Annotated in this window: 47 protein-coding genes, 2 tRNA genes and 2 pseudogenes (1 of these 51 only partly in view); 19 read left to right on the forward strand and 32 right to left on the reverse strand. The window is 71.9% G+C overall.

The window, feature by feature from the left end:
* Positions 1-23: 23 nt before the first annotated feature.
* The 15 genes from AB0G32_RS22430 to AB0G32_RS22500 all read right to left on the reverse strand — a co-directional run bounded on the left by AB0G32_RS22430 (position 24) and on the right by AB0G32_RS22500 (position 19,157).
* Entirely contained in the window at positions 24-416 is a 393-nt protein-coding gene (locus AB0G32_RS22430; protein ID WP_361166174.1) for a hypothetical protein, read from the reverse strand.
* 277 nt (positions 417-693) lie between these two features.
* Positions 694-1,470, reverse strand: a complete 777-nt coding sequence (locus AB0G32_RS22435; protein ID WP_361165907.1) for a TIGR03936 family radical SAM-associated protein — start codon at positions 1,468-1,470, stop codon at positions 694-696.
* A 48-nt stretch (positions 1,471-1,518) separates the two neighbouring features.
* Positions 1,519-2,577: a hypothetical protein gene (locus AB0G32_RS22440; protein ID WP_361165910.1), complete on the reverse strand. Its 1,059-nt coding sequence runs from the start codon at positions 2,575-2,577 to the stop codon at positions 1,519-1,521.
* Between the two features lie 127 nt (positions 2,578-2,704).
* Entirely contained in the window at positions 2,705-3,298 is a 594-nt protein-coding gene (locus AB0G32_RS22445) for a DUF4291 domain-containing protein (protein ID WP_361165913.1), read from the reverse strand.
* A 151-nt stretch (positions 3,299-3,449) separates the two neighbouring features.
* Positions 3,450-5,390: a TIGR03960 family B12-binding radical SAM protein gene (locus tag AB0G32_RS22450; RefSeq protein ID WP_361165916.1), complete on the reverse strand. Its 1,941-nt coding sequence runs from the start codon at positions 5,388-5,390 to the stop codon at positions 3,450-3,452.
* A gap of 108 nt (positions 5,391-5,498) precedes the next feature.
* Positions 5,499-7,040: a CYTH and CHAD domain-containing protein gene (locus AB0G32_RS22455; RefSeq protein WP_361165919.1), complete on the reverse strand. Its 1,542-nt coding sequence runs from the start codon at positions 7,038-7,040 to the stop codon at positions 5,499-5,501.
* Positions 7,041-7,097: 57 nt separating this feature from the next.
* Positions 7,098-8,297, reverse strand: a complete 1,200-nt coding sequence (rodA, locus tag AB0G32_RS22460) for a rod shape-determining protein RodA (protein ID WP_361165921.1) — start codon at positions 8,295-8,297, stop codon at positions 7,098-7,100.
* A complete protein-coding gene (mrdA, locus tag AB0G32_RS22465) occupies positions 8,294-10,552 on the reverse strand; it encodes a penicillin-binding protein 2 (protein ID WP_361165924.1) in 2,259 nt (752 codons plus the stop codon). The genes rodA and mrdA overlap by 4 nt, the downstream gene beginning before the upstream one ends.
* 257 nt (positions 10,553-10,809) lie before the next feature.
* Positions 10,810-11,481 (reverse strand): rod shape-determining protein MreD, encoded by a 672-nt coding sequence (mreD, locus tag AB0G32_RS22470; protein WP_361165926.1) that lies wholly within the window; start codon positions 11,479-11,481, stop codon positions 10,810-10,812.
* A gap of 14 nt (positions 11,482-11,495) precedes the next feature.
* Complete coding sequence (gene mreC / locus AB0G32_RS22475; protein ID WP_361165929.1) at positions 11,496-12,464, reverse strand: rod shape-determining protein MreC; 969 nt, start codon at positions 12,462-12,464, stop codon at positions 11,496-11,498.
* Positions 12,465-12,688: 224 nt separating this feature from the next.
* A complete protein-coding gene (locus tag AB0G32_RS22480) occupies positions 12,689-13,708 on the reverse strand; it encodes a rod shape-determining protein (protein WP_005479350.1) in 1,020 nt (339 codons plus the stop codon).
* A gap of 310 nt (positions 13,709-14,018) precedes the next feature.
* Positions 14,019-14,432: a nucleoside-diphosphate kinase gene (ndk, locus tag AB0G32_RS22485; protein WP_361165932.1), complete on the reverse strand. Its 414-nt coding sequence runs from the start codon at positions 14,430-14,432 to the stop codon at positions 14,019-14,021.
* A gap of 116 nt (positions 14,433-14,548) precedes the next feature.
* Positions 14,549-14,890, reverse strand: a complete 342-nt coding sequence (locus tag AB0G32_RS22490) for a DUF4233 domain-containing protein (protein WP_361165935.1) — start codon at positions 14,888-14,890, stop codon at positions 14,549-14,551.
* Between the two features lie 6 nt (positions 14,891-14,896).
* Positions 14,897-16,390: a folylpolyglutamate synthase/dihydrofolate synthase family protein gene (locus tag AB0G32_RS22495; protein WP_361165937.1), complete on the reverse strand. Its 1,494-nt coding sequence runs from the start codon at positions 16,388-16,390 to the stop codon at positions 14,897-14,899.
* A 142-nt stretch (positions 16,391-16,532) separates the two neighbouring features.
* Positions 16,533-19,157: a valine--tRNA ligase gene (locus AB0G32_RS22500; protein ID WP_361165940.1), complete on the reverse strand. Its 2,625-nt coding sequence runs from the start codon at positions 19,155-19,157 to the stop codon at positions 16,533-16,535.
* A 136-nt stretch (positions 19,158-19,293) separates the two neighbouring features.
* On the opposite strand from AB0G32_RS22500, the gene AB0G32_RS22505 reads away from it, so the two are divergent.
* Positions 19,294-20,370 (forward strand): hypothetical protein, encoded by a 1,077-nt coding sequence (locus AB0G32_RS22505; RefSeq protein WP_361165948.1) that lies wholly within the window; start codon positions 19,294-19,296, stop codon positions 20,368-20,370.
* Between the two features lie 62 nt (positions 20,371-20,432).
* Here the strand turns inward: AB0G32_RS22505 and clpX are convergent, their stop codons facing one another.
* The 5 genes from clpX to AB0G32_RS22530 form a co-directional block, all read right to left on the reverse strand.
* Entirely contained in the window at positions 20,433-21,719 is a 1,287-nt protein-coding gene (clpX, locus tag AB0G32_RS22510) for an ATP-dependent Clp protease ATP-binding subunit ClpX (RefSeq protein ID WP_361165951.1), read from the reverse strand.
* Between the two features lie 185 nt (positions 21,720-21,904).
* Entirely contained in the window at positions 21,905-22,585 is a 681-nt protein-coding gene (locus AB0G32_RS22515) for an ATP-dependent Clp protease proteolytic subunit (protein WP_361165954.1), read from the reverse strand.
* A 53-nt stretch (positions 22,586-22,638) separates the two neighbouring features.
* Positions 22,639-23,244, reverse strand: coding sequence for an ATP-dependent Clp protease proteolytic subunit (locus AB0G32_RS22520; RefSeq protein ID WP_051005918.1), 606 nt, complete (start codon positions 23,242-23,244; stop codon positions 22,639-22,641).
* A gap of 348 nt (positions 23,245-23,592) precedes the next feature.
* Positions 23,593-24,987 carry a trigger factor gene (gene tig, locus AB0G32_RS22525; RefSeq protein ID WP_361165957.1) on the reverse strand — a complete coding sequence of 465 codons (1,395 nt, stop codon included), beginning with the start codon at positions 24,985-24,987 and terminating at the stop codon, positions 23,593-23,595.
* A gap of 202 nt (positions 24,988-25,189) precedes the next feature.
* Positions 25,190-25,266 (reverse strand) — tRNA-Pro (locus tag AB0G32_RS22530).
* Between the two features lie 130 nt (positions 25,267-25,396).
* Here AB0G32_RS22530 and AB0G32_RS22535 point away from each other — a divergent pair.
* A tRNA-Gly gene (locus AB0G32_RS22535) sits at positions 25,397-25,470 on the forward strand.
* 47 nt (positions 25,471-25,517) lie between these two features.
* Here the strand turns inward: AB0G32_RS22535 and AB0G32_RS22540 are convergent.
* Positions 25,518-25,712, reverse strand: a complete 195-nt coding sequence (locus AB0G32_RS22540) for a hypothetical protein (protein WP_320773049.1) — start codon at positions 25,710-25,712, stop codon at positions 25,518-25,520.
* A gap of 470 nt (positions 25,713-26,182) precedes the next feature.
* Here AB0G32_RS22540 and AB0G32_RS22545 point away from each other — a divergent pair, with 470 nt between their 5' ends.
* Complete coding sequence (locus AB0G32_RS22545) at positions 26,183-27,277, forward strand: acyltransferase family protein (RefSeq protein ID WP_361165961.1); 1,095 nt, start codon at positions 26,183-26,185, stop codon at positions 27,275-27,277.
* Here AB0G32_RS22545 and AB0G32_RS22550 read toward each other — a convergent pair.
* Positions 27,274-27,729 carry an HD domain-containing protein gene (locus AB0G32_RS22550; protein WP_361166166.1) on the reverse strand — a complete coding sequence of 152 codons (456 nt, stop codon included), beginning with the start codon at positions 27,727-27,729 and terminating at the stop codon, positions 27,274-27,276. The genes AB0G32_RS22545 and AB0G32_RS22550 overlap by 4 nt on opposite strands.
* 84 nt (positions 27,730-27,813) lie before the next feature.
* Positions 27,814-29,016 carry a PP2C family protein-serine/threonine phosphatase gene (locus tag AB0G32_RS22555; protein ID WP_361165964.1) on the reverse strand — a complete coding sequence of 401 codons (1,203 nt, stop codon included), beginning with the start codon at positions 29,014-29,016 and terminating at the stop codon, positions 27,814-27,816.
* A gap of 164 nt (positions 29,017-29,180) precedes the next feature.
* Between AB0G32_RS22555 and AB0G32_RS22560 the strand changes: the two genes are divergently transcribed.
* A complete protein-coding gene (locus tag AB0G32_RS22560) occupies positions 29,181-30,443 on the forward strand; it encodes a GNAT family N-acetyltransferase (protein ID WP_361165967.1) in 1,263 nt (420 codons plus the stop codon).
* A 107-nt stretch (positions 30,444-30,550) separates the two neighbouring features.
* Here the strand turns inward: AB0G32_RS22560 and AB0G32_RS22565 are convergent, their stop codons facing one another.
* Together AB0G32_RS22565 and AB0G32_RS22570 are read right to left on the reverse strand one after the other, a co-directional pair.
* Positions 30,551-31,363 carry a DNA-formamidopyrimidine glycosylase family protein gene (locus tag AB0G32_RS22565; protein ID WP_361165970.1) on the reverse strand — a complete coding sequence of 271 codons (813 nt, stop codon included), beginning with the start codon at positions 31,361-31,363 and terminating at the stop codon, positions 30,551-30,553.
* A 59-nt stretch (positions 31,364-31,422) separates the two neighbouring features.
* Positions 31,423-31,908 carry a ribose-5-phosphate isomerase gene (locus AB0G32_RS22570; protein WP_361165973.1) on the reverse strand — a complete coding sequence of 162 codons (486 nt, stop codon included), beginning with the start codon at positions 31,906-31,908 and terminating at the stop codon, positions 31,423-31,425.
* A gap of 76 nt (positions 31,909-31,984) precedes the next feature.
* Here AB0G32_RS22570 and AB0G32_RS22575 point away from each other — a divergent pair, with 76 nt between their 5' ends.
* Positions 31,985-33,448: an amino acid permease gene (locus tag AB0G32_RS22575; protein WP_361165976.1), complete on the forward strand. Its 1,464-nt coding sequence runs from the start codon at positions 31,985-31,987 to the stop codon at positions 33,446-33,448.
* Here the strand turns inward: AB0G32_RS22575 and AB0G32_RS22580 are convergent.
* The gene (locus tag AB0G32_RS22580; RefSeq protein WP_361165979.1) at positions 33,435-35,036 is read right to left on the reverse strand and encodes a serine/threonine-protein kinase; all 1,602 of its coding nucleotides are present in this window, start codon (positions 35,034-35,036) and stop codon (positions 33,435-33,437) included. The genes AB0G32_RS22575 and AB0G32_RS22580 overlap by 14 nt on opposite strands.
* 183 nt (positions 35,037-35,219) lie before the next feature.
* Between AB0G32_RS22580 and AB0G32_RS22585 the strand changes: the two genes are divergently transcribed.
* Positions 35,220-35,954: a hypothetical protein gene (locus tag AB0G32_RS22585; protein ID WP_361165982.1), complete on the forward strand. Its 735-nt coding sequence runs from the start codon at positions 35,220-35,222 to the stop codon at positions 35,952-35,954.
* Between the two features lie 82 nt (positions 35,955-36,036).
* Here the strand turns inward: AB0G32_RS22585 and AB0G32_RS22590 are convergent, their stop codons facing one another.
* The gene (locus tag AB0G32_RS22590) at positions 36,037-36,618 is read right to left on the reverse strand and encodes a biotin transporter BioY (protein WP_361165985.1); all 582 of its coding nucleotides are present in this window, start codon (positions 36,616-36,618) and stop codon (positions 36,037-36,039) included.
* 515 nt (positions 36,619-37,133) lie between these two features.
* Here AB0G32_RS22590 and AB0G32_RS22595 point away from each other — a divergent pair.
* The 9 genes and pseudogenes from AB0G32_RS22595 to AB0G32_RS22635 all read left to right on the forward strand — a co-directional run bounded on the left by AB0G32_RS22595 (position 37,134) and on the right by AB0G32_RS22635 (position 46,870).
* Complete coding sequence (locus AB0G32_RS22595) at positions 37,134-38,339, forward strand: ROK family transcriptional regulator (RefSeq protein ID WP_361165988.1); 1,206 nt, start codon at positions 37,134-37,136, stop codon at positions 38,337-38,339.
* Positions 38,340-38,559: 220 nt separating this feature from the next.
* Positions 38,560-39,627 (forward strand): ABC transporter substrate-binding protein, encoded by a 1,068-nt coding sequence (locus AB0G32_RS22600; protein ID WP_361165991.1) that lies wholly within the window; start codon positions 38,560-38,562, stop codon positions 39,625-39,627.
* A complete protein-coding gene (locus AB0G32_RS22605; RefSeq protein ID WP_361165994.1) occupies positions 39,624-40,469 on the forward strand; it encodes an ABC transporter permease in 846 nt (281 codons plus the stop codon). Before AB0G32_RS22600 ends, AB0G32_RS22605 begins: the two co-directional genes overlap by 4 nt.
* Positions 40,445-41,213, forward strand: a pseudogene (locus AB0G32_RS22610) (ABC transporter ATP-binding protein). The gene AB0G32_RS22605 and the pseudogene AB0G32_RS22610 overlap by 25 nt, the downstream one beginning before the upstream one ends.
* Positions 41,210-42,547, forward strand: coding sequence for an LLM class flavin-dependent oxidoreductase (locus AB0G32_RS22615; RefSeq protein ID WP_361165997.1), 1,338 nt, complete (start codon positions 41,210-41,212; stop codon positions 42,545-42,547). The pseudogene AB0G32_RS22610 and the gene AB0G32_RS22615 overlap by 4 nt, the downstream one beginning before the upstream one ends.
* Positions 42,548-42,558: 11 nt before the next feature.
* A pseudogene (locus AB0G32_RS22620) lies at positions 42,559-43,495 on the forward strand (TauD/TfdA family dioxygenase).
* Positions 43,496-43,616: 121 nt separating this feature from the next.
* Entirely contained in the window at positions 43,617-44,975 is a 1,359-nt protein-coding gene (locus AB0G32_RS22625; RefSeq protein WP_361166000.1) for an amino acid permease, read from the forward strand.
* Between the two features lie 85 nt (positions 44,976-45,060).
* Positions 45,061-45,708 (forward strand): superoxide dismutase, encoded by a 648-nt coding sequence (locus AB0G32_RS22630; RefSeq protein ID WP_361166003.1) that lies wholly within the window; start codon positions 45,061-45,063, stop codon positions 45,706-45,708.
* 181 nt (positions 45,709-45,889) lie between these two features.
* The gene (locus AB0G32_RS22635; protein ID WP_361166006.1) at positions 45,890-46,870 is read left to right on the forward strand and encodes an NAD(P)-dependent oxidoreductase; all 981 of its coding nucleotides are present in this window, start codon (positions 45,890-45,892) and stop codon (positions 46,868-46,870) included.
* 1 nt (position 46,871) lies between these two features.
* On the opposite strand, the gene AB0G32_RS22640 is transcribed toward AB0G32_RS22635, so the two are convergent.
* Positions 46,872-47,510 carry a DsbA family protein gene (locus tag AB0G32_RS22640; RefSeq protein WP_361166008.1) on the reverse strand — a complete coding sequence of 213 codons (639 nt, stop codon included), beginning with the start codon at positions 47,508-47,510 and terminating at the stop codon, positions 46,872-46,874.
* Between the two features lie 150 nt (positions 47,511-47,660).
* On the opposite strand from AB0G32_RS22640, the gene pepN reads away from it, so the two are divergent.
* Together pepN and AB0G32_RS22650 are read left to right on the forward strand one after the other, a co-directional pair.
* Positions 47,661-50,231 carry an aminopeptidase N gene (gene pepN, locus AB0G32_RS22645; RefSeq protein WP_361166011.1) on the forward strand — a complete coding sequence of 857 codons (2,571 nt, stop codon included), beginning with the start codon at positions 47,661-47,663 and terminating at the stop codon, positions 50,229-50,231.
* Positions 50,232-50,373: 142 nt separating this feature from the next.
* Positions 50,374-51,402 (forward strand): hypothetical protein, encoded by a 1,029-nt coding sequence (locus tag AB0G32_RS22650; protein WP_361166014.1) that lies wholly within the window; start codon positions 50,374-50,376, stop codon positions 51,400-51,402.
* On the opposite strand, the gene AB0G32_RS22655 is transcribed toward AB0G32_RS22650, so the two are convergent.
* The 3 genes from AB0G32_RS22655 to AB0G32_RS22665 all read right to left on the reverse strand — a co-directional run bounded on the left by AB0G32_RS22655 (position 51,403) and on the right by AB0G32_RS22665 (position 54,917).
* Positions 51,403-51,636 (reverse strand): hypothetical protein, encoded by a 234-nt coding sequence (locus AB0G32_RS22655; protein ID WP_361166017.1) that lies wholly within the window; start codon positions 51,634-51,636, stop codon positions 51,403-51,405.
* A gap of 12 nt (positions 51,637-51,648) precedes the next feature.
* Positions 51,649-54,084, reverse strand: a complete 2,436-nt coding sequence (locus tag AB0G32_RS22660; RefSeq protein WP_361166020.1) for an ATP-binding protein — start codon at positions 54,082-54,084, stop codon at positions 51,649-51,651.
* A gap of 134 nt (positions 54,085-54,218) precedes the next feature.
* Positions 54,219-54,917 carry a Crp/Fnr family transcriptional regulator gene (locus AB0G32_RS22665; RefSeq protein ID WP_361166022.1) on the reverse strand — a complete coding sequence of 233 codons (699 nt, stop codon included), beginning with the start codon at positions 54,915-54,917 and terminating at the stop codon, positions 54,219-54,221.
* Between the two features lie 200 nt (positions 54,918-55,117).
* On the opposite strand from AB0G32_RS22665, the gene AB0G32_RS22670 reads away from it, so the two are divergent.
* Both AB0G32_RS22670 and AB0G32_RS22675 read left to right on the forward strand, forming a co-directional pair.
* Entirely contained in the window at positions 55,118-55,834 is a 717-nt protein-coding gene (locus AB0G32_RS22670) for a hypothetical protein (RefSeq protein WP_361166025.1), read from the forward strand.
* Positions 55,835-55,844: 10 nt separating this feature from the next.
* Positions 55,845-56,099, forward strand: a complete 255-nt coding sequence (locus AB0G32_RS22675) for a hypothetical protein (protein WP_361166027.1) — start codon at positions 55,845-55,847, stop codon at positions 56,097-56,099.
* A 36-nt stretch (positions 56,100-56,135) separates the two neighbouring features.
* Here AB0G32_RS22675 and AB0G32_RS22680 read toward each other — a convergent pair whose 3' ends face one another.
* Positions 56,136-57,549, reverse strand: partial view of an amino acid ABC transporter substrate-binding protein gene (locus AB0G32_RS22680; RefSeq protein ID WP_361166029.1) — the 3' portion only. It continues 224 nt past the right edge of the window; 1,414 of the gene's 1,638 nt are visible here — the last part of the coding sequence; the start codon falls outside the window, past its right edge — the gene reads right to left on this strand; it ends in the stop codon at positions 56,136-56,138.

Here is a 57,549-nt window from a genome sequence, read left to right on the forward strand (position 1 = left end):
GATGGGCCTGCTCGACCCCTGCGTCACCGTGCTCTCGCTCTCCCACAGCGCCCCAGGACGCCAGGGCCACACCACCAGCGCCATGCAGACCAACAGGAGGCGCGCCGCACGGCGCGGCGCCGCGGCCGGGCGGCGGACTCCTCCGCCGGCTTCTCGGCGGGCGGCACCTCGTCGGTCGCGGTGTCCGTCTCGTCGGTCACGGTGTCCGTCTCGTCGACGATCTCGACGACGTCCTCCGGGTCGGCGGCGGGAACGGCTGGTTCCACCGTCTCCGCCGGCGCACCGGAGGCACCGGTCGGCGGACCCGCCGGCCGGGACGCGGCCCGGCGCCGGCGGCGCGGCGGCAGGGTGTCGCTGGGGGTGTTGTCGGATTCGGAGCCGTTCATCGGCTCCGTGGTCTCGGTCGGTTCGAGCATGCGGGCGTATCTCCCGTCAGGCTCCCGGGCGCCGCGCCTGGTCCGGTGCCGATCTCGTCGGCCACCGGTGACGTCCGCGGCTCGCGCGCTGCGCGGATGCCGCCGTCCGGGGCGCGGGCGCCGCTCGGGAGCTCGCTGTGTCCTGTCTCACCGGTTCCGTACAACCTTGTCGCGTACGGCCTGGCGAAAGTCTTGTGGTCGGTGGCGCTGCCCGACCCAGGTGGCTCCCGAGTTCGACGGCGGCGCTTACGACGTCCGTCCCTTCGCGGGACCTTCCTTACGCCGGCGCCGTCGCGGCGGCAGTCGCGGCGGCCGTCTGCGGCTCGGTCGCTACTGCCTCGCGGTCGGGCGCGAGCGGGTCGGTCACCGTGCCGGTCTCTTCATCGAGCAGCCCCTGCGCCAGCCTGGTCACCGCTACGGGGACCGGCGGCGCCAGGTCGGCCACGGCGCGGAGACCGGACAGGACGTCGTCGGGTCGCACGGCAGGCGTCACGTGCCGAACAACCAGCCGCAGTATCGCACAGGGCTGGTCACTCGGCCTATCAGCCGGTGATCCGTGCGTCTGGGCGCTCTCCAGGCAGACGACGGCGGAGCGGGCGTCGAAGGTGCGGACACCGTTCTTGGTGCGGCGCTGGACCTCGACGGCCGGGGCCTCGTTGAAGGCCTCGACCGCGCGGCCGGCGTCCGCCGGGTCCACCCCGTCCAGCCGCAGCTCCCACTCGGAAGCCGTCAGCCGGTCGGCGAGCCCGGAGGTCCGGGCCTCGACCGCCTCGACGATGTCCAGCCCGGTGGGCATGGACGCGTCGAGGAGGGTTCTCAGCTGCTCCGGGTCGCGCGCCGAAGTGAGCGCGATCTCCAGGTACTCCGCCTCACTGCCCGTGCCGGTGGGTGCGGCATTGGCGTACGACACCTTCGGGTGCGGGGTGAACCCCGCCGAGTACGCCATCGGCACCTCGGCGCGGCGCAGCGCACGCTCGAAGGCGCGCTGGAAGTCACGGTGGCTGGTGAACCGGAGGCGGCCGCGCTTGGTGTAGCGCAGTCGGATGCGCTGCACCGCGGGTACCGGCGGCGGGCCTTCGGGCTGTCGCTTGCCCAGTGTCGTTCAGTCCTTCGTGAGAGCGGTCGTACTGCTACCAAGAGTACGTGCCTCGGCGCCGGAAGGTTCCCGCCGGTCCGCCACCGGGACCGGCTCCGGCTCCCGGCGCGGCCGCGCCGCCCCGAACAGCGCCCGCCGCACATCGGCCCGGACCGCCCGCGCCGAGTCCCGGGCGGCGGCGAATGCCTGCCGCACCGCCCGCCCGGTCCCGCGCGCCGCCTGCGCGGCCGGTCGCAGCACGAGGTCCCGCACCACGTGCCCCACGGGCGTCAGCACCGTCCGGTACACCCAGCGCACCGGCTCCACGAGGACCCACCGCAAGACCGTGCCGAGGAACCGCCCCACCGCCACCGAGACGTATCCCGCGACCCGCCAGGCATGGCCGAGGGCGGCCCACACCTCCCGGCCGAGCACGGCGAGCACCCGCCCGACCGGCACCAGTACCCACCGCCACACCGCGCCGGCCGGCAGCACCAGCAGCACCCGGACCGTCCAGTACAGCACCAGGCCGATCCCGGCCACGGCCTTCCCCACACACCACGCCACTGCCCTGCCGCACCGGGCGAGCGCGCGCCCGACCGGGGCGAGGAGCCACCGGTACAACCAGCCGCCCGGGACGACGACCAGGTACCGCGCCAGCCACACCACGGCGGCCCACAGCCCGTTGCCGACCGGCACGAGCACCCACAGCAGCGCGCGTCCGACCGGCGTCAGCACCCACCGGTACACCCACTGGGCGGGCCGGACCAGCAGCCAGTACCCGAGCCACCCGACGGCCTTCGCCACCGGCACGACGGCATACCGCCACAGCCCCACGAACGGCCACACCAGCACCGCCCGCAACAGCCACACCACCGCCCGCCCGAGCGGCCGCCAGACCGTACGCTCCAGGAACCGCTCGGCGGCCACCAGCGCGTCCCAGACCATCCGCACGGGCAGCACCAGCACGAACACCACGATCCGCACCGGAATACGCACCGCGACGGCAAGGCACCCGTCAGGGGACCGCTCCCCCGCGGGCACCACATCGCGTACGTCCCCGGCAAGCGGCTTCTCGAGATCCATACCGGAACAGACGCGGAACCCGCCGCCGCGGATGCGGGTCACTTCACCGTCAGCGGCAGCGGCTTCTTGCCGGTCGGGCCGATCGGGACGCTGATGTCCTTCTACGGGCACACTGCGAACCGCGGGATCACAGACGCAGGTGGGCCAGCGGACCGCCCCCGGCGGGGTATGGCGCTTCCCCCGGCAACAGCCGAGCCGCCGACTCCGGGTCGCCGCCACTCACCAGCCCGTGGATCTCGTGAGCGAGTGGCGTCACGTCGCGGATGGCCACCGTCCACTCATCCGCGTAACGCCGCACAGCTTCGCCAGAGAGTCCAAGCTGCAACGACCGGTACGGCAGGGCACGCAAGCGCAGGTCCCGCTCGGGGTCCCACTGCACGCGGGCCGGCGATCGCTTCAGTTGCCGCTGCCAGGCACCGCGGTCCGAGTGCAGCCCCCGGTCGTAGCTCGACAGGCACGCGTTGCGCAACGCCCAATCGAAGCCCTCACGCGTGATCTCCACGGCAAGAACCGTCTCCTGTCCCGGCTTCGCGCCCCAGCCGCAGCGGTACATCATCCACAGGAACGACGGTTTGATCCAGGTCATCCGCTCCCGCTTCCACCCGGCGGGGAACCTCCCCTCCCGGACAGCGGGCAGACCGAGCGAGGGGCTGTACGCCTGGTAGACGGTGATCGTGGATGATCCGTAGGTCGCGCGAATCTCACGTTGCGGTCGTTCCATGACGTACAGCGTCGGCCCGGGCCGCACACATGACCACTGAATTTCGAAGGGGCTTTGGGACCGAGGACCTCGCGCGGCCGAAGGCTCCCCAGGCGGCATCAGCGATGCGGCTCGCTCATCTCTCAGCCCGCGTTTCCGCCGGCCGCTCAGGCTACTTCACCGTCAGCGGCAGCAGCTTCTTGCCGGTCGGGCCGATCTGGATGCTGGTGTCCATCTGCGGGCACACCCCGCAGTCGAAGCACGGCGTCCACCGGCAGTCCTCGACCTCCGTCTCGTCGAGGGCGTCCTGCCAGTCCTCCCAGAGCCAGTCCTTGTCGAGGCCCGAGTCCAGGTGGTCCCAGGGCAGGACCTCCTCGTAGGAGCGCTCGCGGGTGGTGTACCAGTCGACGTCCACGCCGAAGGGGGCCAGGGCCTTGTCGGCACAGGCCATCCAGCGGTCGTAGGAGAAGTGTTCGCGCCAGCCGTCGAAGCGGCCGCCGTCGTCGTAGACGGCGCGGATGACGGCGCCGATGCGGCGGTCGCCGCGGGACAGCAGGCCCTCGACGATGCCGGGCTTGCCGTCGTGGTAGCGGAAGCCGATGGAGCGGCCGTACTTCTTGTCGCCGCGGATCTTGTCGCGCAGCTTCTGGAGCCGGGCGTCGGTCTCCTCGGCGGAGAGCTGCGGGGCCCACTGGAAGGGGGTGTGCGGCTTGGGGACGAAGCCGCCGATGGAGACCGTGCAGCGGATGTCGCCGGAGCCGGAGACCTCGCGGCCCTTCTGGATGACGTTCATCGCCATGTCGGCGATCTGGAGGACGTCGTCGTCGGTCTCGGTGGGCAGGCCGCACATGAAGTACAGCTTGACCTGGCGCCAGCCGTTGCCGTAGGCGGTGGCGACGGTCCGGATCAGGTCGTCCTCGGAGACCATCTTGTTGATGACCTTGCGGATGCGCTCCGAGCCGCCCTCGGGGGCGAAGGTGAGGCCGGAGCGGCGGCCGTTGCGGGTCAGTTCGTTGGCCAGGTCGATGTTGAAGGCGTCGACCCGGGTGGAGGGCAGGGAGAGGCCGATCTTGTCCTCGGTGTAGCGGTCGGCCAGGCCCTTGGCGATGTCGCCGATCTCCGAGTGGTCCGCCGAGGACAGGGAGAGGAGACCGACCTCCTCGAAGCCGGTCGCCTTCAGGCCCTTGTCGACCATCTCGCCGATGCCGGTGATGGACCGCTCGCGCACCGGGCGGGTGATCATGCCGGCCTGGCAGAAGCGGCAGCCGCGGGTGCAGCCGCGGAAGATCTCGACCGACATGCGCTCGTGCACGGTCTCGGCGAGGGGGACGAGGGGCTGCTTGGGGTAGGGCCACTCGTCGAGGTCCATGACGGTGTGCTTGGAGACGCGCCACGGCACGCCGGACCTGTTGGGTACGACGCGGGCGATGCGGCCGTCCGCCAGGTACTCGACGTCGTAGAAGCCGGGGACGTAGACGCCGCCGGTGCGGGCCAGGCGGAAGAGGAGTTCCTCGCGGCCGCCGGGGCGGCCCTCCGCCTTCCAGGCGCGGACGATCGCGGTGATCTCCAGGACGGCCTGCTCGCCGTCGCCGATCACGGCGCAGTCGATGAAGTCGGCGATCGGCTCGGGGTTGAAGGCCGCGTGGCCGCCGGCCAGCACGATCGGGTCGTCCAGGCCGCGGTCCTTGGCCTCCAGCGGAATGCCGGCCAGGTCGAGCGCGGCCAGCATGTTGGTGTAGCCCAGCTCCGTGGAGAAGGACAGGCCGAAGACGTCGAAGGCCCTGACCGGGCGGTGGCTGTCGACGGTGAACTGCGGGACCCGGTGCTCGCGCATCAGGTCCTCCAGGTCCGGCCACACGCTGTAGGTGCGCTCGGCGAGGACGCCCTGCTGCTCGTTGAGCACCTCGTAGAGGATCATGACGCCCTGGTTGGGCAGCCCGACCTCGTAGGCGTCCGGGTACATCAGCGCCCAGCGGACGTCGCAGGAGTCCCAGTCCTTGACGGTCGAGTTGAGTTCTCCGCCGACGTACTGGATCGGCTTCTGCACATGCGGGAGCAGAGCTTCGAGCTGCGGGAATACGGACTCCGCGGCCGCAGCGACTTCGGCAGGCATCTCGCGCACCTTCGTGAGCTGGACTTGGACTGGACTGCCAGGGGTGAACTGACAGGGGTGACCATTCAGCCTAACCCGGTCCCGGCGGCTCCCCGTACGCCGGACGGGTCACAGGCCCGTCGCCGCGTCCTTGACGCCGTCCCAGGCGGCGGGCAGCGCGGCCTCCACGTCGGCGGCCCGGCGCTGTTCGCGTTCGTGGAGCAGGCCGTGGGTGAAGGTGTCCTCCCCGGCCGCGTGGGCCACCGCGGACAGCTCGCGCAGGGCCACCCGGGCCATCACGGCGTCCTGGTGCTCGCCCAGCAGGGTCTGGAGCGACTTCATGGACTTGACCATGGACTTCGCCGGTTTGCCGAGGGACGCCGCGGCCGCCTCCGCCGCGTACCGGGTGCGCTTGGTCTTCTTGCGGGCCTCGTGCAGCGCCACGTCGCGGTCGGTGCCGGGGTCCGTCTGGAGGGCCTGTGCGACCAGGGCGGAGACCTTGCGGAAGTCCTTGCGGACCGCCTTGGCGAGCACCTTGTGCGGCTGCTTCCCGGCCGCCTTCCGCAGCGGCGGGTCGGTGAGCAGGGCGTCCAGGGTGTCGAGCAGGGTGAGGTAGCGGCGGGAGTCCAGGACGCCGAGGATCCGGCCGCGGGCGCCGCTGTGCCCGGCGCCGGACCAGCTGCCGAACCGCTCGGCGACCGGGCCGTGCACCAGGTCCGGGTCGGTTTCGCCGACCTCGTCGAGGGCCGCGGTCAGCCGGGCGGCCAGCACCTCGCGGTCGCGGTCCTCGCCGAGGACGCCCGCCAGCCACTTCAGCTCGTCCCCGATCGGGTCGGTGACGGACCGGTCCAGTACCGCGCCGAACGACTTGAGGGTGGAGCGCAGCCTGCGGGTCGCCACCCGCATGCTGTGCACGGAGTCCGCCGCGTCCCGGCGGACGGCCGGATCGAGGTCGACGATCGCGTCCCGCTGCCGCCGCGCGTACGCCAGGACATGGTCACCGGCGCTCACCGGCTTCCGGTCGTTGCGGCCGGCCGGCGCGGGGCCGCGGGTGCGCTCCGGGGCGGTCTCGGCGAGGGCGCGGGCCAGCTTGGAGGCGGCGGCGGAGGGGCGCACGCCCGCCTTGCGCAGCCGTTTGTCGACCTTGTCGAGGAAGGCCGGGTCGCCGCCGTCGGCCAGCTCCACCTCGATCTCGGTCCAGTGGACGTCACCGACGCCGCCGCTGAGCCGTTCGGCGTGCACGCTGTCCAGGCCGACCTCGGCGAGCAGCCGGCCCCGCGCGTCGAGCAGGTCGCGCACGGCGCGGTCCGAGCGCAGCCGGACCACCGGCAGCAGTTCGGCGGCCCGGACCCGGGAGCGGACCAGCCCGGCCAGTTCGTCGGGCAGGGTGTCGGAGAGCGGGGCGTGGATCTCCTCGCGCTCGCCCGGGGCGACGGGGAGTTTGAGGTGCCAGCCGGCGTCGGAGCCACCGGTGCGGCGGCGCAGGGTGATGCCGTGGGCGGCGAGGCGCTCGTCGGCGGTGTCGTAGTAGGTGGCGTCGAGGTGGGCGACGCCCCGGTCGGCGACGGTCGCCACGCCTGCCACCCCGGTCAGGTCGGGAAGGCCACCGCCGTCACCGTCCGCGTCGGGGGCCTCGTACTTCCGCTCGATCTCACGCTTGATGTCCGCCATGGGGCGTACGTACCCGGCACGGGACGAAGGTCACCCCCTGGCGGCCGATCGCTGCCGCTACGCCGACATGGGCCGTTGCACGGTGATGGACTGGAGCAGGCCGACCGCCATCCACACCGAGAACATCGACGAGCCGCCGTAGGAGACGAACGGCAGCGGCAGACCGGTCACCGGCATGATGCCGAGGGTCATCCCGATGTTCTCGAACGACTGGAAGGCGAACCAGGCGACAATCCCGGCGGCCACGACGGTGCCGTAGAGGTCGGGGGTGTCGCGGGCGATGCGGCAGGCGCGCCACAGGATGACGCCGAGGAGCAGGACGATCAGTCCGGCGCCGACGAAACCCAGCTCCTCGCCGGCCACCGTGAAGACGAAGTCGGTCTGCTGCTCGGGGACGAACTGGCCGGTGGTCTGCGAACCGTGGAAGAGGCCGGAGCCGGTGAGTCCGCCGGAACCGATGGCGATGCGGGCCTGGTTGGTGTTGTAGCCGACGCCGGCCGGGTCCAGCTCGGGGTTGGCGAAGGCGGCGAACCGGTTGATCTGGTAGTCGTCCAGGATGCCGAGCTGCCACACCGCGAGGGCGCCGACCGTGCCGGCGCCGATCAGGCCGAACACCCAGCGGTTGGAGGCGCCGGAGGCGAGCAGCACGCCCAGCACGATGATGACCATGACCATGACCGACCCGAGGTCGGGCATCAGCATCACGATCAGCATCGGGACGACGGCCAGGCCGAGCGCCTGGAGCACCGTGCGGTGATCGGGGTACTGCTTGTCGCCCGCGTCGACCCGGGTGGCCAGCAGCATCGCCATGCCCAGGATGATGGTGAGCTTGACGAACTCCGAGGGCTGGAGCGAGAAGCCGCCGGGGAGTTTGATCCAGGAGTGCGCGCCGTTGATGGTCGAGCCGAGCGGGGTGAGCACCAGCAGGATCAGGAAGACGGAGGCGCCGTAGAGCAGCGGTACCGCCGTGCGCAGCGCGCGGTGGCCGATCCACACTATGGCGATCATCAGGGCCAGGCCGATGCCGGTGTTGAGCAGGTGGCGCAGGAGGAAGAAGTACGGGTCGCCCTGGTTCAGCTCGGTGCGGTTGCGGGTGGCCGAGTAGACCAGCACGGTGCCGATCAGCGACAGCGCGCCGGCCGCCAGCAGTATCGGCCAGTCCATCCGGCGGGCCACCGAGTCGCGGGCGAAGACCCTGGTCCAGCCCGCGCGCTCGGGTCCGTAGCCGGAGACCTGGAAACTGTTCGCCCCGGTCATGTGCGCATCCTCCGCTTGCGGGCGCCCGCGGTGCCGCCGCGCCGTCGGCGGCGGGTCTCGCGGTTGGCGTTCTCCTGGTTGCCGACGGTCGCGCCCTGGTCGGTGCCGTCGAGCGGGGCGTACTCGTCCTCCTCGGTGGCCTGCTGGTCCTTGACCGGGTCGTCGGAGATCTTCGGCGCGGCGATGGTGCCGTCCGACTTGACCTTCGGCAGGGTCTTCTGCGGCGTGGCGAGCAGGGCCTTCTTCTGGTCGATCGCACCGTCGTCGGAGACGCCGTACAGGGCGTCGTAGATGTTGCGCACGGCCGGGCCGGAGGCGCCGGAGCCGGTGCCGCCCTGGGAGATCGTCATGACGATCGAGTAGTCCTTGGTGTACGTGGCGAACCAGGACGTGGTCTGCTTGCCGTAGACCTCCGCGGTACCGGTCTTGGCGTGCATCGGGATCTCGTCCTGCGGCCAGCCCTGGAACCGCCAGGCGGCCGTGCCGTTGGTGGCCACGCCCGCGAGGGCGGCGTCCATCTTGCTGAGGGTGGCCTTGCTTATCGGCAGCTTGCCGTGCGACTCGGGCTTGATCTCGTCGGTGGTCTTGCCGTCGGCGCTGATGATGGCCTTGCCGACGGACGGGTCGTAGAGGGTGCCGCCGTTGGAGATGGCCGAGTAGATGGTGGCCATCTGGATGGGGGTGACGAGGGTGTCGCCCTGGCCGATGGAGTAGTTGATGGCGTCACCGGCGCGCATCTTGTTGCCCTCGACGCAGTTCTCGTACGCGATCTTCTCGACGTAACTGCCGTCCTTCTTGCCGGTCTTGCACCAGGCGTCCTTGTTGGCCTCCCAGTAGTCCTGCTTCCACTGGCGGTCGGGGACCCGGCCGGTGACCTCGTTGGGGAGGTCGATGCCGGTCTCCTCGCCGAGGCCGAACTGGTGGGCGGCCTTGTAGAAGTAGTCCTTGGCGTTCTTGCCGTCCATGCCGCCGTCCTTCTTCCACTCCTCGTGGGCGAGGCGGTAGAAGACGGTGTCGCAGGAGACCTCGAGGGCGCGGCCGAGGCTGATGGGGCCGTAGTTGGCGGACTCGAAGTTCTTGAAGACCTGGCCGCCCACGTTGTAGGCGCTGGAGCAGTCGTAGTTGCCGTCGAAGTCGTAGCCGGCCTCGACGGCGGCCGAGGTGGAGACCACCTTGAAGATGGAGCCGGGGGCGGCCTGGCCCTGGATGGCGCGGTTGAGCAGCGGGTAGTTGGAGTTCTTCCCGGTGAGCTTCTTGTAGTCGGCGGCCGAGATGCCGCCGACCCAGGCGTTGGGGTCGTAGGTCGGGTTGGACGCCATGGCGACCACCCGGCCGGTCTTGGCCTCCATCACGACGACCGCGCCGGAGTCGGCCTTGTAGTTGGTGCCGGTGTTGCGGTCGTACTCCTTGCGGGCGGCCTTCATCGCCTCGTTCAGCTCGTACTCGGCGATGCGCTGGACGCGGGAGTCGATGCTGGTGACCAGGTTGTCGCCGGGCTGGGCGGCGTCGGACTCGGCCTCGCCGATGACCCGGCCGAGGTTGTCCACCTCGTAGCGGGTGACGCCGGCTTTGCCGCGCAGCGCCTTGTCGTACTGGCGCTCCAGGCCGCTGCGGCCGACCTGGTCGGAGCGCAGGTAGGGCGAGTCGGTGTCCTGGGCCTGCTGGATCTCGTCGTCGGTGACCGGGGAGAGGTAGCCGAGGACCTGGGCGGTGTTGGCCTGGCCCGGCGCCGCGTAGCGCCGCACCGCCTCGGGTTCGGCGGTGATGCCGGGGAACTCCTCGGAGCGCTCGCGGATCTGCAGGGCCTGCTTGGCGGTGGCCTCGTCGGTGATGGGGATGGGCTGGTACGGCGAGCCGTTCCAGCACGGCTGGGGGGTCTCGGCGTCGCAGAGCCGGACCTTCAGCATGACGTCCTTGGGCTTCATGCCGAGGACGCCGGCCAGCTTGGTGAGGACGGCCTCGCCGTCGTCCTTCATCTTCAGCAGGTCGGTGCGGGAGGCGGAGACGACCAGCCGGGTCTCGTTGTCCGCGAGGGCCACGCCGCGGGCGTCCAGGATGGAGCCGCGGACGGCGGGCTGGACGACCTGCTGCACATGGTTGCCGGAGGCTTCGGCGGCGTATTCGTCGCCCTGGCGGATCTGGAGGTACCAGAGCCGGCCGCCGAGGGTGCCCAGGAGGGAGAGCACGAGGACTTGGATGACGATGAGCCGGATCTGGACGCGTGTGCTCCGACCGGTCTCGGGGATGTTGGTCACTGCGGTTGCCGCCCCCTCTCAGTGCGCCGACATGTGTGCGCGTACGAATGATGAACGGTCGACCTGTGCGCCCTCGTTCCACCCCGGCACACCCGTTCGAGTGAACTCGCGTGCGGGCAGGCCCGCTTGGGTCCTACGACGTTCTGTCTGGCAAGGCCCGGAAGCCCGCAAGGCCGCGGCAGCCCGGGAGGCCGCGGAAACCTCAGAGGCAACCTCGGGGGCCGCGGCAGCCTCGGCGGCTGCCCCTCGATCCGCCGTCACAGCCGCTTGACCCCCTTGATGCGGCCGGCCCGGGCGACCCGGGCCCGCGCCGCCTTCACCCGCAGGCCGTTCTTCTGCGCGCCGATGCGCAGGCCGGTGCCGCCGGAGAGCCAGCCGGAGGAGATGTCGGTGGCCTGTCCGGCGGCGCCGGTGTCGGCCAGCGGGTCGTTCTCCGCGCGGCGGGCCAGCGCCATGATGCCGGGCACCACGAAGGGGGCGAGCAGCAGGTCGTACAGGGCGGCGGTGAACAGCAGGCCGCCCAGGCCCACATGGCGGGCGGCGGTGTCGCCGACCAGGGCGCCGACCCCGGCGTAGAGCAGGGTGGAGCCGACGGCGGCGACGACCACGACGGCCATCGGGCCGGTGGCGGACTTCAGGCGGCCGTTGTCGGGCTTGGCGAGGCCGGCCAGGTAGCCGATGACGCACAGCACGAGGGCGTAGCGCCCGGCGGCGTGGTCGGCGGGCGGGGCCAGGTCGGCGAGCAGGCCGGCGCCGAAGCCGACCAGGGCGCCGCCGGTGTGGCCGTAGACCAGGGCGAGGCCGAGGACGGTGAGCAGCAGCAGGTCGGGGACGGCGCCGGGCAGGTGCAGCCGGGCCAGCACGCTGACCTGGATCACCAGGGCGACGACGACCAGGGCGGCGGACAGCAGGATCCGGTTGACGCGCATGGGACTTCAGACTCCTACTGCTCGGGCTCGGGCTGCGTCTGTCCGTCGGCGGCCTGGCCGTCCTCGGGCACCCCGGCGGACGGCGTCACGGTCACCGTCACGGTGGGCGTGGGGGTCGGCTTCGGCTTGTCGGGGAGCACCGTGTCGCGGGGGTCCTTCTTGGGGGCCTGGACGACGACGCCGACGATGTCGAGCTTGGTGAAGCTGACGTACGGCGTGACGTACAGGGTGCGGGTCAGGTCGCCGCCGGAGGGGTCGACGCGGGAGACCACCCCGACCGGGACGCCGGGCACGAAGGGCTTGTCGGCCTGGGAGCCGAAGGTGACCAGCCGGTCGCCCTTCTTCACCTCGGCCTTGCCATTGAGCAGTTCGACGCGCAGCGGCCGGTCGCCCTGGCCGGAGGCGAAGCCGAGTTCGTCGCCGGACTCCATCCGGGTGCCGACGGTGAAGTCGGGGTCGCTGGCCAGCAGCACGGTGGCGGAGCTGGGGCCGACGGTGGTGACCCGGCCGACCAGTCCGTCGCCGTTGAGGACGGTCATGTCGCGCTCGATGCCGTCGTTGGCGCCGACGTCCAGGGTGACGGTCCAGGAGAAGCCCTGGGCCGCTCCTATACCGATGACCTGGGCGCCCTTGATGCCGTACTGGCCCTCGCCGGCGATCTTCAGCATCTTGTCGAGCTGGGCCAGCCGGCTGCGGCCGCGGTCGTCGCTGCCGAGCTTCGCCTTCAGCGCCGCGTTCTCCTGCTCCAGCGCGGTGAGCCGGTCGTGCCGGTCACCGGAGTCGCGGATCGCGGAGATCGCGTTGCCCACGGGGTCGACGGCGGACGACACCCCGTTCTCGATCGGACCGAAGACGGTGGCCGCGGCCTGCCGGGCACCGTCGACCGGGGAATCCTCCCCGCCGCGGATGTCCACCGTGATCAGCGCGAACGCCACGGCGATCAGCAGCACCAGGAGCAGCCGGCTCTCTTTCGTGTCCCTCACGTGCGGCGGCCGTGCCTTCCTCGTCGGAATTCGGAAACATCAGGAACATCACGAACATCAGGAACTTCGGATACCTCGGCAAACGCGGACAACGACACGGACTACGACGCGGACTACGCCACGGGCAAGCCGCCGACAACGCCGAAAAAGACTTCCGTGTCTCTATATCAACGATCCGCCGTACGAGAGGAGATCGTCTCGTACGGCGGAACCGAAGCGTTACGTCATCTGCGCGGCTGGGCGTCCAGTACCTGCTGGAGCGCCTCGAACTCCTCGACGCACTTGCCGGAGCCGAGCGCCACACTGTCCAGCGGGTCCTCGGCGATGTGGATCGGCATGCCGGTCTCCCGGCGCAGCCGCTCGTCGAGCCCGCGCAGCAGCGCACCGCCGCCGGTCAGCACGATGCCCCGGTCCATGATGTCGCCGGACAGCTCCGGCGGACATTTGTCGAGGGTGGTCTTGACGGCGTCGACGATGGCGTTGACCGGTTCCTCGATCGCCTTGCGTACTTCGCCGGCCGAGATGACGACCGTCTTGGGCAGTCCGGAGACCAGGTCCCGGCCGCGGATTTCGGTGTGCTCGTCAGCGTCGAGGTCGTACGCCGAACCGATCGTGATCTTGATCTGTTCGGCCGTCCGCTCACCCAGCAGGAGGGAGTACTCCTTCTTGATGTGCTGGATGATGGCGTTGTCCAGTTCGTCGCCCGCGACGCGGATGGACTGGGCGGTGACGATGCCGCCGAGGGAGATGACCGCGACCTCCGTGGTGCCGCCGCCGATGTCGACCACCATGTTGCCCGTGGCCTCGTGGACCGGCAGGCCGGAGCCGATGGCCGCGGCCATGGGCTCCTCGATGATGTGCACCTGGCGGGCGCCGGCCTGGGACGACGCCTCGATGACGGCACGGCGCTCGACGCCGGTGATGCCCGAGGGCACACAGACGACGACGCGCGGACGAGCCAGATACCTCCGCTTGTGGATCTTCAGGATGAAGTAGCGGAGCATCCGCTCGGTGATCTCGAAGTCCGCGATCACACCGTCCTTCAGCGGACGTACGGCAACGATGTTGCCGGGCGTGCGCCCGATCATCTTCTTCGCTTCGGCACCGACCGCGAGAATGCCACCGGTGTTGGTGTTGATGGCGACGACGGACGGCTCGTTGAGTACGATCCCACGACCCCTGACGTACACCAGCGTGTTGGCGGTCCCGAGGTCGACAGCCATGTCACGGCCGATGAACGACATTGAGTTCCCCATCAGGATTCGACTGGCCTTCCCAGGAGCTTTTGAGGGCTTTTCAGGTCGGCGAGGTGGGTGCAGTGACGTGAAGAGGCTTCCATCGTAGACGCGCTTTCGCGAACACTGCGCGAGGGTCTTCGCCATTGTCAGCAGATGGCGCCCCGCCGCGCTTGTGGAGACGGGCCGACGGAGGCAAACGTTCCCCCGATCGGCACGCATATGTCACAGGGCGGCCGCATTTGCGCGGCCGCCCTGGTCAGCTGCACCGACCGGCTGACATACCGTCAGAAAAAAATGATCCGCCCGGTCGGCCGTGTCAGCCGCGGCCCGGGAAGAAGATCTTCAGCTCGCGCTCGGCGGACTCCTCGGAGTCGGAGGCGTGGATCAGGTTCTCCCGAACGATCACGCCGTAGTCGCCGCGGATGGAGCCGGGCGCCGCGGCGATCGGGTCGGTCGGGCCGGCCAGGGCGCGCACGCCCTCGATGACCCGGTCGCCCTCGACGATCAGGGCGACGACCGGTCCGGAGGCCATGAACTCGACCAGCGGCTCGTAGAACGCCTTGCCCTTGTGCTCGCCGTAGTGCTGCTCCAGGGTCGCCTGGTCCAGGGTCCGCTGTTCCAGCGCCGTGATCACCCAGCCGGCCTTGCGCTCGATACGGCTGATGATCTCGCCGGTCAGGCCACGACGTACGGCGTCGGGCTTGAGCAGGACGAGGGTGCGCTGAGTCACGGCGGGCTCCTTGGAATGTGAGGTTGTGCGAGTGAGCACTGAGGTTACCGGGCGTGTCGGCGCTCCGGTCACGCAGCGTCAGCTCAGGGGGTCGGCCGGGGCACGACCCCGGCGGCTCAGGCGGCGTCCGCCTGCGCCGCGAACCTCGCCTTGGCCTCGTCGATCTTCTTTCCGTAGTGCACGGACGCCCACCACAGGGCGGCGAAGACGACCCCGAGGATGAACATCATCGGGACCACCAGCCCGGAGGCGATCAGGGCGATCTGGAGCGCCCAGCCGAGCAGCACCCCGCCGGGCCGGGTGACGACGCCGCACAGCACCACGCACAGGAACATCGCGACGCCGCTGACCGTCCACACCGTCCCCATGGTCAGGTCGGGTTCCTTCATGGCGACCAGTCCGGCGAAGCCGATGATGAAGAACTCGCCGATCAGGGTCGAGGAGCACAGGGTGCGCACGGGCGGTCAGCCCCTTCCCAGCAGCAGTCGGGCCTCGCCGACGGTGATGACGGAACCGGTGACGAGGACGCCGCCGCCGGCGAACTCGCCCTCCTCCTCGGCCAGCGTGATCGCCGCCTCCAGGGCGTCCGGCAGCCGCGGCTCGACCTGTACCCGGTCGTCGCCGAACACCTCGACGGCGATGCCCGCCAGCGTGTCGGCGTCCATCGCGCGGTGGCTGGAGTTCTGGGTGACGACGATCTCCGCGAAGAGCGGCTCGAAGGCCTCCAGGAGCCCCCGGACGTTCTTGTCGCCGCTCGCGCCGACCACGCCGATCAGCCGGCTGAAGTCGAACGCCTCCCGCACCGCCTCGGCGGTGGCGCGGGCGCCGGCCGGGTTGTGTGCGGCGTCCAGCACGACGGTCGGGGAGGTCCGTACCACCTCCAGGCGGCCAGGCGAGGCGACGGCGGCGAACGCCTTGCGGACGGCGTCGATGTCCAGCGGGTCGGGGCGCTGGGCGCCCACGCCGAAGAACGCCTCCACGGCGGCGAGCGCCACCGCGGCGTTGTGCGCCTGGTAGGGGCCGTGCAGCGGAAGGTAGACCTCGGGGTACTCGCCGCCCAGGCCGCGCAGGGTGAGCAGCTGCCCGCCGACGGCGACCTGCCGGGCCACGACGCCGAACTCGAGGCCCTCGCGGGCCACCGTGGCGTCCACCTCGACGGCCTTCTTCAGCAGCACCTGCGCCGCGTCCACCGGCTGCTGGGCCAGGATCACGGTGGCGTCCTGCTTGATGATCCCGGACTTCTCGCCGGCGATCTCGGCGGTGGTGTTCCCGAGCCGGTCGGTGTGGTCGAGGTCGATGGGGGTGACGACGGCGACGTCCCCGTCGATGACGTTGGTGGCGTCCCAGCTGCCGCCCATGCCGACCTCGACGACGGCCACGTCGACCGGGGCGTCCGCGAAGGCGGCGTACGCCATGCCGGTGAGCACCTCGAAGAAGGACAGCCGGTATTCCTGCTGCCCGTCGACCATCTCGACGTACGGCTTGACGTCCTGGTACGTCTCGATGAACCGCTCGGCGGAGACGGGGGCGCCGTCCAGACTGATCCGCTCGGTGATCGACTGGACGTGCGGCGACGTGTACCGGCCGGTGCGCAGCTCGAAGGCGCCGAGCAGGGCCTCGACCATGCGGGCGGTGGAGGTCTTGCCGTTGGTGCCGGTGATGTGGATCGAGGGGTACGAGCGCTGCGGCTCGCCCAGCACGTCCATCAGCGCGGCGATCCGGGCGACGGACGGCTCCAGCTTGGTCTCGCCCCAGCGGGTGGCGAGCTCGGCCTCGACCTCGCGCAGCGCCTGGTCGACCTCGGGGTCCTCGGGGCGGGCGGGCACGTCGGCCTCCGGGGGGCCGCCCTGGGTGCGCAGGGTGCGGCTGCCGGCCTCGATGACGGCGAGGTCGGGGTCGCGGGTGGTCTGCTCCGCGATCAGCTCGTCGAAGGCGTCGGACTCGTTCTGGTCGCTCACGGGACCAGTCTACGGAGCGGGACCGACAGAGCGCCCAGGGAGTGGGGGGTACCGGTTGTCGGGCGGGCGCGGGGAACGTTGTGGCTGGTCGCGCCCACGCGGCGGAGCCGCACATCGACACGGCCCCGCGCCCCTGGGTCGGCTACCGCTGAGGCAACCTGTCCAGCTGGGCCGTCAGGCGGGTGATGTCCTCGTCCGCCTTGGCCAGCCGTCCCCGGATCTTGTCGACCACCTGGTCCGGGGCCTTGGCCAGGAACGCCTCGTTGCCGAGCTTGGCGGTGGCCTGGGCCTTCTCCTTCTCGGCGGCGGCGAGGTCCTTGGCCAGGCGCTTGCGCTCGGCGGCGACGTCGATCGTGCCGGAGAGGTCGAGGGCGACCTCGGCGCCGGCCACCGGCAGGGTCGCGGTGGCCGTGAAGGACTCGCCCTCCGGCTGGAGGCGCAGCAGCTGGCGGATGGCCGGCTCGTGCGGGGCGAGCGCCGTGCCGTCCAGCGCGAGGCGGGCCGGGACCCGCTGGCCGGGCTGGAGGCCCTGGTCGGCGCGGAACCGGCGGACCTCGGTGATGACGGACTGGAGGGTCTCGATCTCCCGCTCGGCGGCCGCGTCCCGGAAGCCGCTGTCGGACGGCCACTGGGCGACGACGACCGACTCGCCGCCGGTCAGCGTGGTCCACAGCTCCTCGGTGACGAACGGGACGACCGGGTGCAGCAGCCGCAGCGTGACGTCGAGGACCTCGCCGAGGACGCGCTTACCGGCCTCGGCGGCGGCGCCGCCCGCCTGGAACGTGGTCTTGGACAGCTCGACGTACCAGTCGAAGACCTCGTCCCACGCGAAGTGGTAGAGCGCGTCGGAGACCTTGGCGAACTGGTAGTCCTCGTAGAACGCGTCGACGGCGGCGACGGTCTCGTTCAGCCGGGACAGGATCCAGCGGTCCGTCGGGGACATCGCGGCGGTGTCCGGCAGCGGGCCCTCGATGGTGGCGCCGTTCATCATCGCGAACCGGGTGGCGTTCCAGATCTTGTTCGCGAAGTTGCGGGACGCCTGCACCCAGTCCTCGCCGATCGGCACGTCGGTGCCGGGGTTGGCGCCACGGGCCAGGGTGAAGCGGACGGCGTCGGAGCCGTAGGTGTCCATCCAGTCCAGCGGGTCGACCACGTTGCCGAACGACTTCGACATCTTCTTGCCGCGCTCGTCGCGGACCAGGCCGGTCAGCGCGATGGTCTTGAAGGGGACCTCGCCGTCCATCGCGTACAGGCCGAACATCATCATCCGGGCGACCCAGAAGAAGATGATGTCGTGGCCGGTCAGCAGGACGTCGGTCGGGTAGAACTTCGCGAGGTCGTCGGTCCGCCCGGGCCAGCCGAGGGTGGAGAACGGCCACAGGCCGGACGAGAACCAGGTGTCCAGGACGTCGGTCTCCTGGTGCCAGCCCGCACCGGTGGGCGGCTCCTCGTCGGGGCCGACGCAGACGATCTCGCCGTCCGGGCCGTACCAGACCGGGATGCGGTGGCCCCACCACAGCTGGCGCGAGATGCACCAGTCGTGCATGTTGTCGACCCAGTCGAAGTAGCGCTTCGACATGTCCTCGGGGTGGATCGCGACCCGGCCGTCGCGGACCGCGTCGCCGGCCGCCTTGGCCAGCGGGGCGACCTTGACCCACCACTGCATGGACAGGCGCGGCTCGACGGTGGTCTTGCAGCGCGAGCAGTGGCCCACCGAGTGGACGTAGGGGCGCTTCTCGGCGACGATCCGGCCCTGCTCGCGCAGTGCGGCGACGATCGTGGAGCGGGCCTCGAAACGGTCCAGGCCCTCGAAGGGACCGTGCGCGGTGATGACACCGCGCTCGTCCATGACGGTGATCGACTCCAGGTCGTGCCGCCGGCCGATGGCGAAGTCGTTCGGGTCGTGGGCCGGGGTGACCTTGACGGCGCCGGTGCCGAACTCCGGGTCGACGTGGGCGTCGGCGACGACCGGGATGGTCCGGTCGGTCAGCGGCAGCTTGATCCGCTTGCCGACCAGGTGCGTGTACCGCTCGTCGTCGGGGTGGACGGCGACGGCCGTGTCACCGAGCATCGTCTCGGCCCGGGTGGTGGCGACGACCAGGGTCTCGTCCCCCTCCCCGTAGCGGATGGAGACCAGCTCGCCGTCGTCCTCCTGGTACTCGACCTCGATGTCGGAGATGGCGGTCAGACAGCGCGGGCACCAGTTGATGATGCGCTCGGCGCGGTAGATCAGGCCGTCGTCGTAGAGGCGCTTGAAGATGGTGCCGACGGCGCTGGACAGGCCCTCGTCCATCGTGAAGCGCTCACGCGACCAGTCGACGCCGTCGCCCAGGCGCCGCATCTGGCCGAGGATCCGGCCGCCGTACTCCTCCTTCCACTGCCACACCCGGCGGACGAACTCCTCGCGGCCGAGGTCGTGCCGGGACTTGCCCTCCTCGGCGAGCTGCTGCTCGACCTTGTTCTGGGTGGCGATGCCGGCGTGGTCCATGCCGGGCAGCCACAGCGCCTCGAAGCCCTGCATCCGCTTGCGGCGGGTCAGCGCGTCCATCAGCGTGTGCTGGAAGGCGTGGCCCAGGTGGAGCGAGCCGGTGACGTTGGGCGGCGGGATGACGATGGTGTACGGGGGCTTCTCGCTCTTCGCGTCGGCGGTGAAGTAGCCCCGTTCCACCCAGCGCTCGTACAGCTTCCCCTCTACGTCGGCCGGCGTGTACTGGGTCGGCAGATCGGTCGTGGGCGCTGATTGCGGCTGCTGAGTGTTCTCGGTCACCGGGCCAGTTTAGAGGTGTCGCCGCCGTGTCCCGAAACGCGTTTCGTTTGTAACGGTGCGACCCCCGGTGCCCGGTGCGGGCGGCTTCTGGGACAGGATGTCAGGAACGCGTAAGCATCTGGAGGGGAACCCAGAGATGAGCCAGAACCAGCCGGGGCCGTACGGCGGGCAGCAGCCCCCGGGGCCCGGTCCGCAGCCCGGCCCGTACGGGCAGCCGGGACCGTACGGCCAGCCGCCGCAGCCACCGCAGGCCCCGGCGCCGCAGCCCGGCTACGGCTATCCGCAGCAGCCGGGCACCCCTCCGCAGACCCCGCCGCAGCCCGGCTACGGCTATCCGCAGCAGCCACCGCAGGGCGTACCCCCGCAGGGCATGCCCCCGCAGGGCGGCCCCTACGGTCAGCAGCCCCCGTACGGGCAGCAGCCGCCGGCCTACGGTCAGCAGCCCGGGTACGGGCAGCAGCCGCCGTACGGCCAGCCGCCCTACGGACAGCAGCCCTACGGTGTGCCCCAGCCGCCGCCCGGCGGGAGCGGCAAGAAGACGGCCGCGCTGGTCGTCGGGGCGGTCGCGGTGGTCGCCGCCATCGCGGTGGGCGCGTACTTCGTCCTCGGCACGGGCGGCGGCTCCAGCTCCGTGGCCGACGACGGCGCGCACAAGCTGACGGCGCCGAAGACGGTGCTGGGCGACTACAAGCTGCTCTCCGACAGCGGTACCGAAAGCTCCGACTCCGACACGGACTTCGCGGAGAGCGGCGTCAAGAACGGCACGTCCGTGATCGGTGTGTACAGCACCATGAGCCTGGACGACTACGACCTCAGCGACCCGGACTCCCTCGACTCCCTGTCGACCGACTTCTCGACGATCACCTTCGTCGGCGCCTACGGGGAGATCGAGGACCCCGAGGCCGCGCTGGACACCTTCTTCTCCCGGGCGGCGAAGTCGTCCTCGGAGGGTTCCACCGACAGCGCCAGCAGCGCGCCCGAACTCGTCGGTGAGCCCGAGGACGTGGACATCGACGGCGCCGTCATGCAGTGCCAGGAGGCCGCCGGCCTCAACCCGGTCAGCAAGAAGCAGAAGTCCGACTGGTTCTGCGCCTGGGCGGACCACAGCACCATCGCCATGGTGTCGCCGGGCGAGGTCGAGGCCGACATGAGCAAGGACAAGGCCGTGGAGCTCACCAAGAAGCTGCGCGCCGAGGTCCGCGTCAAGGCGTAGCCCGCACAGCGCGGTGGGGCCCCGGTCACCGTGACCGGGGCCCCACTTACAGCATTGCGCCGCTACGCCGTCTTCTGCTCGCCGGGGCCGCGGCCGCGCGAGTCCCGCGGGATCAGCGTCGGGTTGACGTTGGAGAGGACCACGTCGGCGGTGATGACGACCCGGGCGACGTCCTTGCGGGACGGCACCTCGTACATCACGCCCTGGAGGACCTCCTCCATGATGGCGCGCAGGCCGCGGGCGCCGGTCTGGCGCAGGATCGCCTGGTCGGCGATGGCCTCCAGCGCCTCGCGCTCGAAGTCCAGTTCCACACCGTCGAGTTCGAACAGCCGTTGGTACTGCTTCACCAGCGCGTTGCGCGGCTCGACGAGGATCTGGAGCAGGGCCTCGCGGTCGAGGTTGTGCACGGAGGTGATCACCGGCAGCCGGCCGATGAACTCCGGGATCATGCCGAACTTCACCAGGTCCTCCGGCATGACCTGCTGGAAGTGGTCCTGGGACTCGCGCTCCCGCTTGGAGCGGATCTGCGCGCCGAAGCCGATGCCCTTGGCGCCGGCCCGGGACTCGATGATCTTCTCCAGGCCCGCGAAGGCGCCGCCCACGATGAACAGCACGTTCGTCGTGTCGATCTGGATGAACTCCTGGTGCGGGTGTTTGCGGCCGCCCTGCGGCGGCACCGAGGCCGTGGTGCCCTCCAGGATCTTCAGCAGCGCCTGCTGGACGCCCTCGCCGCTCACGTCCCGGGTGATCGACGGGTTCTCGCTCTTGCGGGCGACCTTGTCGATCTCGTCGATGTAGATGATCCCGGTCTCGGCCTTCTTGACGTCGTAGTCGGCCGCCTGGATCAGCTTCAGCAGGATGTTCTCGACGTCCTCGCCGACGTAGCCCGCCTCGGTGAGGGCGGTGGCGTCGGCGATCGCGAACGGCACGTTCAGCATCCGGGCCAGGGTCTGGGCCAGCAGGGTCTTGCCGGAGCCGGTGGGGCCCAGCAGGAGGATGTTGGACTTCGCCAGCTCGATGGCGTCCTCGCGGCTCTGCGCGCCGCCGTTCTCCCCGGCCTGGACCCGCTTGTAGTGGTTGTAGACCGCGACGGAGAGCGCCTTCTTGGCCGCCTCCTGGCCCACCACGTACCCCTCGAGGAACTCGTAGATCTCGCGGGGCTTGGGCAGCTCCTCCCAGCGCACCTCGCCGGTCTCGGCCAGCTCCTCTTCGATGATCTCGTTGCAGAGGTCGATGCACTCGTCGCAGATGTACACACCGGGCCCTGCGATGAGCTTCTTGACCTGCTTCTGGCTCTTGCCGCAGAACGAGCACTTGAGCAGATCGCCGCCGTCACCGATGCGTGCCACGGTGTGCTTCCCCTTCGCCTGGGAGACTCCTGGACGACGTGGAGACGTCCAGCGGACTCCTGGTGCTGCCTTATGTCGACGGTACCTTGCCTGGCCCCCCGTCCGGGCCCCCCTTGGCATGGTTCGCTTTGACGTGAACCACGCCAAATCATGCCAAGGGGCGGCAGACGATACAGCGTCCTGCCTCAGCGGAGGGAGGAGTTGTCCATCTTCCGGGTGGTGATGATCTGGTCGATCAGGCCGTAGGCCAGCGCGTCCTCGGCCGTGAGGATCTTGTCGCGCTCGATGTCCTCGCGGATCTTGTCGATCTCCGTGGTGGAGTGCTTGGCCAGCATCTCCTCCAGCTGCGAACGCATCCGCAGGATCTCGTTGGCGGCGATCTCCAGGTCGGAGACCTGGCCGCGGCCCGTCTCGCTGTACGGCTGGTGGATCAGCACCCGGGCGTTGGGCAGCGCCATCCGCTTGCCGGGGGTGCCGGCGGCGAGCAGGACGGCCGCGGCGGAGGCCGCCTGGCCCATGCAGACCGTCTGGATGTCCGGCTTCACGTACTGCATCGTGTCGTAGATGGCCGTGAGGGCGGTGAAGGAGCCGCCGGGGCTGTTGATGTAGATCGAGATGTCGCGGTCCGGGTCCATCGACTCCAGGCACAGCAGCTGCGCCATGACGTCGTTGGCGGAGGCGTCGTCGATCTGCACGCCGAGGAAGATCACCCGCTCTTCGAAGAGCTTGGCGTACGGGTCGTACTCGCGCACGCCCTGCGAGGTGCGCTCGACGAAGCGGGGGATGACGTAGCGGGACTCGGCCCTGGGGCCGGCGTACTCGGCGCGGGTGCGGTCGTACAGGCCGCTGCCGGGAATGTCGTTCACAGTGTCTCCTGGAAAGGGGCTGGGGCGGTCGGCTGGGGGCGTGGGAAAGGGGCTCAGGCGCCCGTGCCGCCGCCGCCCGGCATGCCCGCGGCCGTCGGGATCACGTCGTCGATGAGGCCGTACTCCTTGGCCTCGAAGGCGTCGAACCAGCGGTCGCGGTCCGAGTCGCGGGTGATCTGCTCGACCGTCTGACCGGTGTGCTGGGACGTCAGCTCGGCCATCCGCTTCTTGGTGTGCAGCAGCCGCTCGGCGTGGATCTTGATGTCCGAGGCGGAGCCGGCCAGACCGGCCGAGGGCTGGTGGATCAGGATCTCGGCGTTCGGCAGCGCGAAGCGCTTGCCGGGGGTGCCCGCGCTGAGCAGGAACTGTCCCATCGAGGCCGCCAGACCCATCGCGATCGTCACCACGTCGTTCTTGATGAACTGCATGGTGTCGTAGATCGCCATGCCGGCCGTGATCGAACCGCCCGGGCTGTTGATGTAGAGGAAGATGTCCTTGTCCGGGTCGGCGGCAAGAAGCAGCAGCTGAGCGGTGATCTTGTTGGCAATGTCGTCGTCGACCGGCTGGCCGAGGAAGATGATCCGCTCGCCGAGCAGCCGGTTGTAGACCTGGTCGCCGAGGCCACCACCGATGGAGGGCTCGCCGGCGGCTGAGGGCATCAGATTCGTCACGTATCCACCTGCTCGTCTTACGACGGCGCCGGGCCGTCTCACGTTTCCCTGCGGGGCTGGAGCCGTATCGGAGACTCCACTGCCCTCGTATTCATGGACCCTAACGCGCGGGTCCCTTCGGGGAATCCCGCGAAGTGGGGTGTTCGCCGGGGGCGTAGCGCAGGGGGTTCTCGGGGTGCGTCGGCCGCTGCGGGTTTGTGGGTGGCTGGTCGCGCCCCGCGGCGGAGCCGCATATGGGCACACCCCCGCGCCCCTGGGAACGCTGCCCTGCCGGACGGCGAGAGGGCCCCGGGGTGATCCCCAGGGCCCTCCCTGCAACCTGCGAGGTACCGGGGATCAGCCCTCGGTCTTCTCCTCGGCCGGGGTGTTCTCGGCGGAGTCGGCGGCGGCCTCGGCCGGGGCCTCGGTCTCCTCCTCCTCGTCGTCGCTCAGGTCGACGACCTCGCCGTTGGTGTCCTTGACCGTGGCCTTCTCGACCACGACGGCCAGCGCCTTGCCGCGGGCCACCTCGCCGACGAGCAGCGGGACCTGACCCTGCTCGACGACGGCCTGCGCGAACTGGTCGGGGGACATGCCGGAGGAGGACGCGCGCCGCATGAGGTGCTCGGTGAGCTCCTCCTGGTTGACGTTGAGCTTCTCCTGCTTGACCAGCTCGTCGAGGACGAACTGGGTCTTGATGCCCTTGATCGCGGCCTCGCGGGTCTCGGTCTCGAACTCCTCCTCGGTCTTGCCCTGGATCTCCAGGTACTTCGGGAGGTCGAGGCCCATCTGGCCGAGCTGGTGGTGCTCCAGGTTGTGCTTGCGGGTGCCCACCTCGTCCTCGAGCAGCTTCTCGGGGACGGGGACCTCGACCAGCTCCAGGAGCTTGTCCAGGACCCGCTCCTGGGCCTGGGTGGCCTGGTCGTACTGCTTCATGTTCTCGAGGCGCTTGCGGCTGTCGGCCTTGAGCTCGTCCAGGGTGTCGAACTCGGACGCCAGCTGCGCGAAGTCGTCGTCCAGCTCGGGCAGCTCGCGCGCGGCGACCTGGCTGACCTTGACGGTGACCTCGGCCGCCTGGCCGGCCGCCGAGCCGCCCTTCAGCTCGGAGGTGAAGGTGGCCTCGCCGCCCGCCGCCAGGCCCTTGACGGCCTCGTCGATGCCTTCGAGCAGCTCGCCGGAGCCGATGGTGTAGGAGACGCCGCTGGCGACGCCGTCCTCCAGGACCTCGCCGTCGACCTTGGCCTCCAGGTCGATGGTGACGACGTCGCCGTCCTCGGCGGCGCGCTCCACCGGGGAGGTGGAGGCGAAGCGCTCGCGGAGCTGCTCGACCGACTTGTCCAGGTCCTCGTCGGTGACCTCGACCGCGTCGACCTCGACCTCGATGCCGGAGAAGTCCGGGATCTCGATCGTCGGGCGGATGTCGACCTCGGCGGTGAAGTTCAGCGTCTCGCCGTCCTTCAGCTCCGTGATGTCGACCTCGGGCTGGCCCAGCGGGTCCACCTCGGCCTCGTTGACGGCGTCGGTGTAGAACTTCGGGAGGGCGTCGTTGACGGCCTCCTCCAGCACCGCACCGCGGCCGAACCGCTGGTCGATGACCCGGGCCGGGATCTTGCCCTTGCGGAAGCCCTTCACCGTGACCTGCTGGTTGATCTTCTTGTACGCCGCGTCGAGGCTGTCCTTGAGCTCCTCGAAGGGCACCTCGACAGTGAGCCGAACCCGAGTCGGGTTCAGGGTCTCCACGGCGCTCTTCACGGTTCGGTCTCCTTGTGGCTGACTTCTTGGGTTCTGCCGGAGCCAGAGCGGCCCGGCCGATGTTCGCCGCCCGGGAGACTGCACAGGATGAGACACACGGGCGTGCAGCTTGCATAGTAACGGCAGCGGGTACACGGCCCAAAAGGCGATCGAGGCGATCACGGCGCGATCATGCGAGGTGACCGGCCGGACGGCCGGTGGATGGTCGGGGTGGCGGGATTTGAACCCACGGCCTTCCGCTCCCAAAGCGGACGCGCTACCAAGCTGCGCCACACCCCGTCTGGTGCGATCCGTAGGGTACATGCCGACAGCCCCGCGGGCCGTCGCATTCCACGGGGTGTGCGACACAGGGGGGTGACCCGCTACGATGCCTCCAGTGCCGCGATCGGTGATCCGCGGCGCGCGCTGTGCGGGCGTAGCTCAATGGTAGAGCCCCAGTCTTCCAAACTGGCTACGCGGGTTCGATTCCCGTCGCCCGCTCCACCCAACGTCCAGGGGCCCGGTTCGGTGAACCGGGCCCCTGGGCGTTGTCAGAAGCTGATCGAGTTGATCGTCTCCGCTATCGAGTTCATGAAGCGGTTGATCGACGGCGCCATGCCGGTGGAGGCGAGGAAGAAGCCGAAGAGGACCGCGACGATCGCGGGGCCGGCCTTGAGGGATCCCCCTCGCATGAGCACCACCAGGATGATCGCCAACAGCAGCACCACAGACAGTGAAATGGCCACAACTGATCACACCCTAGGTCGGTCCGCTCTCCCGGCCCGGCGGTGCGGTCTCGCGCACCCCCGCCAGGAACCATCGTGCCACCAACCCGGCCGTCTCATGCGGCAGGTGACGCATCGTTTGGCAGACGTCTCACCGGCACACCCGGCACCGCCACCTCTCCGGCACCTCCCCGGCACCCCGTCGACACGCCTCCGGGGCTGCAACATCCGTATTTCGTACAGGAATTCGGAGAGGTAGCCGGGCGGGAAATCCGACCGGTCCGTTTCGGCTCCTCCGCCGCCCGGACACAACACGTCCGCAGTTAATTCGAATTGTTGCGGCGGGCACATCGCACCGGCTGGATTCGGATCTGGACCCACCTCCAGACCTGGGAGGATTTCGACCGGTTTGATCCGCCGTAATCGGGACAAAGGGGGTGCGTTCCAGGGGAGTTTTACGGATTCCCACAGACAACGCTAGGGTGCCTCGAATGTTCCACGCTGCCCCGTCCCCGCCCGGCAAACAACGTGACGCTTTCTTCGACAACGCCAAGTATCTGGCGATCGTGCTGGTGGCCATGGGCCACTCCTGGGAGCCGCTCAAGGGCGACAGCCGCGTCCTGGAGGGGCTGTACCAGGTGGTGTACGCCTTCCACATGCCGGCGTTCATCATCATCTCCGGTTTCTTCTCGCGCAGCTTCGACATGCGCCCGGACCGGCTGCGGCGGCTGCTCACCGGTGTCGTCGTGCCGTACGTCCTCTTCGAGACGGCGTACTCGCTCTTCAACCGCTACGCGGGCGGCTCGCCGGACCAGGAGATCAGCCTCCTGGACCCCTGGTACCTGACCTGGTTCCTGATCGCGCTGTTCGTGTGGCGGCTGACCACGCCGGTCTGGAAGCTGATCCGGTACCCGCTGCCGGTCGCCCTGGTCGTCGCCGCGCTGGCGTCCGTGACGCCGGAGATCGGGGACGACCTGGACCTCCAGCGGGTGCTCCAGTTCCTGCCGTTCTTCGTGCTGGGGCTGAGCATGCGGGCCGAGCACTTCCAGTGGGTGCGCCGCCGGTCGGTGCGGATCGCGTCGGTGCCGGTGTTCGCGGCGGCCGTGGCGGTCGGCTGGTGGACGGTGCCCCGGCTGAACACCGGCTGGTTCTACCACCGGGACGCCGCCCAGGAACTCGGCGCGCCCTGGTGGACCGGGCCGGTCATGACGCTGGCGCTGTTCGGCTGCTCGCTGCTGCTGACCGCCTGCTTCTTCGCCTGGGTGCCGGGCCGGCGGCGCTGGTTCACGGCCCTGGGCGCGGGCACGCTCTACGGCTATCTGCTGCACGGCTTCCTGATCAAGGGCGCCGGCTACCTGGGCCTGTTCGACCCCGGCTGGCTGCACACGCCGCTCGGGGAGGTCCTCGTGACCGTCCTGGCGGCGGCGGCCGTCACGCTGCTGTGCACCGCGCCGGTGCGGCGGGCCTTCCGGTTCGCGATGGAGCCGACGATGGCGTGGGCGTTCCGGCCGGACGCGGCGCAGGAGGCCCGTGCGCGCCGGCCCGTGGCGGAGCAGCGGGGCGACCGGGAGAAGGTCTCCGTCTAGCCGGCGTTCCCGTCATGGCCTGGCAGACCGAGGAGCGCGCGCATCCGCGTGTACTTCTCGGTCAGTCGTTTCCGGGTCGGCTCGGCCAGCACCGCGAGCCGGGCCGGATCGGCGTTGTGCGCCAGGTCGGCCTCCTTGACCAGCGGCGCGCCCGGGGTGGCCAGGATGCGGGCGGCGTACGCCTGCGGGGTCTCCCCCGCCCGCTTGGTGACCGCGAGCACGATGTCCTTGGTGCGGGGGCTCAGCGGGGCCGCCGCCAGCCAGGCGTGGGTCAGGGCGTCGTCCTCGACGGCGTCGTGCAGCCAGGCGGCCGCGATCTGCGCGTCGTCGCCGCCCCGGCGCCGGACGCCCGCGGCGACGGCGGCCAGGTGCTCGGCGTAGGGGCGGCCCGCCTTGTCGGTCTGGCCCGCGTGGGCGGCGCGGGCGGTGGCCTCGACCTCGGCCAGGGACAGGACGGGGGCGCCCTGTCGCCCCTGTCGCTTAGGTCTCCCCTGCCGTCCCTGCTGTCCTTGTCACTCACGTCGGTCCCGGGCATGTCAGTCGTCCGTGCCGTGCGCGTGGGCGTGCGCCTGGGCGGTGGTGGGGCCCTCGCGGCAGATCAGCAGCAGCGCCCGGTCGTCGTTGACGTCCTTGGCGACCGCCTCGATCAGGTGCCAGGCGGCGCCGTGGAAGCCGCCGGCGACATAGCGGTCGGCCTCGCCGGTGAGCCGGTCGATGCCCTCGACGATGTCCCGGTCGGAGGTCTCCACCAGTCCGTCCGTGAACAGCATCAGCACGTCGCCGGAGCGCAGCGAGCCCTTCACCGGGTCGAACTGGGCGCCGTCGTACACACCGAGCAGCGGGCCCTCGGCGGCCTTCTCCTCCCAGCGGCCGGTGCCGGCGCTGAGCTGGAGGCCCGGCGGGTGCCCGGCGGTGTACAGCTCGTAGTCGCCGGAGTCGAGGTCCAGGACCAGGTGGATGGAGGTGGCGAAGCCCTCGTCCCAGTCCTGGCGGAGCAGGTAGCCGTTGGCGGCGGGCAGGAAGGCGTGCGGGGGCAGGCTGCCCAGCAGGCCGCCGAAGGCGCCGGAGAGCAGCAGGGCGCGGGAGCCGGCGTCCATGCCCTTGCCGGAGACGTCGGTGAGGACCACTTCCAGGGTCCGGCCGCCGTTGGTCCGGGCGGCGACCACGAAGTCGCCGGAGAAGGACTGGCCGCCGGCCGGGCGCAGCGACATCTCGCGGTGCCAGCCCGGCGGCAGCTGGGGCAGCTTGCTCTGCACCCGGATGCGTTCGCGCAGGTCGAAGAGCATGGTGCCGCCGCGCCGCCAGGGCACGCCGACCCGGCTGCGGAACTGGGCGATCAGCAGGCCGATGAACCCGCAGGCCGCGACGGTCAGGACCGAGCCGGGGGTGACCCGGGAGGGGCCCTCGGTGTACGGACCGAGCTGGACCGACTCCACGATCAGCGCGGTGGCCGCGGCGGCGTACAGGCCGAGCAGGCTGGCCGGGCGCAGCAGCAGGCCGCCGGCCACGATCGGCAGGACCAGCGCGGCCGGCGAGACCCACACCGAGTTGACCATCGTGAAGCAGGCGATGACCGGCACGGTGAGCAGCAGACCGGCCAGCGCGATCCAGTCCGAGCCGTCGCCGCGGAAGTAGTCGACGGCGGATTTGCGCAGCGCGACGCGGGCCCGGTGCCACTGCTTCTTCAACCGGGCCGTGAACGTGTCGGCTTCCGCACGCCGCTGTCGTCCTGCTGCCATCAGTTCGGGACCCTATCCATCGGAGCGGGCGCTTGGCACGGGAGGTACCACTTGTCCCCCGTCCGAGGCCAGAGTTCACAGTGAACTGCACGCCGGGCCGTCGTGTGGGCCGCCGTGGGAAATTCCCCTGGCTCGCCCCGCATTGCCCTGGTAGGCATGGGCTCATGAACGCTGACGGTACGGACCGGACCACGACCGACCCGCTGGACCTGCGGGTACTGCGGCGGGACGAATGGGACAGGTGGTACGACACGCTGCTGCGGGCCTTCGGCGGGGTGCCGGAGCCGGCCGAGGAGCGGGCGCTGTTCAACTCCCTGACCGACTTCGACCGTTCGCTCGGGGTCTGGGAGGGTGACGCGTGCGTCGGGACGGCGGGCGCGTACCGGTTCCGGATGAGCGTGCCCGGCGGGGCGGAGGTGCCGACCGCCGGGGTCACCATGGTCGGGGTCGCCGCGACGCACCGGCGGCGGGGGGTGCTGACCTCGATGATGCGCCGGCAGCTGGACGACATCCGGTCCTGGGGCGAGCCGCTGGCGGCGCTGACCGCCTCCGAGCCGGCGATCTACGGCCGGTTCGGGTACGGCGCGGCGACCTTCCAGGTCAGCGCGGAGATCGACACCGGCAGGGTACGGCTGTCCGGGCCGGCCGGGACGGACGACGTACGGCTGCGGTACGCGGCGCCCGCGGAGGTCCTGGAGGTGTGCGAGGCGGTGTACGCCCGGCTGGTGCCCGGGCGGCCGGGGATGCTGGCCCGGCAGCCGGGGTGGGAGCGGCTGGGGCTGCTGGACCCGGAGAGCGGCCGGGACGGGGCGTCGCCGTTGCAGTGCGTGGTCGCCTCGCGGGACGGGGAGGTCACCGGGTACGCGCGGTTCCGGGTGCGGCCCGGGTGGGGGCAGGGCGGGGCCGAGGGCACGGTGCTGCTGACCGACCTGGAGGGGCTCGACCCGGCGACCCGGGCGGCGTTGTGGCGGTTCCTGGCGGGCATCGACCTGACGACGACGCTGAGCGTGCGCAACCGGCCGGCCGACGACGGGTGGCAGTTTCAGGTCTCCGATCTGCGGCGGTGCGTCCCGCGGCCGCGGGACGTGCTGTACGTACGGCTGGTGGACGTGGGGGCGGCGCTGGCGGCCCGGACCTACCGGGCGCCGGTGGACGTGGTGTTCGAGGTCGAGGACGCGTTCTGCCCGTGGAACGCGGGGCGCTGGCGGCTGGCCGGGAACGAGAAGGGGGCGTCCTGTGTGCCGGCCTCGGACCCGGCGGACCTGGCCCTGTCGGTGCGGGAGCTGGGCGCGGCCTATCTCGGCGGCGTGTCGCTGACCGCGCTGGGCGGCGCGGGACGGGTCCGGGAACTGCGGCCGGGGGCGCTGGCGGAGGCCGCCCTGGGCTTCGGCTCGGACCTGGCACCGTGGCTGCCGCACGGGTTCTGACGGCGGGGGCGGGTCGGGGCGTCCGCGGCGGACTTCGGGGCTTGCGGGTTTGAGAGGCGGCCGTGTCTCGCCGTGGCTGCCGCACGGGTTCTGAACGTGTCGGCCGGTCAGGGGCGGTGCTGGCAGGCCGGGCACCAGAAGAGGTTGCGGTTGGCGAGGTCGGCGGTGCGGATGTCGGTGCCGCAGAGGTGGCAGGGGCGGTTCGCGCGGCGGTAGACGTAGACCTCGCCGCCGTGGTCGTCGACGCGGGGCGGGCGGCCCATCGCCTCGGGGGTGTGCTCGGGGCGGACCGTGTCGATGCGGTTGTTGCGGACGCCCTCGCGCATCAGGGCGACCAGGTCGTGCCAGAGCGCGTCCCAGAGGGCGGGAGTGATGTCGCGTCCCGGGCGGTACGGGTCGACGCCGTGCCGGAAGAGGACCTCGGCGCGGTAGACGTTGCCGACGCCGGCGATGACCTTCTGGTCCATGAGCAGCGCGGCGATCGTCGTACGGCTGCGGGAGATCCGGGCGTGGGCGGCGGCCGGGTCGGCGTCCGCGCGCAGCGGGTCGGGGCCGAGGCGGGCGTGTATCGCGTCCTTCTCGCCCGGGGTGATCAGCGCGCAGGCGGTGGGGCCGCGCAGATCGACGTACGCGGTGTCGTTGCGCAGCCGCAGCCGGACCGTGTCGGTGGGGGGCGGCGCGGGGGCCGGGCCGAAGGCGACCTTGCCGAACAGGCCCAGGTGGATGTGGACCCAGTCGCTGTCGCGGAACCGCAGGAAGAGGTGCTTGCCGTGCGCCTCGGTGGCGGTCAGCGGCGCGCCGTCGAGCAGGGCGGCGCCGTCGGAGAACTTGCCCTGCGGGCTGGTCACCCGGACCGGCCGGCCGGCGAAGGCGGCGTCGTAGTCCTGCGCCAGCCGGTGGATGGTGTGGCCTTCCGGCACCGCTGTCTTCCTTCCCCGCCCCGTACCGCCCCGTCCCGACCCGGCTCGTCCCGGCTCGGTTACTGCTGCGGGTGGTGCGCCGGGATCGGCGGGAGGTCGCCGGTCGTCTCGTACCCGGCCAGCATGTCGATGCGGCGGATGTGGCGCTGGTCACCGGAGAACGGGGTGTTCAGGAAGATCTCGACGAACTTCGTCGCCTCCTCCGCGGAGTGCATGCGGGCGCCGACCGCGACGACGTTGGCGTCGTTGTGCTGGCGGCCGAGGGCGGCCGTCTCCTCGCTCCAGGCCAGTGCGGCGCGTACGCCCTTGACCTTGTTGGCCGCGATCTGCTCGCCGTTGCCCGAGCCGCCGATCACGACGCCGAGGGTGCCCTCGTCGGCGGCCGTCCGCTCGGCGGCCCGCAGGCAGAACGGCGGGTAGTCGTCCTGGGCGTCGTAGATGTGGGGCCCGCAGTCGACGGGCTCGTGGCCCGCGGCCTTGAGCCACTCGACGAGGTGGTTCTTGAGTTCGTAGCCCGCATGGTCGGAGCCGAGATACACGCGCATGCGTCGAGTGTGACACGCGGGCCTGGGGGAAGCAGCGTCGGGTGGACACGTCAACCGGCGCAAAGGAAGTCCATCCATGACCTCTCAGCCGACCCTGACCGGAACCGGGGGCGGCCCCGGCCGGCCCGGGGAGCCCGGGGAGCCCGGCACCGGGCTCAGGCCCGGTCTCAAGAACCGCCATCTGACCATGATCGCCATCGGTGGTGTGATCGGGGCCGGCCTGTTCGTGGGTTCCGGCACCGGTATCGCCGCCGCCGGTCCCGGCATCCTGCTGTCGTACGCGCTGGTCGGCACGCTGGTGGTGCTGGTGATGCGGATGCTGGGCGAGATGTCGGTGGCCAACCCGACCTCCGGGTCGTTCTCCGCGCACGCCGACCGGGCGCTGGGGCGGTGGGCCGGTTTCACCATCGGCTGGCTGTACTGGTTCTTCTGGGTGGTGGTGCTGGCGGTCGAGGCGACCGCCGGGGCGAAGATCCTCGAAGGGTGGGTGCCGGCCGTCCCGCAGTGGGGGTGGGCGCTGATCGTGATGGTGGTGCTGACCGCCACCAACCTGATCTCGGTGGGTTCCTACGGGGAGTTCGAGTTCTGGTTCGCCGGGATCAAGGTGGTCGCCATCGGGGTGTTCATCGTGATCGGGCTGCTGGCCGTGTTCGGGGTGCTGCCGGGGGCCGACACCGAACAGGCCGGGCTGTCCAACCTGACCGGCCACGGGGGCTTCCTGCCCAACGGGCCCGGGGCCATCCTCACCGGCGTGCTGCTCGTCGTCTTCTCCTTCATGGGCAGCGAGATCCCGACGCTGGCGGCCGGCGAGTCGGCGGACCCGGAGCGGGCGGTGGCCAAGGCGACCAACAGCGTCATCTGGCGGATCGCCGTCTTCTACCTGGGCTCGATCTTCGTCGTGGTGTGCCTGCTGCCCTGGGACAGCGCGTCGATCACCGACGACGGCTCCTACGTCGCCGCGCTGGACTCGCTCGGCATCCCGCACGCCGGGCAGATCATGAACGTCATCGTGCTGTCGGCGGTGCTGTCCTGTCTCAACTCGGGGCTGTACACCGCGTCCCGGATGGCCTTCTCGCTCGGTGAGCGCGGGGACGCGCCGAAGGGGTTCGCGCGGACCACGGCGGGCGGGGTGCCGCGCACCGCGATCCTCACCTCGGTGGCGTTCGGTTTCGTCGCCGTGTTCTTCAACTACGAGTGGCCCGACTCGGTCTTCCTCTTCCTCGTCAACTCCTCCGGCGCGGTGGCCCTGTTCGTCTGGCTGGTGATCTGCTGCTCGCAGTTGCGGATGCGGCGGATCGTCGAAGCGGAGGCGCCGGAGCGGCTGGTGGTGCGGATGTGGCTGTATCCGTATCTGACCTGGGCGACGGCGGCGTTGATCGTCTTCGTGCTGGGTTACATGCTGACCGACACCGAGCACGACGGACGGACCACGATCCTGCTGTCGCTGCTGGTGGCGGCGGTGGTGCTGGTCCTGGCGGTGGTGCGGGAGCGGGTGCGGCGGCGGGACGAGCGGGGCGAGCGGGGCGTCACAGCAGGGTGAAGCTCTTCTTGACCTTCTCGTAGACCTTCAGGGCGTCCGCCTCGGTCTCCGGCTGGTACCAGGTGTTGACCTGGTACGACTTGCCGTCCGCGGTGAAGCCGAGCAGCCGGGCGTGCCAGGGGACGTCCTTGAGGGTGAAGGTGTACTCCCAGATCACCGCGGGGTGGTCGCGGAACGTCGTCCGCGCCAGACGGATCTTGCGGTAGTTCTCGCCCTGGTGGGCGTTGCGCTCGGAGGTCTGCCAGGTCTCCAGCAGGTCGCCGCGGGCGAGCGCCGACTTGGCGACCAGTTCCTGTCGGCCGTCCGGGGCGGTGTAGTGCACCTCCGAGCCCGTTTTCACGTCCCGCCGCCAGCCGTCGGGGGGCGTCCAGGCGAAGCCGCCGGCCTCCTGCCGGGCGCCGGGCGGCAGGCTGGGCGGGCGGGAGGTGCCCTCGACGGTCTCCGAGCCGCTCGCGGACGCCGACGCGGTGGCACCGGCCTGGCCGCCGTCGCCGCCGTCGCCGCCGGCGTTCGTCGTGAGAAGGGCCGCCGTGACGGCTCCGGCGGTGAGCACGGCTGCGGCGGCGGTGAGGAGGGCGGTACGGGGGCGGAGGCGGGAGCGGGAGCGGGGGGCTGAGCTGGGGGCGGGGACGGGGACGGGTGCAGGTGTGGGTGTGGGTGTGGGGGCGAGGTGGGGTCCGTCCGGTTCGGTCGCCGGGCTGTTGGCCGTGGGGTGGGCCGGGGTGGCCGGTGGCGGCGCGGGCGTCGGTTCCGGCTCGTCCGGCAGCGGCAGCGTGGTCGGTTCGGTGACCCGCACGGTCGGGGTGTGCGGCGGGGACGCCACCGGGCGCAGGGCCGACTCGATGTCCGTCAGGCCCGGCCGGCCGGCCGGCTCCTTCTCCAGGAGGGCGGCCAGGAGGGGGGTCAGTGGCCCCGCGGCGGGCGGCAGTTCGGGCTCCTCGTAGAGCACCGCGTGCAGGGTCGCGAGGGTCGTGCCGCGGGCGAACGGGGAGCGGCCGGCCAGGGCCGCGCAGAGCGTGGCGCCGAGCGACCAGATGTCGGAGGGCGGGCCCTGCGGCCGGCCGGAGACCCGCTCGGGCGCCATGTAGTCGGGCGAGCCGACCAGCATGCCCACCATGGTGAGCGCCTTGGCGTCCTGGATCGCGGCGATGCCGAAGTCGGTGAGGACGACCCGCCGTCCGGCCGACTCCACCAGGACGTTGCCCGGCTTGATGTCCCGGTGCAGCACACCCCGGGCGTGCACCTGCCGCAGGGCCGCCACCAGGCCGAGCCCGATCCGGGCCGATTCCCGGGGGCTCAGCGGGCCCTCCTCGGCCATGATCTGCTCCAGGGAGCGGCCGACGACCAGTTCCATGACGATCCACAGGCGGTCGGCCTCCTCCACCACGTCGTAGACCCGCACGACATGCGGATGGTCGATGCGCGCGGTGGCCCGGGCCTCGCGCAGGACGCGTTCCCGGCGGGTCCGGGCGTCCTCCGCCTCGATGCCGTCCATCCGCATTTCCTTGACCGCGACCGGACGGTCGAGAATTTCGTCGGCGGCCCGCCACACCCGCCCCATTCCACCCTGGCCGATACTCTCGGCCAACCGGTAGCGTCCTGTCACCAATAACCCTGGAACACCGCCACTGTGCTCATTTCCCGGCAATCCGCCGCACCCCCTGGATTGAAACACAACGGTCACACTTGGAGACGCACCAGCATAGTGCGCGCATATCTTGTGGTACCTCTTCGAGTACTGCGGATTCAGGCGCAGCCAAGGGGGACGAACATGAGTGCGCTACGCACGAAGACCGTCACGGGATCGCTGGTGGTGGCATCTTTTTCGGCGGCCTTGATCCTTGCTCCGGTCGCCGCCGCCGATGACGACGGACCGGGGAGCGGCAAGGGGGGAAAGGCGGTCGACGCGGCACCGGCGGGTGTCGAGCTGACCACGACACTGTCCGAGAAGATCTCGGTCGACAACGGCTCGGGAAAGACGGATCTCACCGCCACGGTGAAGAACGGGGGAAACGCGGACAGCGGAAAGATCAAGCTGTGGGTGGCGGGTTTCGAGGGACTCACCGTCAACGGCGTCGAAGGCTGTTCCGAGATCGCGGAAAACAATCTTCCGGAGGGTTCCAACAGCGGTTACAACTGCGACATCGACAATCTCGCGGCGGGTGCGACCAAGTCCTACGCGGTCGACGCGACGTACGACTTGGACGAGCAGGGGAAGATCTGTCTGCCGGTGCTGAGCGGGGACGGGAAGAAGACGTTCTGGCAGCAGGGTCCGGTGCCGTTCGGGACGGCCAACCCGTCGCCGGACGCCCCCGCCACCCCGCTGCTGCTGGGCACGGACAACCAGCCGGTGGCGCCGGGCGGCGACGACGGCGGCCAGGGCGAAGACGAACTGCCCCGGACCGGTGCCGGGGGCGGCGCCGCACTGCCGCTGGGCGCGGCCGGCGCGGCGCTGGTCGCGGCGGGGGCGGCCGGGATGTGGTGGGCGCGGCGGCCCACGCGGTAGCCGGCGGCGCGCCCCGGCACGCGTACGGCCCGCCGGGTCGTCCTTCGGACCGGCGGGCCGCAGGTGGGCGCGATGCCCGGCGTCAGCGCCGGTCGGCCAGCTTCCAGGCGGTGGGCAGCACGCCCATCGCCAGGGCCGCCTTCACGGCGTCGCCGATGAGGAACGGGGTGAGTCCCGCCGCGATCGCGGCACCGGCGGACATGCCGGTGGACAGGGCCAGGTACGGGACGCCGACGGCGTAGATGATCGCCTCGCCGAGCAGCATCGCGCCGGCCGTCCGCCAGGCGGAGCGGTCGGCGCCGCGGCGGGCCAGGGCGCCCATGACCGAGGCGGCGAGGATCATGCCGAAGACGTAGCCGAGGGACGGCATGGCGGTGCCGGAGGCGCCGCCCGCGAACCACGGCACGCCCGCCATGCCGACCAGCGCGTACAGCGCGAGCGAGAGGACGCCGCGGCCGGCGCCGAGGGCGGTGCCGACCAGGAGCGCGGCGAAGGTCTGGCCGGTCACCGGCACCGGGGAGCCGGGGACGGGCACGGCTATCTGGGCCGCGAGGCCGGTGAGCGCGGCGCCGCCGGCCACGAGCGCGGCATCCCGCACTCGGGAGGCGGGGAGCAGGTCGGCGAGGACCCGGCCGGGACGGGCGAGGACGGTGGCGGTGCTCATGGGGCCTCCGCGGGCGATGGTGGACAGTTCGGGAACATCGTGACGCTATACCGCCGCACTGACACGGATCACCGTCGGCGCCCCACAAAGGCGGCGACCGGGGCTTGGTTGGCTTCGGACAACGGGGGCGGACTACACCGTTCCGGAGGTGACACCGGTCACGCGAGTGCGGTGACGTGGCTCGCGAGGGCCGGCGCGGACTCACCGGGGAGCGGGCGGCGGGCTCGCCGGGTGGACACGGCTGACCGGCGCCCCGAACCCGCGCCCCGTCTCGCCCGTCGGGCGCCGTCTAAACAAAAGCGGGCCGCTTTGCTAGCTTCGCCGGCATGGTCGCCCAGGCCCGGAACTTCTCCTCGCGTCGCCATGTCGATCTGCGGCGCGTGGACACGGCCGCCTGTCGCCGCGGGTAGCGGGGCCGGCGGAGCGGATCCGGTGTGCCCCGGTTCACCGGGTCCGGCGCGCTGCCGTGCCGGACTCGATTCCCCCGAGGACCCGAGGCCCCGAGGAAGTTCCCCATGCCCCGTACCGCGACCGCCCGTCCCCTCCCCTCCCCCACCGTCAGGGCCGCCGACAGCGACCGGCTGCGCACCTCCGCCAGTGCCGTACTGCGGTGCGTGCTGGCGCACGGGCCGGTGCCGCGCAGCACCATCGCCCGGCTCACCGGTCTGTCCCCGGCCTCGGTGACCGGCCACTGCGCCCGGCTGGCCCGGCTCGGACTCATCCGCGAGACCCCGCCGCCGCGCTCGCGTGCGGTGGGGCGACCGCATCTGCCGGTGGACATCGACACCTCGCGCCTGGTGGTGGGCGCGGTGCATGTGGCGGTGCCGTACACCACGGTGGCGCTGCTCGACCCGCGCGGCCGGGTGCTGGCCGAGCGGCGGCTGCCGCACGGGCCGGCCGGTGCGGCGCCGGCCCAGGTGCTGGCGCGGGCCGCCGACGCGCTGGCCCAGTTGCTGGAACGGGCCGGGGACAGCGTGCCGGCGGCGGTCGGTTTCGCGGCCGGCGGCTGGGTGGACCGGGCGGCCGGCACCGTCGTCGAGCATCCGCTGCTGGGCTGGCGGGACGTACCGGTGCGGGAGTTGCTCGGCGCCCGGACCGGGCTGCCGGTCCAGGTCGACGGGCACGCGCGGGCGCTGGTGAACGCGGAGCGGCTGTTCGGGCGGGCGCGCGGCAGCCGCAGTGTGCTGCACCTGTTCGTGGGCAATGTGGTCGACGCGGCGTTCGCCACCGGCGACGAGGTGCATCACGGGCCGCGTTCGCAGGCCGGGGCGATCGCCCATCTGCCGGTGCCGGGCGGCACCGAGCCCTGCGGCTGCGGACGCACCGGCTGCCTCCAGGCGGAGCTGAGCGAGCGGACGCTGTGCCGGCGGGCCCGGGCGGCCGGGCTCGCCGTCGGCGACGACCCGACGCGGGTGCTCGGCGCGGCGGCGGACGGCGACCCGCGGGCGGTACGGCTGCTGACCGACCGGGCGCGGGCGGTGGGCCGGGCGGCGGGGCTGCTGCTCGACGTGCTCAATCCGGAGACGGTGGTGGTGACGGAGATCGGCGCCATGCACCGGGAGGACTGCCTGGCGGCGCTCCGCGCGGCGGTCGGCGCGGGCCGGGCGGGGGGCGTGGCGGCGAGCAGTTTCCGCCGGTCGCCGCTGGCCGTGGCGGGCGGCGCGGTGGTCCTGGACGACCTGTACCGGGATCCGCTGGGCCGCTCACCTGTGGTCATTTAATTCAGAAACTCCGAATGTTGACACCGGTCGCACGCCGCTTGGAGCATCGTGTCCATGAGCCCGCTCAAGAACTGTCGCGCCTTCTGTTGCTGACACGCCGACGCCTCTGACGCGTCCGGAGCGCTCTCTTCTCTCGCTCTCTGCTCTCTGCTCTCTTTCTTTCCCCCTCTTTCCCCTTTCCCCTCGCTCGGCTCCGTGCCGTCTGCCCGGGAGTCCCGTCATGCCTTCCCCACCCCTGTCCGGCCTCGACCGGCGTCTCTTCCTCACGTCCCTGCTCGGTGCCGGTGCCGCGGCCGCCGGGCTCAGCGGCTGCGCCGACCGCAGCGCCGCGGCCGACGCGGGCGCCGCCACCGCCCCGCTGGCCGAGCAGGTGCCCGCGGGCACCAGCCTGAAGATCTCCTCGTACCAGAACGTGCAGCAGGTGCAGTTCAAGCTGGCCGGGTTCAGCGGCGAGCTGCCGTTCAAGGTCGCCGACTGGCTGAACGTCGGCGCCGGCCCCGACGTCATCAACGCCTTCCGCGCGGGCTCCCTGGACGTCGCCAACAACGCGGGCATCCCGCCGATCCAGGCGTACTACCAGGGCTACGACGCGAAGATCGTGGCGATCAACATCACCCGCAAGCCGATCTGCCTCTTCGCCACCAGGCCCGGCAGCGACATCCGGGACGTGGCGGGCTTCCAGGGCAAGCGGCTCGCCTTCTCCCAGGGCCAGGCCCAGGGCGTCGTACTGCTGCGCGCCCTGAAGGAGGCCGGGCTGAAGTACGACGACGCGGAGCTGGTGCCGCTGACCAGCAACCAGTTCCTCACCGCGCTCCAGTCCGGCCAGGTCGACATCGCCCCGCTCGGCACCGCCCAGGTGCCCTCGTACCTGGAGCAGTACGGCGCGAAGGGCGCCCGGGTCATCAAGACCGACGTGGTGGACCTGCTCAACCTGCTGTGGGCGCCGGCCACCGTGCTGGCCGACCGGGCGAAGGCCGCCGCGGTCGCCGCGTACGTCCCGTACTGGGCGAAGGGCGCGGTGTGGCAGTACGAGCATCCGGACCAGTGGAACCGGGAGTTCTACGTCAAGACGCAGAACCTGAGCCTCGCGCAGGCCGAGTCGATCACCGAGCTGGCCAACAAGCCGCTGTTCCCGCCGAGCTGGGACGAGGCGGTGCGCTGGGAGCAGGAGACCGCGGATCTGCTGGCGGAGGGCGGTTTCGTGGACGGGTTCGACGTGGAGCGGCTCTTCGACCGCCGTTTCGAGGCGCTCGCCGCCAAGGCCGTACCGGCCGGGTACCGGAGGTGACCGCCGTGACCACGACCACCGCGCGGCCGCCGGTAGGGGCGGCGGAGAGTCCCCGGGTACGGCGGCGCGGGCGGCTGTCCCCCGGCCGCCGGCTGCCCGCCGCCCGGCTGCTCGGTCCCCTCGTCCTGCTCGTCGTCTGGGCCGCCGCCTCCGCCGCCGCTCTGCTCGACCCGGGCGCGATCCCGGCGCCCTGGACGGTGCTGGAGTCCGGCGCCCACCTGTGGACCGACGGCACCCTGCCGGACGACATCCTCACCTCGCTGCGCCGGGCCGGCACCGGGTTCGCGATCGGGCTGGTGGCCGGGGTGGTACTGGCGCTGCTGTCCGGGCTGAGCCGGGCCGGGGAGGCGCTGATCGACGGGAGTGTGCAGCTCAACCGGGCGATCCCGACGCTGGGGCTGATCCCGCTGTTCATCCTGTGGCTGGGCATCGGCGAGACCTTCAAGATCGCGATCATCGCCATCGTCGTGTACATCCCGATCTACCTCAACACCCACGCCGCGCTGTCCGGCATCGACTCCCGGTTCGTCGAACTCGCCGAGGTGCAGGGCCTGTCCCGGCTCGCGTTCGTCCGGCAGGTCGTCGTGCCCGGCGCGCTGCCCGGGTTCTTCGTCGGGCTGCGGCTCGGGGTGACGAACTCCTGGCTGGGCCTGGTGGTCCTGGAGCAGATCAACGCCACCAGCGGCCTGGGCTACCTGATGTTCCAGGCGCAGAACTACGGCCAGACCGACGTGATCCTCGTCGGCCTGGTCGTCTACGGCATCTTCGGCCTGGTCTCCGACACGCTGGTCCGCCTCGTCGAACGGAGGGTGCTGGTATGGCGCCGCACACTGAGCAACTGACCGCACCCGCGGTCCGGCTGGAGGGGCTGACCCGGTCCTTCGCCGGCCGTACGGTCCTGGACGGCATCGATCTCGAACTGCCCGCCGGTCAGTTCACCGCCCTGCTGGGGCACAGCGGCTCCGGCAAGAGCACCCTGCTGCGGGCGGTCGCCGGGCTCGACCACGGGGTGTCCGGTTCCGGCACGCTCACCGCGCCGGAGCGGGTGTCGGTGGTCTTCCAGGACTCCCGGCTGCTGCCCTGGCGCCGGGTGCTGCCCAACGTACTGCTGGGACTGGACGCCCGGAGCGCGGCGGAACGCGGCCGGGCGGCGCTGGCCGAGGTGGGCCTGGCCGGGCGGGAGCGGGACTGGCCGAGCGAGCTGTCCGGCGGTGAGGCGCAGCGCGCGGCGCTCGCCCGGTCGCTGGTCCGCGAGCCCGAACTGCTGCTGGCCGACGAGCCTCCCCCACAGCCCTGAACGGGCGCGGGAGGTGCCCCCAGGGGCGCTGGACGCGCTGACCCGGATCCGGATGCACGGTCTGCTGCGCGAACTGTGGGAGCGGCACCGGCCGTCGGTGCTGCTGGTCACCCACGACGTGGACGAGGCGATCGTGCTCGCCGACCGGGTGCTGGTGCTGGAGCACGGCCGGATCGGCCTGGACCTGGCCGTCGACCGGCCGCATCCGCGCTCGTACCGCGACCCCCTGCTGGGCGAGTACCGGGAGCGGCTGCTGGCCGCGCTCGGAGTCACGGAGGACCGCGGATGAGCGCCCGGGAGCTGCACCTCAACGCGTTCCTGCTGAACACCGGCCACCACGAGGCGTCCTGGCGGCTGCCGGAGAGCGACCCGCACGCGCACCTCGACCTCGCGCACTACAAGCGGCTGGCCCGGACCGCCGAACGCGGCACCTTCGACTCGCTGTTCCTGGCCGACAGTCCGGTGCTGTTCGGCGACGTCGGCCAGCGCCCCGCCGGCACCCTGGAACCGCTCACCCTGCTCACCGCGCTGGCCGGCGCCACCGAGCACATCGGGCTGATCGGCACCGCGTCGACCTCGTACAACGCGCCCTACGACCTGGCCCGCAGATTCGCCTCCCTGGACCACGTCAGCGGCGGCCGGGCCGGCTGGAACATCGTCACCACCGCCGGCGCCGAGGCGGCCCGCAACTTCGGCCTGGACGGCGAGCCGGCGCACGCCGAACGGTACGCGCGGGCCGCCGAGTTCCTGGACGTGGCGCTGAAGCTGTGGGACAGCTGGGAGGACGACCTGGTCGTCGCCGACAAGGCGGCCGGGGTGTGGGGCGACGGCAGCCGGCTGCACCCGCCGCGGCACCGGGGGACGTACTTCCGGGTGGAGGGCGCGCTCGACGTGCCACGGCCGCCGCAGGGCCATCCGCTGCTGGTGCAGGCGGGGTCGTCCGAGGACGGCAAGCGGTTCGCGGCCCGGTACGCGGAGGCGGTGTTCACCGCGCAGCAGACGCTGGCCGGCGCGCGGGCGTTCCACGCCGACCTCAAGGCGCGCGTCCGGGCGGCGGGCCGGGACCCCGGGCATCTGAAGGTGCTGCCCGGGATCGTGCCGGTGGTCGGCTCGACCGAGGCCGAGGCGCGGCGCGCGGAACAGGTGCTGGCGGACCACATCGTGCCCGAGCACGGCCTGCGCCGCCTGGAACACCTGCTGCGCCAGGAGCCGGGCACGCTCCGGCTGGACGCCCGGCTGCCCGCCGACCTGCCGCCCGAGGACGCCGTCGAGGGCGCCAAGAGCCGGTACACGCTGGTGGTGGAACTGGCCCGGCGCGAGCGGCTGACCGTACGGCAGCTGATCACCCGGCTGGGCGGCGGGCGCGGGCACCTCACCTTCGCCGGCACGCCCGAGCAGGTGGCCGCCACCATCGAGACCTGGTTCCGGTCCGGCGCCGCCGACGGCTTCAACATCATGCCCCCGGTGCTGCCCGCGGGCCTGGACACCTTCGTCGACCAGGTCGTGCCCGTCCTGCGCGCCCGCGGCCTGCTGCGCCACGAGTACGGCCCGCGCCGCACCCTGCGCGGGCGCTACGGCCTGCCGCGCCCCGCCAACCAGTACGCCACCCCCGCCCTCGTCTGAGAGGACCGAACATGTCCAGCATCGACATCGAGATCAGCAAGGTCACCGCGCACATCGGCGCCCGCGTCGGCGGCGTCGACCTCTCCGCCCCGCTGGCCGACGACACCGTCGCCGCCCTCCGCGCGGCCCTCAACACCCACAAGGCGCTCGTCTTCGACGACGTCCACCTGGACGACGCGGGCCAGGAGGCGTTCGCCCGCCGGTTCGGCGACGTCACCACCGCCCACCCGACGGTGGCGGCGGTGGACGGTTCCCCGAACGTGCTGCCGGTCGACACCGAGCTGGGCGTCGCCAACCACTGGCACACCGACGTCACCTTCGTCCTCAACCCGCCGCAGGCCAGCACCCTGCGCAGCATCACCGTCCCGCCGTACGGCGGCGAGACCCTGATCGCCAGCTCGGCCGCCGCCTACCGGGCACTGCCCGCGCCGCTGCGCGCGCTCGCCGACACGCTGTGGGCGGAGCACACCAACGACTACGACTACGCGGTGCCGAAGGAGACGGTCGACGAGGAGCAGGCCGCCCGCCGGGCCGTCTTCACCGCCATCAAGTACCGCACCGCCCACCCGGTGGTCCGCGTGCACCCTCCCCCAGTTCTCGGCTTCGCTCGAACCGGGGGGACCCCCATCCGGCGAGCGCGGCCTGTTCATCGGCGGGTTCGCGCAGCGGATCGTGGGCCTGTCGACCGCCGAGTCCCGCACCCTGCTGGACCTGCTCCAGTCGTACGTCACCCGCCCCGAGCACGTGCTGCGCTGGCGCTGGTCGCCGGACCAGCTCGTCCTGTTCGACAACCGCATCACCCAGCACTACGCCGTCGACAACTTCGACCGGCTGCCGCGCCGCCTGCACCGGGTCACCGTCGCCGGGGACGTCCCGGTCGGCATCGAGGGCAAGGAGTCGTACGTGATCGAGGGGGACGCCTCGCACTACACGAGCGTCGCGGGGTAACCGGAACATCACCCTCCGGAAGACGATCGTCCGCATACTGGGCGGTCACCTCGGGCCCGCTGTGCGTACGCCCAGACTGTGGGCGTTTTTGCCCCCGCACCGCAAGGGACCAGCCGCGCCCATGCCCACCAGCACCACACCCCCCTCGTTGTCGCACGGCCTGAAACAGCGCCATCTGTCGATGATCGCCCTGGGCGGGGTGATCGGGGCGGGGCTGTTCGTGGGGTCCGGCGCCGGGATCGCCGCCGCCGGGCCCTCGATCGTCATCGCGTACGCCCTCTCCGGGCTGCTCGTGATGCTGGTGATGCGGATGCTGGGCGAGATGTCCGCCGCGTACCCGTCCTCGGGGTCCTTCTCCGCGCACGCCGAGCGGGCGATCGGGCCGTGGGCCGGGTTCACGGCGGGCTGGGCGTTCTGGGTGCTGCTGTGCTCGGCGGTCGGGCTGGAGGGCATCGGCGCCGCACAGATCGTCACGGGGTGGCTGCCGGGCACGCCCGAGTGGCTGTGGGTGGCGCTGTTCATGGTGCTGTTCTGCGGCGCCAACCTGGCCGCCGTGCGGAACTTCGGCGAGTTCGAGTTCTGGTTCGCCGCGCTCAAGGTCGGCGCGATCACCCTGTTCCTGGTGCTGGGCGTGCTGGCGGTCACCGGCGTGCTGCCCGGCACCGACTCGCCCGGCACCTCGCATCTGACCCCCTTCCTCCCGCACGGCGGCGACGGCCTGATCATCGGCCTGCTGGCCTCGGTCTTCGCCTACGGCGGCCTGGAGACGGTCACCATCGCCGCCGCCGAGTCGGAGGACCCGGTCAAGGGCGTCGCACGCGCGGTGCGCACCGCCATGTGGCGGATCGCGGTGTTCTACGTCGGCTCGATGGCGGTCGTCGTCACCCTCGTCCCGTGGGACGGCGCGGAGGTGGTGACGAGCGGCCCGTACGTCGCCGCCCTCGACGAACTGGGCATCCCGGGCGCCGGCCAGGTGATGAACGTGGTCGTCCTGGCCGCCCTGCTGAGCGCGATGAACGCCAACATCTACGGCTCCTCCCGCATGGCCTACTCCCTGGTGCGGCGCGGCCAGGGCCCGAAGGCGCTGGGCCGGATCTCGGGCGGCGTCCCGCGCACCGCCGTCCTGGTCTCCTCCGTCTTCGGCTTCGGCTGCGTGCTGCTCAGCTACTGGCGGCCGGACGACGTCTTCCCCTGGCTGCTGAACATGACCGGCGCGGTGATCCTGGTGGTCTGGGCCTTCATCGCCGTCTCGCAGCTCAGGCTGCGCCGCCGCCTGGCGCGGGAGGCGCCGCAGCTGCTGGTGGTGCGCATGTGGGGCTTCCCGTGGCTGACCTGGGTGGCGCTGGCGGGGATGGCCACGATCTTCGTCCTGATGGCGCGGGAGCCGGACACCCGGGTGCAGCTCTGCTCGACGGGCGCGATGACGGTGGCGCTGGCGGTGATCGGCCGACTCCGGCAGCGCCGCCGCGCCGACGGCTAGCCGCCGCCTCCCCTCCCACCTCTTCTGCTGCTAGCGTGCACTTGCAAGCTACTTGCAATAAGAGGTCGGAGGGGATCGATCCGTCATGCCCGTGTACACGCTTCCTGAACTGCCGTACGACTACTCCGCACTGGCCCCCGTGATCAGTCCCGAGATCATCGAGCTGCACCACGACAAGCACCACGCGGCGTACGTGAAGGGCGCCAACGACACCCTGGAGCAGCTCGCCGAGGCCCGCGACCAGGAGCGGTGGGGATCGATCAACGGCCTGGAGAAGAACCTCGGCTTCCATCTCTCCGGGCACGTCCTGCACTCGGTCTACTGGCAGAACATGACCGGCCCGAAGGACGGCGGGGGCGAACCGCTGGCCGCCGACGGGGTGGGCGACCTCGCCGACGCGATCACCGAGTCCTTCGGCTCCTTCGCCGGCTTCAAGGCCCAGCTGACGAAGGCCGCCGCGACCACGCAGGGCTCGGGCTGGGGCGTCCTCGCGTACGAGCCGCTCAGCGGCCGGCTGATCGTCGAGCAGGTCTACGACCACCAGGGCAACGTCGGCCAGGGATCGGTGCCGATCCTGGTCTTCGACGCCTGGGAGCACGCCTTCTACCTGCAGTACCGGAACCAGAAGGTCGACTTCATCGACGCCATGTGGGCGGTCGTCAACTGGCAGGACGTGACCCGGCGGTACGCGGCGGCCCGGTCCCGTACCGATGTACTGCTGCTGGCGCCCTGACAACCCTGACAACCCTGACCGCCCGGCGAAGCGTCCCGCCTCGTGATCGTCTTCTCACCCTTCACGACGGCGGGCGGCGGAACGGGAGCCCCCGCGAGGACGTGACTCGCGGGGGCTCCCCGGGTTTTTGGGCCCGCGCGGGGGATTGACGCCGGATCGGGGCGCGCGCAAGGTCCGTAGGATGAGCGATCCGTTACGTGTCGTGGCCGCCGGGGACGACGTCGTCCCGCCGGCGCTGATCGCCCGCGCGATCGGTGCCGAGCTGCGCGAGCGGCCGGTGTCCCTCCATGACCTCACCGCCGCCACCGAACCCGAGCTGACCGAGGCGCTGCGCACCGGCGCCGAGGTCCTGATCACCCGGGACGGCCCGGTCACCGAGCGGGTCCTGGACGCCTGCCCGGCGCTGCGGCTGGTCGTGGTGTGCCGGGGCGGGCCGCCGCCGGTCGACCTGGACGCGGCCAAGCGGCACGACGTGACCGTCTGCCGCACCCCCGGCAGCGAGGCCGCCGCCACCGCCGAGTACACCCTCGGTCTGATGCTGTCGGCGCTGCGCCGCATCCCACGCGCCCACGAACTGCTGGTGCGCGGCGGCTGGGCGGACGCGGCCCGGCACGCCCGGGAGCACGGCGGCCTGGAGCTGGAGGACCTGCCGGTCGGCGTGCTGGGGCACGGGGCGGTCGGCGGCCGGGTGGCCCGGGTGCTGTGCGCGTTCGGCGCGCAGGTCATGGTCTACGACCCGTACGTCCGCGGCGAGATCCACGGGCTGCGGGTGCCGTCCCTCGACGACCTGCTCGGCCGTTCCCGGGTGCTCACCCTGCACGCCCGCCCCGGACCGGACGCCCCCGTCGTGATCGGCGCCCGCGAGCTGGCGCTGCTGCCGCGCGGGGCGGTGGTGGTGAACACCGCGCGCGGCGCGCTGCTGGACGAGGACGCGCTGTGCGACGCGCTGGAGAGCGGGCAGGTGTCGGCCGCCGCCCTGGACTGCCACGGCCGCGAGCCACTGCCGGAGGACTCACGCCTGCTGGCCCTCACCGACCGGGTGGTCCTCACTCCGCACCTGGGCGGCACGTCCCGGGCGGTGGCCGAGAAGGCGGCCCGGGCGGCGGCGCAGGAGGTCGGCCGCTGGGTGCGCGGGCAGCCACCCGCGCACCCGCTGACCTGACCTACAGGTTGCTGAAGTCCGGGCCCTTGATACGGGTGCGCTTGATCTCGTAGAAACCGGGGACCGAGGCGACCGCGAGGGTGCCGTCCCACAGCCGGGCGGCCTCCTCGCCCTTGGGGGCGGGGGTGACGACCGGGCCGAAGAAGGCGACCTGCGCACCGTCGGCGCCGGGGACCGCGATGACCGGGGTGCCCACCTCCTGGCCGACCTTGTCGATGCCCTCCTGGTGGGAGGCGCGCAGCTGCGGCTCGTACGGCGTGCCGTCCCAGTGGTCCAGGAGGGAGTCGGGCAGGCCCGCCTCCTTCAGCGCGGCGGCGGTGGCCTCCTTGGTCGGGCCCTCGCCCTGGTTGTGGAAGCGGGTGCCGAGCGCGGTGTACAGGGCGCCGAGGACCTCGGGGCCGTGCTCCTCCTGCGCGGCGATGACGACCCGGACCGGGCCCCAGGCCTTGGTCCGCATCGTCTCGCGGTAGTCCTCGGAGAGTTCTTCCAGCTTGTTTTCGTTGAGGACGGCCAGGCTCATCACGTGCCAGCGCACCTGGATGTCACGGACCTTCTCCACCTCCAGCACCCAGCGGGAGGTGAGCCAGGCCCAGGGGCATCGCGGGTCGAACCAGAAGTCGACGGGGGTCTTCTCCAACATGTCTCTCCTCGTGGGGCATGCGGTGCGACGGACGACGTCTCGTTGAACACCTGGCCGGGCCGCGCCCATTCCCCGGCTATCCGCCGTCAGGGGCACATGGGAGGATCGGTGCTGTCCACATCCTGAACACGTGCCGAGGGAGTGCCGCCCGTGCCCGGTGAGAATCTGTCCCGCGACGAGGCCCGGGAGCGGGCCGCCCTGCTGTCCGTCGACGGGTACGAGGTGTCCCTCGACGTGCGCTCGGCGATCGGCGGCCACGACGGGGACGGGCCGCGCACCTTCCGCTCCGTCACCACCGTCCGCTTCCGCTGCAACGAGCCGGGCGCCGCCAGCTTCGCCGACCTGATCGCGCCGGGCGTGACCGCCGTGTCGCTCAACGGCCGCGACCTCGACCCAAGCGAGGTCTTCGACGGCTCCCGGATCACCCTGGAGGACCTGGCCGCCGACAACGAGCTGGTGGTCGACGCGCAGTGCGCGTACTCCCGTACCGGCGAGGGCCTGCACCGCTTCGTCGACCCCGAGGACGGCGAGGTGTACCTCTACACCCAGTACGAGCCGGCCGACTCGCGCCGGGTCTTCGCGAACTTCGAGCAGCCCGACCTGAAGGCGCCCTTCCGGTTCGAGGTGCGGGCGCCGGAGGAGTGGACGGTGTGGTCGGGCGGCGCGGGCGAGCGCGTCGACGGGGTGTGGCGGTTCGCGGAGACGAAGCCCGTCTCGACGTACATCACCTGCGTGGTGGCGGGTCCGTACCACTACGTGACCGACTCCTACGAGCGCGTCCTCGCGGACGGCACCCGGCTGGAGATCCCGCTCGGCGCGCTGTGCCGCAAGGGGCTGGCGCCCTACTTCGACGCCGACGACGTCTTCCTGATCACCAAGCAGGGGCTGGACTTCTTCCACGACCACTTCGACTACCCGTACCCGTTCGGCAAGTACGACCAGGCGTTCGTGCCGGAGTACAACCTGGGGGCGATGGAGAACCCGGGTCTGGTGACCTTCCGGGAGGAGTACATCTTCCGCGGCAAGGTGACCCGGGCGTCCTACGAGGGCCGCGCCAACACGATCCTGCACGAGATGGCGCACATGTGGTTCGGTGACCTGGTCACCATGGAGTGGTGGGACGACCTGTGGCTGAAGGAGTCCTTCGCGGACTTCATGGGCACCTTCGCCAACGTCGGCGCGACCCGCTTCAAGGACGCCTGGATCACCTTCGCCAACCGCCGCAAGGCGTGGGCCTACCGCGCCGACCAGCTGCCCTCCACCCACCCGGTCACGGCCGACATCCGGGACCTGGAGGACGCCAAGCTCAACTTCGACGGCATCACGTACGCGAAGGGCGCCTCCGTCCTCAAGCAGCTCGTGGCGTACGTCGGCCAGGACGCGTTCCTGGAGGGCGCGCGGCGCTACTTCAAGCGGCACGCGTACGGCAACACCCGCCTCGGCGACCTGCTGTCGGTGCTGGCGGAGACCAGCGGCCGGGACATGGCGGCCTGGGCCCGCTCCTGGCTCCAGACGGCCGGCGTGAACGCGCTGACCCCGCAGGTGCTGCTCACCACCGACGGGCGGATCGACGAGCTGGCGGTGGTGCAGGAGGCGGCCGAATCGCACCCGGAACTGCGTCCGCACCGGGTGGCGGTCGGTCTGTACCGGCGGGGCGAGGGCGGCGCGCTCGAGCGGTACGCGCGGGCCGAGGCGGACGTCGACGGGCCGCGTACGGTGGTGGCCGAACTGGCCGGGCAGCAGGCACCCGAACTGGTCCTGGTCAACGACGACGACCTCACGTACTGCAAGATCCGCTTCGACGCGACCTCGCTGGCCACGCTGCGGGCCGGGCTCGGTGACCTGACCGACCCGCTGGCCCGCGCGCTGTGCTGGTCGGCGCTGTGGAACATGACCCGGGACGCGCTGCTGCCGGCCCGGGACTTCATCGGCCTGGTGCTGCGGTTCGCGGGGCGCGAGTCGGAGATCGGCGTGCTCCAGATGCTGCACGCCTGGGCCGACTCGGCGCTGACCCACTACGCGGCCCCCGAGTGGCGGCGGACCGGCGGCCGGCTGCTGGCCGAGGGCGCGCTGCGGGAGCTGCGGGCGGCGGCGCCGGGCGGCGAGCCGCAGTTGGCGTGGGCGCGGTTCCTCGCGGCGGTGGCCGCCGAGGAGGCGGACCTCGCGCTGCTGCGCGAACTGCTGGCGGGCACCGAGAAGATCGACGGGCTGGACGTCGACCAGGAGCTGCGCTGGGCGTTCCTGGAGCCGCTGGCCGCGCACGGGGCGGCCGACGAGGCGGTGCTCGCCGCCGAACTGGCCCGGGACGACACCGCGTCCGGCAAGCGGCACCAGGTGCGGTGCCTGGCCGCCCGGCCGTCGGCGGCGGTGAAGGCGCAGGCGTGGGCGCAGGTGGTGGAGTCGGACGCGCTGTCCAACGCGCTGGTGGAGGCGACCATCGCGGGCTTCGCCCGGCCGTCGCAGCGGGCGCTGGTCGCGCCGTACGCGGAGAAGTACTTCGCGGTGATCGAGCGGGTGTGGAGCGAGCGGTCGATCCAGATCGGGATGGATGTGGTGCGGGGGCTGTTCCCGGCGTTCCAGGACTCGCCGGAGACGCTGGCGGCGACCGACGCGTGGCTGGCGGCCCACGAGGGAGCCGCGCCCGCGCTGCGCCGACTGGTGCTGGAGGCCCGGGACGATCTGGCGCGGACGCTGCGGGGGCAGGAGTGCGACGGCAGTTAGTCGTGCGCGCCCCTGAGGGCGCGCTGCGGGAACCGTCCATATGAACGTCGAACATGCGCGCTTTAGTGCCGCCTTGTCCTGAATTGGTGGCGGGCTTGTAACAGGGGTTACGGGAGGGGGCGGGTGCGGGAAATTGCGGGGCATGACGCACAACACCCCGCTCTCCCCCCGCCCGCTGCACCACCTGGCCGCCCTCGGTGCCGGACGGGTCCTGACCGTCGCCCAGTTGCGGGCGCACGGGGTCACGGCCGCCGCGGCCGACGCGCAGTGCCGGCCCGGTGGTCCCTGGCAGCGGCTGCTGCCCGGTGTCGTCCTGCTCCGCCCCGGACCACCGACCAGCGAGGAGCGGCTGCACGCCGTACTGCTGTACACGGCGCGGGAGCGGACCGAGGGCGCGGTGCCGGCCCAGCCGGGGCCGGATGCGCCGGAGCGGCCCGAGGCGATGATCACGGGCCTGGCCGCGCTGACCCTGCACGGGGTCACCGGCGCGCCCCCGCTGCCGTCCCTGGAGGTCATCGACGTCCTGGTGCCCCGGCAGCGCCGGCTGCGGTCGGCCGGCTGGGCGCGGATCGTCCGTACCGCCGCGCTGCCCGCGGCGCAGAGCGTCACCGGTGTGCCCGTGGCGCCGGTCGCCCGGGCCCTGGCCGACGCGGTGGCGGGCCTGACCGACGCGCGGACCGTGCACCGGCTGATGACCGAGGCGGTACGCGGCGGACACTGCGAACCGACTGCGTTGGTAAGGGAGTTGCGGCGGGCCCGGCTGCTGAGCCGGCCGCACGTGGTGGACGCGGTGGAGTCGCTGGTGGCCGAGGGGCGGGCGCTCGCGGAGCAGCGGCTGTACCGGATGGTGCGGGAGTACGGGCTGCCGGACCCGGTCTGGAACGTCGACCTGCGGCTGCCCGGCGGCCCTCACCTGGGCGGCCTCGACGCGTACTGGCCGGAGCAGGCGGTCGCGGTGGAACTGGACACCCGCGCCCACCGGCACGACGCACCGGCCTCCCGGGGGGCCCGGGGGCGCGAGCACCTGGAGCGGCTGGGCATCACCGTCGTCCGGCTCACGCCGCGAGGGCTGCGGGACCGTCCGGAGCAGCAGGCGGTGGTGGTGCGGACGGCACTGATGGCGGCGGGCGAGCAGCCGCCCGCCGCGTACGTGGTGGTGCTGCCCCGGTAGTCAGCGCTGCTGCTGGGTTTCGTCCGGGCCGAGGTACTGGTTGCCGTTCAGCACGGCGTAGACGGTGGCGCCCTGGTCCGCCGTGTTGTTCATGACCGGGCCGGCGGGCTGCGCGGCCGGGCCGGGCGGGCGGGCGTCGACGCGGTTGCCGTCGCCGACCACTACGGGGCCGTGGGCGTCGCCGCCGATGCGGACGGAGTTGTTGCTGCCGGGCTGCTGGTTCTTTCGGGACATCGGCGTGCCTTTCTAGGACATCCTGGTGAGGGTGAACGAGCCGCAGGTGAGGCACTCCAGGGCCGGGTCCGCGTCCGACGGCAGAGCGACGGAGAGGTACGCGGTGTCCGGGTCGGAGCTGAGCGTGATGGTCTTGAGCACCTCCCCGATGGGGGTTCCGCACTTGTCGTCGACGTCGTACGCCAGCTCCTCGGCGCTGTAGGTGCCGCCACCGCCGGTGTACTCCGTGGTGTGGGTCTCGCCGCAGTTGTCCTGCCACGGGGACGTGTAACTGTCCGAACCCGACTCCGTGAACTGGACCATGCGTCCGTCGCTTAACTGCCACACGCCCGCGAGCCCGGTCGGTTCCGGCGTCGGTGTCGGTTTCTCCTCGTCGTAGATGCTCGTGTCCGGCGGTGTGTAGGGGGCGGAGTAGCTCGCGGACGGGGCGGTGGTGCTGGACGAGGTGTGCTGGGCGTCCTGGTACTGGTCCACCGCGACGCCGCCGATGACGACGGCGGCGACGGCCGCGAGGACCTTGAGGACCGCAGCGGCGGCTCCGGTGCTCACCGGTGCGGTCGCGGCGGTCGCGGCGGTCGCGGCGGACAGGTCGGGGGGCGGGGTGCCGGGCGTGGTCGTGGTCGGGCCGGAAACGGAGTACGGGTCGGTGCCGGCCGGCGGGTTCGCCGGGTGGGCGAACGACGGGCCCGGATCGGCGCCCGGCGCGTGCGCCGTCGAGGCGGCGGACGGATCGGGCCCGGGTGGGTTCATCGCCTGCCCCGCCGAGCCGTCGCCCCCCGGCGGACTCGCTCCCTGCCCCGCCGAGCCGTCGCCGCCCGAGGGGCCGGTCGCCTGGCTGTTCGTCGGGTCGGCCAACGGCGGGTCCGCGGGTGACTGTGCCGGTACCGGGTCCGGGGACGACGGGCCGGACGGTGTGGCGGCGGTGCCCGCGTCGGGCGGTGGCTGCTGGGGCAGGTACTGCTGGGCCGCCGACGCCGCCTCGGCGCCCTGGCTGTCGCCCAGGTCGTGCCAGAGCTTGACCGCGCCGGCCAGCAGCACCCCCGCGGCGACCCGGTTGCCGGTCAGCGCCGCGCGGACGCCCTGCTCGTGCGTGAAGTACGCCTCCGCCCACCGGTCCTCGGCCCGCCGTGCCGCCGGCAGCCCGCGGTCCAGGAGGCGGCCCCAGACGCCGAACCGCAGCGAGCGGGCCAGCGCCGGGGAGGCGGCGCGGGCCACCCGGACGGCGAGGTCGGGACGGCCCGCCCGGTCCGCGAGCTCGGCGACCCGTTCCAGCGCGCCGGTGTGCGCGGCGACCTGGGCGGGGCTGGTGGTGGCCTGCCCGGCCCAGCGCGCGAAGTGGTGGCACAGCTGCTCCACGGAGAACGGCGCGGGCCCGCCGTGCTCCCGCAATGCCGGTACGACGTCGGTGACCACCCGGTAGCCCCGCTCCGTCTCCTCGGCCAGCCCGAGCACGGCGAGCGAGGCGTACAGCGCGCCGGGGTCCTCGGCGCCGTCCAGCAGCCCGAGGTGCGCGGGGTCGACCTCGGCGCCGCCGAGGATGCCCAGGAGGTGCAGGGCGCGCCGGGCCGGTGCGTCGAGCCGGGCGAGCAGCGGGGGCAGCAGTTCGGCCACCGCGCCGGGCCGGGGCAGCGTGGCCGCCGGGTCGAGCCGGGCGAGGGCCGCCGCCCGCAGCAGCGGCAGGGGCCGGCCCGCCGCGGCCTCCCACAGGGCCGCGGCGACGTCCTGCTCGTCGGCCTCGACCACGTGCCGGCCCAGTTCCCGGCCGAGCAGTTCCATCGCCGCGTCCAGGTCGACGCCGGTCAGCCGCCGCGCGGTGCCGTCGTCGCCGAGCAGCGAGCCCTCCCGGGAGGCGAGGACGAACGTGGCGTCGGGCGCGGTGTCCATGAGCGCGCGCAACTGCGCCGGGGCGTAGTCGGCGTTGTCGACGTACACCGTCACTTTCAGACCCGTCATGAGGCGGCACAGGTCGCTGGTGGCGGGGGCGTAGCCGCTGGTCTCGTAGCAGGCCTCGAACATGTCCTGGGCGAGGTCCTCGGGTTCGCGCCGGGCGGCGTCGAGGAAGAGCACCCCGTGCTCGCCGGGCGGCAGCGCGCGGGCGGCGTAGCGCAGCAGCGCGCTCTTGCCGACGCCGGGCTCACCCCACAGCTGCACCGTCTCACCGGCCGCGACGGCCGCGGCGAGCACGGCGAGTTCGGCTTCCCGGCCGAGCGGCGCGCGCTGCCGGCGCGGCAGCAGCGCGACGGTGCGCCGGCGCTCGGGGCGCGGCCGCCGGCCCGCCATGAGCACGGTCACCGTGGACCCGTGGTCCGCGTCGATGACGAGGTTGTGGGAGCCCACCACGACCGGCCCGTTGGCGTCCCCCTCGATGTCGGCCCGGTTCCCGCCGGGCCGGCCGGCCTCGGCCGCGTCGTCCCAGTCGTTCCTGTCGTTTCCGTCGTTTTCGGCCATCGTCACCCCGTTGTCGTGCTGTCCGACCGTCGAACGACCCGTCACGCTAGCCCCGTGCGTCGGCCCGGCCCCCGTAGATTTACGGTTTCCCGGTGGCCCGCGCAGGGCTGCCACCGACCTCTCACAAGCGGCGTTCAGCGTTCCGCGTAGGCGATGGCGTGCAGCCGGCGCAGGTCGTCGACACGGATGGAGCGGTAGCCGGGGGTGACCACCTCGGTCTCCCGGAACCGGCGCAGGGTCTTGTGCACGCTGGGCTCCGAGGCGCCCGCGAGCGTCGCCAGTTCCTGCTGGGTGATCGGCCAGCGGATCTCGGCGCCCGCGCCGGCCGGTGCGCCGTACGCGAGGGCCAGGTGGTGCAGCACCCGGGCCACCCGGGTGGCCGCGTCGCAGCCGGTGAAGGTGACCCGGTGGGTGGTGGCGGCGCGCAGCTTGGCCACCACGGTCTGCTGGAGGGCGTGCGCGATGCGGTGCTCGGCACGGGTGCAGGCGTCCAGCTCGGCCCGCGTGACGCTGCGCGCGAGCACCGGTCCGCAGGCGGTCACCGTGGCCGAGCGGGGGCGGCCGTCGACGGCGGCGAACTCGCCGACGATGTCACCGCCGACCCGGACGGCCAGCAGCGCGTCGCGGCCGTCGTCGGCGTGCGCGGTGACCTTGACCAGGCCGTTCAGCAGGATCAGTACGTGGTCGGTGCGGTCGCCCTCGCGCAGCAGCACCCGCCCTGCCGGGTACGGCACCCGGGTGCCCAACTCCAGCAGCCGCCGCCGGTCGGCCGGGGCGAGGCCGCCGAGCAGGGTGCCGGGCGGCCAGTCGCCGTCCGTGCGGCCTGCGTCCATCGGTTCCGCCTCCCTCTGGGGTCCGTTCTCGCCGCCCGGACCAGTGTGCGCACCAGAAAGGTCCCCCGGCCCCACCACTCCTCATATTCCTACGGGTTGTCCGCCCGGCCCCCGGGTCACACTGGGGCAGGGGGAGCCGGCGCGGGGCCCGTCACGCACGGGCTCCGCGCCACCGGTCGACCGAGAAGGGCGCGTGCCGCGTGGCAGAGCAGTGGGAGTACCGGGCCGTACTGGCCGTGGACATCGAGAAGTCGTCGGGACGCGGCAATGTGCCGCTGCTGCGGAACCGGGAGACGCTGCGGTCGGTGCTGCGCACGGCCTGCGCGCGGGCCGGCGTCGACTGGACGGCGTGCCCGCGCGCCGATCTGGGCGACGGACTGCTGCTGGCCGCGCCCGCCGGGACCCGGAAGGCGAACCTGCTCCATCCGCTCGTACGCGACCTCGCCGGGCTGCTGACCGATCACAACGCCGCCGCCCGGGACGACGCCACCCGCATCCGGGTCCGCCTCGCCCTGCACGCCGGGGAGATCTGTCTGACGCCCGGCGGTGAGGTGGCCGGGAGCCCGCTGGAGACGCTGGCCCGGCTGCTGGACGCCCCGGCGGCGCGCGAGGCACTGGCCTCGGCCCCGGGCACCGTGCCGCTCGCCCTGCTGATGTCGCAGCACTTCTACGACGACACGGTGCGGCACGGCTACGACGGCATCGATCCGGGCCAGTTCCACCAGGTGGACGTCAAGGTGAAGGAACTCGCCACCCAGGCATGGCTGCACACCCCCGGCTGGACCCCGGCGCGCCCGAAGCCGCCCGCCGCCCGGCCGGACGGCAGCGCCACGATGACCAACACCGCCTCGCACGGCGGTGCCGTCTACGCCAACCAGAACGGCGACCAGCACATCACCGTCACCCGGGGCAGCTGAAGGAGCGCCGATGAACGACGAACTCTCCCTGGTCACCGAGACGGGGACCGCCGCGCTGGTCGCCGCCATGGCCACCGACCTGTGGCAGGAGATCCGCGACGCGGTCACCGCGCCGTTCCGCCGCACCGGCGACGCCCGTCCGCCCACGGCGGAACACCGGCCCGACGACACCCCGCCCGCACTGCGCCAGACGAACACCGCACGGGACGGCGCGTCCGTCTTCGCCGTACAGCAGGGCACCCAGCACGTGCACGGGCGGGGGTGACTCACCCAGCCCCGGAACGCCCGCTGAGCGGCCGTCTCAGGACGTGCCGCTCGGGATCACGCAGTTCTTCGGCTGCGGGGTGCCGGTGGGCCAGCCCAGGCCGACGAACTGCAAGGTGCCGCCCGAGCCCTGGCCCGGGCGCAGTTCGACCACCGCGACCGGCTTGTCATACGGATTTCCGCCGCTGGTCAGGCAGATCAGGCCGCTCGTGCCCCGCACCCGGTGCGCCGACTGGAGTTTCGACCACTCCTGACGGACGTCCGCGAGGCTGGGCGCCTGCTCGGCGTTGTTGCCCTGCATCTCGTGCAGGGCGGTGCCGATGGTGACCAGGCCGTCGTGGACGAGCATGGTGCGGGAGTCCTTCAGGTCCGGGGTGGAGCCGAGGTCCGTGCCCGCCTTGCTCACGCTCTCGATCAAGTCGTCGAGTGCGTCCAGGGCCGCCTTGGGCTCCGTGAGGTACTGGGGGAGTTCCGCCGCGGTCGGCTCGCGGTCGTGGGTGGCCCGCCACCGCTCGGTCCAGGCGGCCAGTTCGGTGTCCCAGGCATCCGGGTGCGCGGGGGCGGCGTACTGGACCGTCACCTTCGCCGCGCCGTCCTCGCCGCCCAACTGCGCCCAGTCCCGCTCGGTCATGGTCTGTCGCAGCGAGGCGGCGTCGGAGCCGCTGACCAGGGTGAAGTGCCGGTCGGCGCAGGTCTGCCTGGCGAGCGTGAGCGCGAAGATCCGCAGGTGCAGCGTGCGCCCCGCGAAGTAGACGGTGTCGGCCGCGGACTGGCAGATGTTGTTGGCGATCTGCTCGAACACGCTGCCGGTCGAGCCGGCCTCGTCGATCCCCGGCGATTCGAAGGGCGAGTCGGCGGGACCGGCCGGGCCCGTCTCCTCGATCCCCCGGAACGCGCTCGCCAGCGACTCGACGTAGGCGTCCGGGCGGGTGTCGTAGACCAGCACCGTCCGGGCGTCGCGCCGGCCCCGCTCGCCGTTGAAGTTGGCCAGGGCCTCGGCCGCGTCGCCGTTGGTGGCGATGATCCGGGCCAGGCCGGGGAACCGTTGCTTCTTCCCGTCGACGTTCGCGATCCCGTCCCCGCTGATCCGGGAGGCGAGCACCGGGACGCCGCCCTGTGTCAGACGTTCGACGGCCTGCTGGGTGGCGTCGAGGCTGAGGTTGAAGCCCGTGACGGCCCGCAACTTGTCCTGGCCGGACGCGGCCATGTCGAGCAGCGTGCTCACGACCTTGTCCTGATGGCCGTAGTTCTGCCCGGGGTTGGCCAGCACGAGCCGGATCCTGGGCACTATGCCCTCGCCCGAGTTGGCCTGCCGCTGTCCCAGATACGCGCCCTGGAGGTCGCTGCGCATCTGCCGCCGCAGTCCGGGCGTGTCCGACTGGAGCGGCAGCATCATCGCCACGGTGACGTGCGGCTGGTCCGCGATCCTGTCGTTCTCCGCCGCGATGGCC

This window comes from Streptomyces sp. NPDC023723, assembly GCF_040639815.1.
GTDB lineage: Bacteria > Actinomycetota > Actinomycetes > Streptomycetales > Streptomycetaceae > Streptomyces.

Bases quoted from the DNA above. Each gene is read 5' to 3' on its own strand.
- AB0G32_RS22430 (WP_361166174.1), bottom strand. From the start codon at position 416: ATGCTCGAACCGACCGAGACCACGGAGCCGATGAACGGCTCCGAATCC.
- AB0G32_RS22440 (WP_361165910.1), bottom strand. From the start codon at position 2,577: ATGGATCTCGAGAAGCCGCTTGCCGGGGACGTACGCGATGTGGTGCCC.
- AB0G32_RS22445 (WP_361165913.1), bottom strand. From the start codon at position 3,298: ATGGAACGACCGCAACGTGAGATTCGCGCGACCTACGGATCATCCACG.
- AB0G32_RS22450 (WP_361165916.1), bottom strand. From the start codon at position 5,390: ATGCCTGCCGAAGTCGCTGCGGCCGCGGAGTCCGTATTCCCGCAGCTC.
- AB0G32_RS22455 (WP_361165919.1), bottom strand. From the start codon at position 7,040: ATGGCGGACATCAAGCGTGAGATCGAGCGGAAGTACGAGGCCCCCGAC.
- rodA (WP_361165921.1), bottom strand. From the start codon at position 8,297: ATGACCGGGGCGAACAGTTTCCAGGTCTCCGGCTACGGACCCGAGCGC.
- mreD (WP_361165926.1), bottom strand. From the start codon at position 11,481: ATGCGCGTCAACCGGATCCTGCTGTCCGCCGCCCTGGTCGTCGTCGCC.
- AB0G32_RS22480 (WP_005479350.1), bottom strand. From the start codon at position 13,708: ATGTCGTTCATCGGCCGTGACATGGCTGTCGACCTCGGGACCGCCAAC.
- AB0G32_RS22505 (WP_361165948.1), top strand. From the start codon at position 19,294: ATGAGCCAGAACCAGCCGGGGCCGTACGGCGGGCAGCAGCCCCCGGGG.
- AB0G32_RS22520 (WP_051005918.1), bottom strand. From the start codon at position 23,244: ATGCCCTCAGCCGCCGGCGAGCCCTCCATCGGTGGTGGCCTCGGCGAC.
- AB0G32_RS22545 (WP_361165961.1), top strand. From the start codon at position 26,183: ATGTTCCACGCTGCCCCGTCCCCGCCCGGCAAACAACGTGACGCTTTC.
- AB0G32_RS22555 (WP_361165964.1), bottom strand. From the start codon at position 29,016: ATGGCAGCAGGACGACAGCGGCGTGCGGAAGCCGACACGTTCACGGCC.
- AB0G32_RS22560 (WP_361165967.1), top strand. From the start codon at position 29,181: ATGAACGCTGACGGTACGGACCGGACCACGACCGACCCGCTGGACCTG.
- AB0G32_RS22570 (WP_361165973.1), bottom strand. From the start codon at position 31,908: ATGCGCGTGTATCTCGGCTCCGACCATGCGGGCTACGAACTCAAGAAC.
- AB0G32_RS22575 (WP_361165976.1), top strand. From the start codon at position 31,985: ATGACCTCTCAGCCGACCCTGACCGGAACCGGGGGCGGCCCCGGCCGG.
- AB0G32_RS22585 (WP_361165982.1), top strand. From the start codon at position 35,220: ATGAGTGCGCTACGCACGAAGACCGTCACGGGATCGCTGGTGGTGGCA.
- AB0G32_RS22590 (WP_361165985.1), bottom strand. From the start codon at position 36,618: ATGAGCACCGCCACCGTCCTCGCCCGTCCCGGCCGGGTCCTCGCCGAC.
- AB0G32_RS22595 (WP_361165988.1), top strand. From the start codon at position 37,134: ATGCCCCGTACCGCGACCGCCCGTCCCCTCCCCTCCCCCACCGTCAGG.
- AB0G32_RS22600 (WP_361165991.1), top strand. From the start codon at position 38,560: ATGCCTTCCCCACCCCTGTCCGGCCTCGACCGGCGTCTCTTCCTCACG.
- AB0G32_RS22615 (WP_361165997.1), top strand. From the start codon at position 41,210: ATGAGCGCCCGGGAGCTGCACCTCAACGCGTTCCTGCTGAACACCGGC.
- AB0G32_RS22625 (WP_361166000.1), top strand. From the start codon at position 43,617: ATGCCCACCAGCACCACACCCCCCTCGTTGTCGCACGGCCTGAAACAG.
- AB0G32_RS22630 (WP_361166003.1), top strand. From the start codon at position 45,061: ATGCCCGTGTACACGCTTCCTGAACTGCCGTACGACTACTCCGCACTG.
- AB0G32_RS22635 (WP_361166006.1), top strand. From the start codon at position 45,890: ATGAGCGATCCGTTACGTGTCGTGGCCGCCGGGGACGACGTCGTCCCG.
- AB0G32_RS22640 (WP_361166008.1), bottom strand. From the start codon at position 47,510: ATGTTGGAGAAGACCCCCGTCGACTTCTGGTTCGACCCGCGATGCCCC.
- AB0G32_RS22650 (WP_361166014.1), top strand. From the start codon at position 50,374: ATGACGCACAACACCCCGCTCTCCCCCCGCCCGCTGCACCACCTGGCC.
- AB0G32_RS22655 (WP_361166017.1), bottom strand. From the start codon at position 51,636: ATGTCCCGAAAGAACCAGCAGCCCGGCAGCAACAACTCCGTCCGCATC.
- AB0G32_RS22660 (WP_361166020.1), bottom strand. From the start codon at position 54,084: ATGGCCGAAAACGACGGAAACGACAGGAACGACTGGGACGACGCGGCC.
- AB0G32_RS22665 (WP_361166022.1), bottom strand. From the start codon at position 54,917: ATGGACGCAGGCCGCACGGACGGCGACTGGCCGCCCGGCACCCTGCTC.
- AB0G32_RS22675 (WP_361166027.1), top strand. From the start codon at position 55,845: ATGAACGACGAACTCTCCCTGGTCACCGAGACGGGGACCGCCGCGCTG.